This is a genomic window from Stenotrophomonas sp. YJH_SMC_57, assembly GCF_059369755.1.
The window spans coordinates 218,989-275,789 of the sequence record NZ_JCAFSZ010000007.1; the positions used below are offsets into that span (position 1 = coordinate 218,989).

The 56,801-nt window shown below is 67.5% G+C and carries 50 protein-coding genes and 1 tRNA gene (2 of these 51 only partly in view); 38 read left to right on the top strand and 13 right to left on the bottom strand.

What is annotated here, in order from left to right:
• The 5 genes from AC5P7U_RS11660 to amaB all read right to left on the bottom strand — a co-directional run.
• A protein-coding gene (locus tag AC5P7U_RS11660; protein WP_006435836.1) for a quinone-dependent dihydroorotate dehydrogenase crosses the window boundary here: on the bottom strand, positions 1–724 show its 5' portion. 332 nt of this gene lie to the left of the window's left edge; 724 of the gene's 1,056 nt are visible here — the first part of the coding sequence; it begins with the start codon at positions 722–724; its stop codon lies off the left edge, out of view.
• Positions 725–732: 8 nt separating this feature from the next.
• Positions 733–1,503, bottom strand: a complete 771-nt coding sequence (locus tag AC5P7U_RS11665) for a class I SAM-dependent methyltransferase (protein WP_006435838.1) — start codon at positions 1,501–1,503, stop codon at positions 733–735.
• A 5-nt stretch (positions 1,504–1,508) separates the two neighbouring features.
• Positions 1,509–1,793, bottom strand: a complete 285-nt coding sequence (locus AC5P7U_RS11670; protein ID WP_006435840.1) for a DUF4190 domain-containing protein — start codon at positions 1,791–1,793, stop codon at positions 1,509–1,511.
• Positions 1,794–1,931: 138 nt separating this feature from the next.
• Complete coding sequence (locus AC5P7U_RS11675) at positions 1,932–2,735, bottom strand: SDR family oxidoreductase (protein WP_197563005.1); 804 nt, start codon at positions 2,733–2,735, stop codon at positions 1,932–1,934.
• Positions 2,735–4,267, bottom strand: a complete 1,533-nt coding sequence (amaB, locus tag AC5P7U_RS11680; RefSeq protein WP_053510056.1) for an L-piperidine-6-carboxylate dehydrogenase — start codon at positions 4,265–4,267, stop codon at positions 2,735–2,737. Before amaB ends, AC5P7U_RS11675 begins: the two co-directional genes overlap by 1 nt.
• Before the next feature lie 184 nt (positions 4,268–4,451).
• Between amaB and AC5P7U_RS11685 the strand changes: the two genes are divergently transcribed.
• Positions 4,452–4,528 (top strand) — tRNA-Arg (locus AC5P7U_RS11685).
• A 96-nt stretch (positions 4,529–4,624) separates the two neighbouring features.
• Positions 4,625–5,473 carry a DUF2971 domain-containing protein gene (locus tag AC5P7U_RS11690; protein ID WP_197563006.1) on the top strand — a complete coding sequence of 283 codons (849 nt, stop codon included), beginning with the start codon at positions 4,625–4,627 and terminating at the stop codon, positions 5,471–5,473.
• A gap of 71 nt (positions 5,474–5,544) precedes the next feature.
• Here the strand turns inward: AC5P7U_RS11690 and AC5P7U_RS11695 are convergent, their stop codons facing one another.
• The gene (locus AC5P7U_RS11695; RefSeq protein WP_197563007.1) at positions 5,545–6,435 is read right to left on the bottom strand and encodes a dihydrodipicolinate synthase family protein; all 891 of its coding nucleotides are present in this window, start codon (positions 6,433–6,435) and stop codon (positions 5,545–5,547) included.
• Positions 6,436–6,604: 169 nt separating this feature from the next.
• On the opposite strand from AC5P7U_RS11695, the gene AC5P7U_RS11700 reads away from it, so the two are divergent.
• Together AC5P7U_RS11700 and AC5P7U_RS11705 are read left to right on the top strand one after the other, a co-directional pair.
• Positions 6,605–7,063 carry a GNAT family N-acetyltransferase gene (locus tag AC5P7U_RS11700; RefSeq protein ID WP_197563009.1) on the top strand — a complete coding sequence of 153 codons (459 nt, stop codon included), beginning with the start codon at positions 6,605–6,607 and terminating at the stop codon, positions 7,061–7,063.
• A 97-nt stretch (positions 7,064–7,160) separates the two neighbouring features.
• On the top strand, positions 7,161–8,054 hold the full coding sequence (locus AC5P7U_RS11705; RefSeq protein WP_197563011.1) for an AraC family transcriptional regulator: 894 nt from the start codon (positions 7,161–7,163) through the stop codon (positions 8,052–8,054).
• On the opposite strand, the gene AC5P7U_RS11710 is transcribed toward AC5P7U_RS11705, so the two are convergent.
• Positions 8,002–8,832 carry a universal stress protein gene (locus AC5P7U_RS11710; protein WP_197563013.1) on the bottom strand — a complete coding sequence of 277 codons (831 nt, stop codon included), beginning with the start codon at positions 8,830–8,832 and terminating at the stop codon, positions 8,002–8,004. The genes AC5P7U_RS11705 and AC5P7U_RS11710 overlap by 53 nt on opposite strands.
• Positions 8,833–9,000: 168 nt before the next feature.
• Between AC5P7U_RS11710 and AC5P7U_RS11715 the strand changes: the two genes are divergently transcribed.
• The 3 genes from AC5P7U_RS11715 (at position 9,001) to AC5P7U_RS11725 (ending at position 19,763) form a co-directional block, all read left to right on the top strand.
• Positions 9,001–9,564, top strand: a complete 564-nt coding sequence (locus AC5P7U_RS11715; RefSeq protein ID WP_197563015.1) for a TetR/AcrR family transcriptional regulator — start codon at positions 9,001–9,003, stop codon at positions 9,562–9,564.
• Positions 9,565–10,017: 453 nt separating this feature from the next.
• Positions 10,018–16,077 (top strand): CshA/CshB family fibrillar adhesin-related protein, encoded by a 6,060-nt coding sequence (locus tag AC5P7U_RS11720; protein WP_414554833.1) that lies wholly within the window; start codon positions 10,018–10,020, stop codon positions 16,075–16,077.
• Positions 16,074–19,763 (top strand): TonB-dependent receptor, encoded by a 3,690-nt coding sequence (locus AC5P7U_RS11725; RefSeq protein WP_197563017.1) that lies wholly within the window; start codon positions 16,074–16,076, stop codon positions 19,761–19,763. Before AC5P7U_RS11720 ends, AC5P7U_RS11725 begins: the two co-directional genes overlap by 4 nt.
• A gap of 66 nt (positions 19,764–19,829) precedes the next feature.
• Here AC5P7U_RS11725 and AC5P7U_RS11730 read toward each other — a convergent pair whose 3' ends face one another.
• Positions 19,830–20,189, bottom strand: a complete 360-nt coding sequence (locus AC5P7U_RS11730; protein ID WP_006436191.1) for a response regulator — start codon at positions 20,187–20,189, stop codon at positions 19,830–19,832.
• Positions 20,179–21,342, bottom strand: a complete 1,164-nt coding sequence (locus AC5P7U_RS11735) for a two-component system sensor histidine kinase NtrB (protein ID WP_197563019.1) — start codon at positions 21,340–21,342, stop codon at positions 20,179–20,181. The genes AC5P7U_RS11730 and AC5P7U_RS11735 overlap by 11 nt, the downstream gene beginning before the upstream one ends.
• A gap of 151 nt (positions 21,343–21,493) precedes the next feature.
• Here AC5P7U_RS11735 and AC5P7U_RS11740 point away from each other — a divergent pair, with 151 nt between their 5' ends.
• From AC5P7U_RS11740 to AC5P7U_RS11760, 5 genes are all read left to right on the top strand, one after another.
• Positions 21,494–24,607, top strand: coding sequence for a response regulator (locus AC5P7U_RS11740; protein WP_197563021.1), 3,114 nt, complete (start codon positions 21,494–21,496; stop codon positions 24,605–24,607).
• Positions 24,604–25,428 (top strand): CheR family methyltransferase, encoded by an 825-nt coding sequence (locus AC5P7U_RS11745; RefSeq protein ID WP_006436197.1) that lies wholly within the window; start codon positions 24,604–24,606, stop codon positions 25,426–25,428. Before AC5P7U_RS11740 ends, AC5P7U_RS11745 begins: the two co-directional genes overlap by 4 nt.
• On the top strand, positions 25,428–26,003 hold the full coding sequence (locus tag AC5P7U_RS11750) for a chemotaxis protein CheB (protein WP_006436198.1): 576 nt from the start codon (positions 25,428–25,430) through the stop codon (positions 26,001–26,003). Before AC5P7U_RS11745 ends, AC5P7U_RS11750 begins: the two co-directional genes overlap by 1 nt.
• The gene (locus AC5P7U_RS11755; protein WP_006436200.1) at positions 26,000–27,133 is read left to right on the top strand and encodes a hybrid sensor histidine kinase/response regulator; all 1,134 of its coding nucleotides are present in this window, start codon (positions 26,000–26,002) and stop codon (positions 27,131–27,133) included. The genes AC5P7U_RS11750 and AC5P7U_RS11755 overlap by 4 nt, the downstream gene beginning before the upstream one ends.
• A gap of 83 nt (positions 27,134–27,216) precedes the next feature.
• Positions 27,217–27,645, top strand: a complete 429-nt coding sequence (locus AC5P7U_RS11760; protein ID WP_006436202.1) for a BLUF domain-containing protein — start codon at positions 27,217–27,219, stop codon at positions 27,643–27,645.
• Positions 27,646–27,648: 3 nt separating this feature from the next.
• On the opposite strand, the gene AC5P7U_RS11765 is transcribed toward AC5P7U_RS11760, so the two are convergent.
• Positions 27,649–27,969: an ArsR/SmtB family transcription factor gene (locus tag AC5P7U_RS11765; protein WP_006436203.1), complete on the bottom strand. Its 321-nt coding sequence runs from the start codon at positions 27,967–27,969 to the stop codon at positions 27,649–27,651.
• Between the two features lie 85 nt (positions 27,970–28,054).
• Between AC5P7U_RS11765 and AC5P7U_RS11770 the strand changes: the two genes are divergently transcribed.
• The 3 genes from AC5P7U_RS11770 (at position 28,055) to AC5P7U_RS11780 (ending at position 30,022) form a co-directional block, all read left to right on the top strand.
• Positions 28,055–28,492: a YeeE/YedE family protein gene (locus tag AC5P7U_RS11770; protein WP_006436205.1), complete on the top strand. Its 438-nt coding sequence runs from the start codon at positions 28,055–28,057 to the stop codon at positions 28,490–28,492.
• Complete coding sequence (locus tag AC5P7U_RS11775) at positions 28,489–28,902, top strand: DUF6691 family protein (protein WP_197563023.1); 414 nt, start codon at positions 28,489–28,491, stop codon at positions 28,900–28,902. The genes AC5P7U_RS11770 and AC5P7U_RS11775 overlap by 4 nt, the downstream gene beginning before the upstream one ends.
• Positions 28,903–28,969: 67 nt before the next feature.
• On the top strand, positions 28,970–30,022 hold the full coding sequence (locus tag AC5P7U_RS11780; protein ID WP_197563025.1) for a linear amide C-N hydrolase: 1,053 nt from the start codon (positions 28,970–28,972) through the stop codon (positions 30,020–30,022).
• Here the strand turns inward: AC5P7U_RS11780 and AC5P7U_RS11785 are convergent.
• On the bottom strand, positions 30,019–30,801 hold the full coding sequence (locus tag AC5P7U_RS11785; protein ID WP_197563026.1) for a DUF6491 family protein: 783 nt from the start codon (positions 30,799–30,801) through the stop codon (positions 30,019–30,021). The two genes, AC5P7U_RS11780 and AC5P7U_RS11785, sit on opposite strands and share 4 nt — an antisense overlap.
• Positions 30,802–30,882: 81 nt before the next feature.
• On the opposite strand from AC5P7U_RS11785, the gene AC5P7U_RS11790 reads away from it, so the two are divergent.
• Complete coding sequence (locus AC5P7U_RS11790; RefSeq protein ID WP_197563063.1) at positions 30,883–31,581, top strand: helix-turn-helix domain-containing protein; 699 nt, start codon at positions 30,883–30,885, stop codon at positions 31,579–31,581.
• 158 nt (positions 31,582–31,739) lie between these two features.
• Complete coding sequence (locus AC5P7U_RS11795; protein ID WP_197563028.1) at positions 31,740–32,690, top strand: EamA family transporter; 951 nt, start codon at positions 31,740–31,742, stop codon at positions 32,688–32,690.
• A 9-nt stretch (positions 32,691–32,699) separates the two neighbouring features.
• Here AC5P7U_RS11795 and AC5P7U_RS11800 read toward each other — a convergent pair whose 3' ends face one another.
• Positions 32,700–33,020: a hypothetical protein gene (locus tag AC5P7U_RS11800; RefSeq protein ID WP_197563030.1), complete on the bottom strand. Its 321-nt coding sequence runs from the start codon at positions 33,018–33,020 to the stop codon at positions 32,700–32,702.
• Between the two features lie 27 nt (positions 33,021–33,047).
• Here AC5P7U_RS11800 and thrA point away from each other — a divergent pair, with 27 nt between their 5' ends.
• From thrA to thrC, 3 genes are read left to right on the top strand one after another with little or no spacing between them, the layout of a single operon-like run.
• Positions 33,048–35,552, top strand: a complete 2,505-nt coding sequence (gene thrA / locus AC5P7U_RS11805; RefSeq protein WP_197563031.1) for a bifunctional aspartate kinase/homoserine dehydrogenase I — start codon at positions 33,048–33,050, stop codon at positions 35,550–35,552.
• Positions 35,549–36,463: a homoserine kinase gene (locus AC5P7U_RS11810; RefSeq protein ID WP_197563033.1), complete on the top strand. Its 915-nt coding sequence runs from the start codon at positions 35,549–35,551 to the stop codon at positions 36,461–36,463. Before thrA ends, AC5P7U_RS11810 begins: the two co-directional genes overlap by 4 nt.
• Positions 36,464–36,492: 29 nt before the next feature.
• Positions 36,493–37,779 carry a threonine synthase gene (thrC, locus tag AC5P7U_RS11815; protein WP_197563035.1) on the top strand — a complete coding sequence of 429 codons (1,287 nt, stop codon included), beginning with the start codon at positions 36,493–36,495 and terminating at the stop codon, positions 37,777–37,779.
• 102 nt (positions 37,780–37,881) lie between these two features.
• On the opposite strand, the gene AC5P7U_RS11820 is transcribed toward thrC, so the two are convergent.
• Complete coding sequence (locus AC5P7U_RS11820; protein WP_006436589.1) at positions 37,882–38,634, bottom strand: Crp/Fnr family transcriptional regulator; 753 nt, start codon at positions 38,632–38,634, stop codon at positions 37,882–37,884.
• 126 nt (positions 38,635–38,760) lie between these two features.
• Between AC5P7U_RS11820 and hisS the strand changes: the two genes are divergently transcribed.
• From hisS to AC5P7U_RS11910, 18 genes are all read left to right on the top strand, one after another.
• Positions 38,761–40,158: a histidine--tRNA ligase gene (hisS, locus tag AC5P7U_RS11825; RefSeq protein WP_006436591.1), complete on the top strand. Its 1,398-nt coding sequence runs from the start codon at positions 38,761–38,763 to the stop codon at positions 40,156–40,158.
• A complete protein-coding gene (locus tag AC5P7U_RS11830) occupies positions 40,155–40,451 on the top strand; it encodes a hypothetical protein (RefSeq protein WP_197563037.1) in 297 nt (98 codons plus the stop codon). Before hisS ends, AC5P7U_RS11830 begins: the two co-directional genes overlap by 4 nt.
• Before the next feature lie 407 nt (positions 40,452–40,858).
• A complete protein-coding gene (locus tag AC5P7U_RS11835) occupies positions 40,859–41,167 on the top strand; it encodes a YerC/YecD family TrpR-related protein (RefSeq protein WP_100041167.1) in 309 nt (102 codons plus the stop codon).
• A gap of 34 nt (positions 41,168–41,201) precedes the next feature.
• On the top strand, positions 41,202–42,113 hold the full coding sequence (hisG, locus tag AC5P7U_RS11840; protein ID WP_197563039.1) for an ATP phosphoribosyltransferase: 912 nt from the start codon (positions 41,202–41,204) through the stop codon (positions 42,111–42,113).
• Positions 42,110–43,405 (top strand): histidinol dehydrogenase, encoded by a 1,296-nt coding sequence (gene hisD, locus AC5P7U_RS11845; RefSeq protein WP_006436746.1) that lies wholly within the window; start codon positions 42,110–42,112, stop codon positions 43,403–43,405. Before hisG ends, hisD begins: the two co-directional genes overlap by 4 nt.
• Complete coding sequence (gene hisC, locus AC5P7U_RS11850) at positions 43,402–44,493, top strand: histidinol-phosphate transaminase (protein ID WP_006436747.1); 1,092 nt, start codon at positions 43,402–43,404, stop codon at positions 44,491–44,493. The genes hisD and hisC overlap by 4 nt, the downstream gene beginning before the upstream one ends.
• The gene (gene hisB, locus AC5P7U_RS11855; RefSeq protein ID WP_006436749.1) at positions 44,490–45,563 is read left to right on the top strand and encodes a bifunctional histidinol-phosphatase/imidazoleglycerol-phosphate dehydratase HisB; all 1,074 of its coding nucleotides are present in this window, start codon (positions 44,490–44,492) and stop codon (positions 45,561–45,563) included. The genes hisC and hisB overlap by 4 nt, the downstream gene beginning before the upstream one ends.
• Complete coding sequence (gene hisH, locus AC5P7U_RS11860; protein ID WP_006436751.1) at positions 45,560–46,162, top strand: imidazole glycerol phosphate synthase subunit HisH; 603 nt, start codon at positions 45,560–45,562, stop codon at positions 46,160–46,162. Before hisB ends, hisH begins: the two co-directional genes overlap by 4 nt.
• The gene (gene hisA, locus AC5P7U_RS11865) at positions 46,159–46,893 is read left to right on the top strand and encodes a 1-(5-phosphoribosyl)-5-[(5-phosphoribosylamino)methylideneamino]imidazole-4-carboxamide isomerase (protein ID WP_197563041.1); all 735 of its coding nucleotides are present in this window, start codon (positions 46,159–46,161) and stop codon (positions 46,891–46,893) included. Before hisH ends, hisA begins: the two co-directional genes overlap by 4 nt.
• Positions 46,887–47,663 carry an imidazole glycerol phosphate synthase subunit HisF gene (hisF, locus tag AC5P7U_RS11870; RefSeq protein WP_006436868.1) on the top strand — a complete coding sequence of 259 codons (777 nt, stop codon included), beginning with the start codon at positions 46,887–46,889 and terminating at the stop codon, positions 47,661–47,663. Before hisA ends, hisF begins: the two co-directional genes overlap by 7 nt.
• Entirely contained in the window at positions 47,653–48,273 is a 621-nt protein-coding gene (gene hisIE / locus AC5P7U_RS11875) for a bifunctional phosphoribosyl-AMP cyclohydrolase/phosphoribosyl-ATP diphosphatase HisIE (RefSeq protein ID WP_006436869.1), read from the top strand. Before hisF ends, hisIE begins: the two co-directional genes overlap by 11 nt.
• A 154-nt stretch (positions 48,274–48,427) precedes the next feature.
• Positions 48,428–50,017, top strand: coding sequence for a calcineurin-like phosphoesterase C-terminal domain-containing protein (locus tag AC5P7U_RS11880; RefSeq protein WP_197563045.1), 1,590 nt, complete (start codon positions 48,428–48,430; stop codon positions 50,015–50,017).
• Between the two features lie 35 nt (positions 50,018–50,052).
• Positions 50,053–50,337: a hypothetical protein gene (locus tag AC5P7U_RS11885; protein WP_006436871.1), complete on the top strand. Its 285-nt coding sequence runs from the start codon at positions 50,053–50,055 to the stop codon at positions 50,335–50,337.
• 84 nt (positions 50,338–50,421) lie between these two features.
• Complete coding sequence (locus tag AC5P7U_RS11890) at positions 50,422–51,444, top strand: glucokinase (protein WP_197563047.1); 1,023 nt, start codon at positions 50,422–50,424, stop codon at positions 51,442–51,444.
• 51 nt (positions 51,445–51,495) lie between these two features.
• On the top strand, positions 51,496–52,494 hold the full coding sequence (locus AC5P7U_RS11895; RefSeq protein ID WP_197563049.1) for an isoaspartyl peptidase/L-asparaginase: 999 nt from the start codon (positions 51,496–51,498) through the stop codon (positions 52,492–52,494).
• A complete protein-coding gene (locus tag AC5P7U_RS11900; RefSeq protein ID WP_197563051.1) occupies positions 52,491–53,222 on the top strand; it encodes a copper homeostasis protein CutC in 732 nt (243 codons plus the stop codon). The genes AC5P7U_RS11895 and AC5P7U_RS11900 overlap by 4 nt, the downstream gene beginning before the upstream one ends.
• Before the next feature lie 212 nt (positions 53,223–53,434).
• Positions 53,435–53,974, top strand: coding sequence for a hypothetical protein (locus tag AC5P7U_RS11905; protein ID WP_197563053.1), 540 nt, complete (start codon positions 53,435–53,437; stop codon positions 53,972–53,974).
• Between the two features lie 297 nt (positions 53,975–54,271).
• A protein-coding gene (locus AC5P7U_RS11910) for a TonB-dependent receptor plug domain-containing protein (protein ID WP_197563055.1) crosses the window boundary here: on the top strand, positions 54,272–56,801 show its 5' portion. Its footprint extends 428 nt past the window's final position; only the first 2,530 of its 2,958 coding nucleotides appear in the window; it begins with the start codon at positions 54,272–54,274; its stop codon lies off the right edge, out of view.

Here is a 56,801-nt window from a genome sequence, read left to right on the forward strand (position 1 = left end):
CGCCGTCCACCTTCAGTTCGCCCAGCACGCGCGCGGCAGCATCGATGTCACGCTCGCTCAGGTCCGGCGCCACCTTCACCAGCATCGGCACGCGGCGGCCGTGCCGGGCGGCCAGTGCCTCCTGGCGGTCGCGCAGCTGGCTGACCAGCTGGCGCAGCGCGGTTTCTTCCTGCAGCTCACGCAGGCCGGCGGTGTTGGGCGAGGAGATGTTGACGGTGATGTAGTCCGCCAGCGGGTACACCTTGTCCAGGCAGGCGATGTAGTCATCCACGGCCTGTTCGTTGGGGGTGTCCTTGTTCTTGCCGATGTTGATGCCGAGCAGGCCACGGCGGTTGCGCGCGCGCTCGACGTTGCGCACCAGCGCATCCACGCCCGCATTGTTGAAGCCCATGCGGTTGATGATCGCGTTGTGTTCCGGCAGGCGGAACAGGCGCGGCTGCGGGTTGCCGGCCTGCGGGCGCGGGGTGATGGTGCCGATCTCGACGAAGCCGAAGCCGAGCGCGAACAGCGCATCGATGTGCTCGCCGTTCTTGTCCAGGCCGGCAGCCAGGCCGACCGGATTGGGGAAGGTCAGCCCGAACACGGTGCTCGGCATCGGCGCGATGCGGGCGGCCAGCAGCGGCGTGGTGCCGGTGCGATAGGCCAGGTCCAGTGCGGACAGGCCGAGGCCGTGGGCGCGCTCGGCGTCGAGCGAGAACAGGAAGGGGCGGGCAAGCGAATACATGCGTCGGTTCAGTCCAGCGTGCCGAGGAAGGCTCGGGTTTGATATTCAAAAGCGACCTGGCCGTCGACCGCGTGGGCGGCGAACAGGTCCTGCAGGGCATCGATCATCGGCGCGTGGCGCGGATGACCAGGTTGCGGTGCGTAGGAAGAAGACAACAGGCGACCGCGCAGGGCGTCCAGGTCCAGGTACTGCACGTTCGGCAGCTGCACCATGCCGCGCAGCCCACTACCGAACCAGGCCTGCATGGTGGCGTCGTCCTGGTAGCGTTCGGCCACCGCGCTGTAGTCGGTGCCGTAGTCCAGCAGCAGCTGCTCGTAGCCGACCAGGAACGGGCTGGCGTCGAGCAGGCGCGAGTTCCAGTAGATCAGTGACTGGCCGCCCGGGCGCAGGATGCGCTGCCACTCGGCGCGCACCGCCACGGTGTCGAACCAGTGGAAGGCCTGCGCGACGCTCACCAGATCGATGCTGGCAGCATCCAGGCCGGTTGCTTCGGCGCGGCCGTCGACCGCACGGAACTGCGGATACTGCGGTGCCAGCCACGCTTCGGCGGCGCCGCGCATGGCCGCATTCGGCTCAACGGCCACCACCGGATGGCCGGTGGCCAGGAACAGGCGGCTGGAAATGCCGGTGCCGGCGCCGATGTCGGCCACCTGCGCCTGATGGCTGACGCCCATCGGGCCGTGCAGCCATTGCAGCAGCGCGGGCGGGTAATCGGGCCGGTAGCGGACGTAGTCGGCGACGCGGCTGCTGAAGCGTTCAGTGCTGTCGGAGGCGGTCATGGCGGTCAGTTCGATACAGCGGCGAGCCAGGCCAGGCCGCCGAAGAACAGGATGAAGACCAGGATCGCGGCGATCACCGCGCCGACCATCACCCAGCCCAGCACCAGGCCGGTGACGGCCAGGCCGTCACCTTCAAGTTCAAGCGGGCGGCGGCGGATTTCGGCGCGGGCCATGTGGCCGGTGACGATGGCGACGATGCTGGCCACGAAGGGCAGGACGGTCCAGCTGGCGATGCCCATGACCAGGCTGACCACGGCCAGGGCGCTTGTCTGTCGGGGTGCCACGCTCATCGGGGTCCTCCTTGGCAGTGTGCACATGATAGTGCCTCTGCCCGGGCAATCCCATGCCCGGTGAATGCGATGGCAGGCGTCGGTCTTGGTCGACGAACGGCATGCCAACCAAGGTTGGCAGCTACCGGGATGCCGGTGTCAGCCCATCAGCACCTGGCCGCCATCCACGTTGAGTACGCTGCCGGTGATCCAGCGCGCCAGCGGCGAGCACAGGAACAGCGCAGCGTCGGCGATCTCGCGCGGGTGGCCGAAGCGGCCGAACGGGATCTTCGCCAGGGTGGCGTGGTACAACGCGGGATCTTCGCTGCGGCGGCGGTCCCACAGGCCGTCGTCGAATTCGATCGAGCCGGGCGCGATGGCATTGACCCGGATCCGGTCCTTGGCCAGCGCCAGCGCCTGCGAGGTGGTGTAGTGCGAGAGCGCAGCCTTCGCTGCGGCATAGGGCGCGCCACCGGGGCGCGGCTGCTGCGCGGCAATCGAAGACAGATTGAGAATGCAGGCGTCGTCGGACATGCGCAGCCACGGCAAGGACAGTCGCGAAGCCCGTACCGCCGCCATCAGGTCCACCTGCAGGCTGGCGGCCCATCCGTCCTCGTCGTCGGCCATGCCGTAGCCGGTGGCATTGTTGACCAGCACGTCGATGCCACCGAGTGCGTCGGCGGCGGCCTGCAGCCAGCCCTGGATCTGACCGGTGTCGGCCAGGTCGGCGGCGAACGTGTGCAGCGCGGCGCCCTGTGCGGTCGCATTGGCGCGCAGCGCGTCCAGACCGGACTGGCCGCGGGCGCAGACCGAAACCTGCGCACCGGCGCCGGCAAACGCCAGCGCCATTTCACGACCGATGCCCTTGCTGCCACCGGCGATCAGCACGCGGCGGCCACTGTAGTCAAGGATCGGAGCCCCTGCGGGGATCCGATCCGGTGCCGTGGGTGCGGCGTTGTCCATCACAGGTCGAACTTGATGCCCTGGGCCAGCGGCAGCGAATCCGAATAGTTGATGGTGTTGGTCTGGCGGCGCATGTAGACCTTCCACGCATCCGAGCCGGACTCGCGGCCACCGCCGGTGTCCTTCTCGCCACCGAAGGCGCCACCGATTTCCGCACCGGACGTGCCGATGTTGATGTTGGCGATGCCGCAGTCGCTGCCGGCGGCCGACAGGAACTTCTCGGCAGTCTTGAGGTTGGTGGTGAAGATCGAGGACGACAGGCCCTGCGGCACGCCGTTCTGCATGTCGATGGCTTCGTCGAGGCTGTCGTACGGCATCACGTACAGGATCGGCGCGAAGGTCTCATGCTGGACCACGGCGTCGCTGTTCTTCAGGCCCGAGACAATCGCCGGCAGGACGAAGTTGCCGGCACGGTCGATGCGGGTGCCACCGGTTTCGATGGTGCCGCCGGCGGCCTTGGCCTGGGCGATGGCATCGAGGAACTGCTGCACGGCGCCGTCGCTGTTCAGCGGGCCCATCAGGTTGGCGGCGTCGGTCGGATCGCCGATCTTGCCTTCGACCTGCTTGTACGCCTTGACCAGCGTGGCCAGCACGTCGGCGTAGATCGAGCGGTGCACGATCAGGCGGCGGGTGGTGGTGCAGCGCTGGCCGGCGGTACCGACCGCACCGAACACGATGCCCGGCACGGCCAGCTTCAGGTCGGCGGTTTCGTCCAGGATGATGGCGTTGTTGCCGCCCAGCTCCAGCAGGCAGCGGCCAAGGCGGCGCGCGACCTTTTCGTTGACGGTGCGGCCGACCTGGGTCGAGCCGGTGAAGCTGATCAGCGGTACGCGGCGGTCATCGACCATCTTTTCCGACAGCGCAGTACCGGCGTCGTTGATCAGGAAGAAGATGTCCGGGAAGCCGGCTTCGCGCAGCGCGTCGTTGCAGATCTTCAGCGAGGCGATGGCGGTTAGCGGGGTCTTGTTGGACGGTTTCCAGATGCACACGTCGCCACAGATGGCGGCCAGGAACGAATTCCAGCTCCACACCGCGACCGGGAAGTTGAAGGCCGAGATGATGCCGACCAGGCCCAGCGGGTGGTACTGCTCGTACATGCGGTGGCCGGGGCGCTCGGAATGCATGGTGTAGCCGTACAGCATGCGGCTCTGGCCGACGGCGAAATCGGCGATGTCGATCATCTCCTGCACTTCGCCGTCGCCTTCCGGCTTGCTCTTGCCCATTTCCAGGGCGACCAGCGAACCGAGGGCGTCCTTGTGCTTGCGCAGCGCTTCGCCGCACAGGCGCACGGCTTCGCCGCGGCGCGGGGCCGGGGTGGTGCGCCAGACCTTGAAGGCTTCCTGGGCACGGGCGACGACGGTGTCGTACTCGGCCTCGGTGGTCGCGCGGACCTGCGCGATCGGCTCGCCGGTGGTCGGGTTGACCGGGGTGATCAGCTCACCGCTGGTCGCGCTCGACCACTCCCCGTTGCCCAGGTACGTGCCAGCGTTGATCGCGTCCAGGCCAAGGGACTTGAGCAGCTCGGAAGACATGCAGACTCCTGTGTTTCGTTACGTTGTTTGGTGCCATCGCGGGCAGGTGGGGGGCGCGATGAACTGAATCGCCGATGGTAGCAGAGCGGCCCGTGCGGCCATGGTGCAACGCGCCAGCGCAGCCGGGTTGGAACATGAATGCTTGGAGGGCAGGGCGTGTTGCCTGTAAACTTCCCGGCTGCATGGCCCCGTAGCTCAGCTGGATAGAGCGTCCCCCTCCTAAGGGGAAGGTCGCCCGTTCGAATCGGGCCGGGGTCACCATAATGGATAGCGTATCGCGGCGGCCCGTTTCTGCCTGCTGCATGCGGGGTCGTTGGCCATCGTCTGGCCCCGCCGCCCGAGCTCAGGGAGGAGCTGATGTCGTTGATGCCCGAATTGCGGTACCTCCCGGAGAGCAAAGACGAGCTGCTGTATCACTACTGCTCCGCAGATACCCTCCTGGCGATTCTCAGCCACGGAACCCTTCGTCTTTGTGATCTCACAACGATGAACGACTCAATGGAACTGAGTTGGGGAACGAAGCTGCTGGGAGAGATTCTGGCCAGCGATGAAGTGACCAGGGTGGTCAAGACCAGGACTCCCATTGATGAGTACCTGGCGTCGGGCCGCAACATGTTCAAGGTGCTCGCCTGCTGCTTCTCCACAAGAAGAGACCAGCTCAGCCAGTGGCGTGCCTATGCGAACAACGGGGCAGGGTTCTGCGTTGGTTTCTCCGCGAAATCCATCGCCGCGATGAAAGGTAGCAAGATTCGCGTTTGTTATGACGTTGATGCGCAGCGCAGAATGCTGGGGAATGCGTTCAAGCAGATTCTGATCAGTTCCGCAACGCCGGCAGGACTTGATCCGGAAAAAGTGAGGTGGGCCATCATGGGGCTGCTTATAGAAACGGCTGGCATGAAGAATCCCGCATTCAGTGAGGAATCCGAGGTTCGGCTGTCCAATCCTATCGTCGTGGACGGTGTGGGGCCCATGCTGAAGCTCGCCTACCCCTCGCGACAGAAGGCGGCTTCAGAGCTGAAATTCCTCATGCGCGGTACAAATCCTACCCCGTACTCGGACCTGCGGTTGCCCGACAGGGTCGAGGCAATCCGCGAAGTCTGGATCGGGCCGCGAGCCGAAGCCAGCGAGGTGCAGATGCAGATCATGCTGGGGACGATGGGTTATACGTCGACGCGCGTTTTGAAATCTGCAGCGTCGTACAGATAGCACGAGAAAAGGGGGCGGAGGGAATCAAGTCGTTTGAGGCACAAACAACTTGATTCCCTCCGTCCCCTTTTTCAGTGCAGGGCGAGGTGCTGCAGCACTTCGGCCACCTGCGCCCGCTCATTGCCCTGCAGCCCAAGCAACGGCCGCGGCAGGCAGTCGTCACTGCACAGGCCCATCAGCGCGGCAGCGCATGCCATCACGCGGATGCCGCCGAATCGGTCGTACAGCGCCCAGAGCGGTGCCAACCGCGCGGACGCCGCCTCAGCGGTGGGCATGTCACCACTGCGCGCTGCGTGGGTGATGCGCAGCGCTGCCTCGGGGAACAGGCCAGCGATCACCGAGTACCAGCCATCGCAGCCCGCGGCCAGTCCGCGCACGGCGGCGGCGTCACCACTGATCCCCAGCGTGACGTGCGCCGGAATGTGGGCGCGCAGCGTGGCAACGCGTACCGCGGCTGCGGCCGGGTCGTCGGAGAGGCGCGGGATCTTGATCGAGCCGATGTTGGGTAGCGCGGCGATCCGCCCATGCAGCTCATCGGAGAACTGGAAGCGGGTGGTGCCGGGATTGTCGTAGACGCAGATCGGGGTGCGCACTGCCATGCTCACCGATTCGAACAGTGTGTAGACCTCGTGTTCCTTCAGCGGCTGGTAGGACACCGGCGCCAGCAGCAGGCCGGAAGCGCCGGCATCTTCGGCATCCCTGGCCAGTTCCAGCACGTCGCGGGTGCACAGGGCGCCGACGCCGACGATCACTGGTACGCCGCCGGCATGGGCGAGGGCCTCGCGCAGCACGCGCTTGCGCTCGGTTTTCTCCAGATAGGCATAGCTGCCGGTGGAGCCAAGAATGCCCATCGAGTCCACCCCGGATGCGGCCAGGCGCTCGACCAGTGCGGCAAAAGCGCGCGTGTCGACGTCATCTCCACTGAGCGGCGTAAGCGGAAACGCGCTGAGACCTTTGAACATGGGATACCCGGGAATGTGAAAGAGACGGGCTGCCGTCGGGCGGCAGGTGTGTGGACGCCCGGAATTGTTTATTGTCCTAGGACAAAATTCAAGGGCTGCGGCGTGGCGTGACTGCGCGTTCCAGGACGCCCACAATGGATGCCCACGTCACGTCCGCATTGTCCTGCCCATGCAGCTGCAGCCGGTCCAGCCTTCGCACTACGCGCGCATCGCCCGTTGGCTCGATTCGGCTGCAGCCACGCAGCGCTGGGCCGGCCCGGGTGTCGCATTCCCTGTGCCGGCCGGAGCGTTCGCGCAGGTGCTTGGGCTGGGCACTCGCCCGGGGCGGGTGCTGCTGGACGGGCAGGGTGATTGCGTAGGCTTCGGCCAGTACTGGTTGAGCGAGCCTGGCACGGCTCATCTGGGCCGGATCATCGTTTCGCCCCAGGCGCGGGGGCGCGGGCTGGGGCGCGTGCTGATGCAGCTGCTGGGCGCCGAGGCCCTGCAATCACCGGGCGTACAGCGCCTGACCCTGCGGGTCTATCGGGACAATGCCGTGGCGGTAGCCCTGTATCGCGACTTCGGCTTCCAACCCGTGGACGATGCCTCGACGCCTGACGTGCTGTTCATGCAGCGCGGTGGCGGATGACGGGCGCCGCGTGACGGGCCTTGATGCCTTCGGTACTTTTCACAACAGATGGGCTGGGCCCGGTATGCTCGGCTCCGGAATCCAGCCGGATCCGCTGATGGACCGCATACCCCAGCTTCTGGATCAGGACGAATCCATGCGCCTGGAGGTCAGCACGCTGGCCGAGGGGCAGGGTGTCCCGCTGTCGTTCGGGCACACCCGCCTGGCGCTGCTGGTCTGTGTGTCGGGGCGTGCGCGCTTCGCCCTCAACTTCCGTGAGGTGGCTGTGCAGCGGCACGACGTGCTGGTGCTGGCCGAGGACACGCTGGCGCTGTTGCGGCAGCGCTCGCGTGGCTTCCTTGCGGTGGTCTGCCTGATGCCGAAGGCGCTGGCGTCCGAAGTGGCCTACGTACTGCCCAACGCATTGTTCAAGTTCCTGCGCGAGCAGCTCCATTGCATGCCGTCACCGCTGGAGGTGCCGTTGCTGCAGGGGTGGCTGCAACAGCTGATGGATGCACACCACAGCGGCGGCCGGTACCGGCATGTGATGCTGCGCACTCTGCTGCAGATCTTCTTTCTCAAATTCGCCACGCTGCTGCCGGCGAAGGGCGCGCCCACAGCGCCGATCAGCTGGCGTGAGCGCCTGGCCTGGAATTTCTGGGAGCTGGTCGGCCAGCGCAGCACGCGCCAGCGCGACGTGCAGTCCTACGCCGAAGCACTGTGCATCACCCCGTTCTATCTGTCACAGCTGACCCGCGAATGCTTTGGCCAGACGCCGAAGGCGTTGATCGACCGTCAGGTGGTACTGGAGATCAAGGCGTGGCTGAGCTACAGCGAGCTGCCGATCGGACGCATCGCCGAACGCCTGTGCTTCGAGGATGCGTCCTACCTGTGCCGCTATTTCCGGCGGCATACCGGGCAATCGTTGACCGCCTACCGCCGCGCGGGGCAGGACATCGCTAGTGGGATACGAACAGCGGTGCCGGAACTTCGGCCAGCAGGTTCTCGGTGACTCCACCGAGCACGCGCTCCACCACCCGGCTGCGGCTGTAGGGGCCCAGTACCAGCAGGTCCGCTTCGGCATCGAGGACATGCTGGCGGATGGTTGCGGCAACGCCGTCGTGTGTGGAACTGATCGCCTGGATCTCGACCTCTACACCATGCCGTGCCAGATGCTGGGCCATCTCGGCACCCGGTGCGGCCTCCGCCTTGGGGGTGTCGACCATCAGCAGGTGCACGGACTGTGCGCGGGCGAGCAGGGGAAGCGCATCGGCCACCGCGCGGCGTGCCTGCTTGCTGGCATTCCAGGCGACCACGATGCGCTGGCCGACCTGTTCGCCGCGCCAGTGCGGCGGCACCAGCAGCATCGGCACACCGGTTTGGCGTAGCGTGCCGAGGGGGTGCCAGCCGCTGGGCGCCCCCGGCGTGTGTGGATAGCCGGCGATGATCAGGTCGCAGTACAGCGAGTGCAGGGAGAGATCAGCGCCGCCCAGATAGTCTGAAACGATGCGCAGCTCGGTGCTGATCCGCAGCGGCTCGGCGGCGGCGCGCAGGTTCTGCATCAGCTGTGCGGTGCAGGCGGCATCGGCACGTGCCTCATGGTCGAGTGCAGCGGCAATGCCGGCACCACGGGCGAAGCCGCTGGCGATGTCGCTGGGATGCTGGGCGGTGGAGACCGCGATCAGGTGGGCCTGCTGGACCTGCGCCAGGCGGGCGGCGATGTTCAGGACCCGGTGCCCGGTGTCGCTGGCATCGAACAGCACGGCAATGTCGCGTAGCGGATGCAGCATGGCGGTGTCTCCTTCGATGCCTGTGACGCGATCCCTGCGTGCACCGACCCGGGTGCACCGGACGCACGCCAGTTGTAGCGCAATCGTGATTCTGATGAATCATTTTTGATTCAGTTCATTAATTGATGATTCATGCTAGCGTGAGGGTGTCTCGAATCCGGTACTTCCATGCGTCCTGCAGCACGTTCCCGCCGCGACCTGCACCATGCCCTCGCAGCCACGCTGGTCAGCCACCCGCGCTGCACGCTCAGCGAACTGGCCAGCGGTGCCGGTATCAGCCGGGCGACGCTGTACCGGTTCGCGCCCACCCGAGAAGCGATCGACGAGGCGTTGTTTGTGGCGGGGTTTGAACGGCTGGAGGCGGCGGCCACCTGGTTCGACGCGGATGCCGACGCGATGCAGGTGCTGGAGCGGGTGACCGATGTACTGCTGGCCGATTGGGAGCTGGTGACGCTGCTGTTCGCGCGCATGATGGAAGAGCAGCAGCGCCAGGGCGACCTGCATCTGCTGCCCGGGCGCTGGGCGCCGATTGGCGAGCGTTTCGAGGCTTTTTTCCTGCGCGGCCAGAAATCCGGGGTATTCAATCTCGGATTCACCGCCGTGTGGCTGGCCGACTTCTACTGGACCTGCTTCTACGGCATCACCTGGTCGCTGGCACGGGGCCGGTTGGCGCCGGCGATGGCAGCGTCGACGCTGCTGGTGTCCTTCCTGCAGGGCGCGAAGCAGCCCTGACGACCCACACCGCTGCCGAATCTGCGTGGTGTTTTGCCGGAAAGTAGGCGGCGGCTGCCGGAATCGTGCCCGGCCCGAAGCTGTGTGCCCGCTATAACTGGACGCGTGGAGCTGACGCCAGACTCTGCAAATGTGAATGTGATTGTCATCACATAATTGTTTGCAATATGTTATGGTCGTCACAGTTATATGTGCCTGACCAACCGGGGACAAGGGACGAAGCAGATCGCCACGGACCCGGCGGAACACGCAGTCAAGTGTGCCGCCGCACCGGGGAATTCGTTGCTGGTCACCCACTGACCTTCGGCCCGGCAAGGGTCGACGACGGGGAAATCAACCATGTGGCAGTCGACGACGTCGCGCGAAAGCGCGGGCGGTGGATGCGTTCATCCCAAAAAACGTGCCCGGACAGGGCGATCCAGCGGATGGCTGAGGGCCGGCCTGCTGGCCCTGTTGTCGCTGACGATGCCGTCGCTGGCCTGGGCCGCCGCCTACGCCACCGGTGGCAGCAGTCCGTACCGCAACACCGTGCTGTGGCTGACCTGGGGCGGCGGTGCCAATGGCGTGAACAACGTCGCACTCAATGATGGCGCGATGTCGTCCATCGACATGCCGGTCGCGGCCGGGGTGAACCTGCGCGTCGATTGCCGGTTGAACACGGCCGAGACCAATGTGCTGCGCAGCTATCGCCCCGGCAACTTCGGTGGCGACAGCCTTGACGACCTCTACAATATCGGCGGCACTGGCACCAGCAACCAGCTGATCGCCGGCATCGCGCGTGCCAGCGGCACCTCCAGCTTCAGCATCACCTGCACCTCGACCCTGGGCGGCGCCCCGTACCGCCTGCGCGGCGTGGTGATGGCCGACGCCGAGTCGATCAACAACAGCGGCGAATTCGTCGAAGCCAGCGCGCAGGGCACCTGGAACGTGGTCGAGGTCCGCAAGAACCTGGCCAATGCCACGCCGTACCTGGTCAACAAATCGACCAGCGGTGCCAACCAGGTCATCCGCTTCGGCCCCGGCAACGACGACAACACCGCGGCGGTCACCTTCCTCAGTTTCGACAATGCCGCACACGCGCCGGGCAACCTGGCGGTGAACATGGGCTTCTCGATGCGCGGCGGCGGCACCACGGCGATCGCGATCGGTCTGCTGGTGCCTTACGCCGACTTCGGCGATGCGCCGCAGAGCTATGGCGACGCCATGCATGTGGTGGACGATCTGCAGTTCCGTTCCGACGGCATCCCGCAGGGCGCCAGCAACTTCAACATCAACACCGCGGGCTACACGCCGGGTGGCCTGGCGCCGCCGTTGACCGATTTCCTCGGCAGCCTCGGCCCGGATACCGAGCAGCGCAGCAGCTACAGCCTGGATGCGCTGGGCGATGACAACTTCCCGCAGGTGGGAAGCCGCGAAGAGGATGCCTGGCCGACCAGCTACCGCCTGACGGTGATGCAGGCCGGTACCCAGATCAACCAACCGGTCGCCTGCGTGGGCAATGGCAGCGTGGCCGGCTGGATCGACTTCAACCGCAATGGAGTGTTCGATGCCAACGAGCGCAGCGGTATCGCGGCCTGTAGTGGTGGCCAGGCGAACCTGACCTGGACCGTGCCCGCCCAGGTACTGGCGGGTACCAGCTACGTGCGCCTGCGCTACTCCACCAACGCGGTCCAGATCCAGAACCCGACCGGCGTGGCCGACGACGGCGAGGTTGAGGACCACCGGATCACCATCACTGCGCCGTCGCTGAAGGTGGTGAAGAGCAACAATGCCACCGGCGGCGTCTGGAACTATGGCCAGGCCGGCACCGAGTACACGCTGACGGTGAGCAACACCAGCGATGTGCCGACTGGCAATCCGCCGAATGTGGCGGCGGGCACGATCACCGTGCGTGACCAGCTGCCGGCCGGCATCGCGCCGAACTGGAGCGGCACGCATGCCAGTGGCAACTGGAGCTGCACCGCCAGCGGCCAGGACGTCACCTGCACCAGCACCCAGGTCCTTGCAGCGGCAGGCAGCGCCGGGTCCAGTTCGGTGTTCACCCTGCCGGTGACCGTCACTGCAGCGGCGACCGGCGTGCTGACCAATCACGCCAGCGTCGGCGGTGGCTACGACCCCTTCAACAGCGGCAATGCACCCGCGCCGGGCGCCAGCTGCACCGATGCCGACCACTGCACGCGCAGCGATGTGACCGTGCCGGTGACGCGCGTGGGCTATGCCAAGCGCTCCAACACGGCCGGCCCGGTCGCGGTGGGCACGACGGTGAGCTACACCGTCGATGTAACCGTGGCCGATGGCAACACCCGCGACCTGTTGACGCTGACAGACACCCTGGGCACCGGCCTGGATTTCGCCAGTGTCAGCAACGCCGGTGCATTTACCTGCAACGCAGCCAATCCTCTGGTGTGCACGCTGCCGGCCGGCACCGTGCCCGGCACCTACAGCCTGAGCTACACGGCCACCGTCAATGCGCAGGCCAGCGGCCAGGTGGTCAACACCGTGGTCGGCACCGGCACCGATAACCCCACCTGCAGCAGCAACTGCACCACCACCACGCCCGTGGCCGCGCCGAGGATCTCGGTGTCCAAGGCCAGTAGTACCGCCGGCCCGGTCGCGATCGGTGATGCGGTGGCCTATACCGTGACGGTCGTGGTGGCTGACGCGCGCACCCGCGCGGTGACCACGCTGACCGATACGCTGGGTGCTGGCCTGGACTTCGGCGGCATTACCAGCGCAGGCGCTTTCAGCTGCACGCCGGGCAATCCCCTGGTCTGCACGCTGCCGGCGGGTACCGTTCCGGGCAGCTACGCGTTCTCCTATACCGGCATCGTCAACGCACAGGCCAGCGGCCAGGTGCGCAACGCGGTGGTGCCCAGCGGCACCGACAATCCGTCCTGCGTGGGCAGCTGCGATACCACCACGCCGATGGCCAGCGCGCTGGTGGTGTATGCCAAGCAGGCGTCTACCGGCGGTCCGGTGCGAATCGGTGACACCATCGACTACACGCTGAGTGCGACCGTCTCGCGTGCGCGCACCACGGGCGTGGTCACCCTGACCGATACCCTGGGCAGTGGCCTGGACTTCGGCGGCGTCAGCAGCGCCGGCATCTTCACCTGCAATGGCACCCAGCCGTTGGTGTGCACGTTGCCGGCCGGCACCGTGCCGGGCACCTACAGCCTGACCTACCGCGCCACCGTCAATGCGCAGGCCAGCGCCAGTGTCCGCAACGCCGTGCTTGGCAGCGGCACCGACAATCCGTCGTGCAGTGCCAACTGTGACACCACCACCCCGGTGGCGGCGCCCGGCGTGAGCTATGCCAAGTCGGTGAACGGCACCGGCCCGGTCTCGGTGGGCGATCGCCTGACCTACACACTGACCACGGTGGTGACCAACTCGCGCACCACCGATGTGGTGACCCTGACCGACACCCTGGGTACGGGCCTGGACTTCGGCGCCGTGACCAGTGCGGGCGCCTACAGCTGCAACGCGGCCAATCCGCTGGTCTGCACCCTGCCTGCGGGGACCGTGCCGGGCAGCTACAGCCTGTCCTACACCGCGGTGGTGAACGCGCAGGCCAGCGGCCAGGTCACCAATGCCGTGCTGGGCAGCGGCGGCGACAATCCCTCCTGTACCGCCAACTGCGATACCACCACGCCGGTCACCGGCAGTGAGATCGACTATCGCAAGACTTCGGTAGCGGCAGGTCCGGTCAAGGTCGGTGACAGCATCGCCTACACGTTGACCGCCGTGGTCAGCCACTCGCGCACCACGGCGGTGTTCACCCTGACCGATACGATGGGTCCCGGTCTGGACTTCGGCGCGGTGACTGCCAGCCAGGGTTTCAGCTGCAACGCGGCCAACCCGATGGTATGCACGCTGCCGGCCGGCACCGCGCCGGGCACGTATACGGTGGACTACACCGCGAAGGTGAACGCGCAGGCCAAGGGCAGCGTGAGCAACGCGGTGCTGGGTGGTGGCACGGGTACCAATACCTGTACCAGCAACTGCAGCACCACCACCCCGGTGCTGGCAGCGGTGGTGACCTACCGCAAGCAGTCCTCCACCGTCGCGCCGGTTGGCGTCGGCGATGCGGTCGACTACAGCGTTGAAGTGACCGTCGCGAACTCGCAGACCACCGATACGCTGGTGCTGACCGACACGCTGGGCGTGGGCCTGGACCTGCAGTCGGTCACCCAGCCGGGACCGTTCACCTGCAACGCCAGCAATCCGCTGGTCTGCTCGCTGCCGGCCGGCACCGCGCCGGGCACCTACACGCTGGGCTATCGCGCGCTGGTCAATGCACAGGCCAGTGGCAGCGTGCGCAACGCGGTGCTGGGCAGTGGCGGTGACACGCCCACCTGCAGCGGCGACTGCAGCACCGAGCACGCGCTTGCAGAACCGCGCGTCGTGCTGGAGAAGCAGGCCGGTCCAGCCAGCGGCACGGAAGTGCGTCCCGGCGATCGACTGCGCTATACCCTGGTCGCCACGGTCCAGCGCGCTTCACTGCGCAAGCCGCTGCAGCTGGTGGACACGCCCGATGCCGGGCTGAGCATCGAAAGCCTGCCGGCCGGATGCGTGCAGCAGGCAACGGACATCGTGTGCACGCTGCCTGCGGGAACCGCGGTTGGCCGTCATGAGTGGGTCTACCAGGCGATCGTCAATCAGGAGGCGCGTACCGAGGTGCTGAACCGCCTGCGCGGGCAGTACCCGGATGGCTCGCCGCCGCCCGAATGCACGACCTGCGAGACGCGCCACAAGGTGGTGTCCGACTTCGCGCTGCGCATCACCAAGACCGCGAGTCCGCGCCGGGTGAAGGTGGGCGATCTGGTGCGCTACCAGCTGGTGGTCGAGAACGTTGGCAGCAGCCATTGGCGCGATGGCGTGGTGGTCGATACGCCGCCGCCGGGCTTCAGCTACGTGGATGGTTCGATGCGCGTGGCCGACGATGACGGCGCGTTCTCGCTGGCCAGCAGCCAGTCGCCGCTGCGCATCGGCGCGGTGGATATCGCGGTCGGCCGCAGTGCCACCATCACTTACCTGCTGCGCGTCGGTGCTGGCGTACGCAGTGGCAATCACGTGAACCAGGCCGTGGCGACGGCCGATGATGGCAGCCCGCTGTCGAACATCGCCACCGCCGAAGTGGCGATGGATGCCGACCCGCTGCTGGAAGACAGCCTGGTGTTCGGTACCGTGTTCGATGACCGCGATGGTGACGGCTGGCAGGACAGTGCCGAACTGACCGGTGTACGCGTGCAGGGTGGCTTCGCGCCCTCGGCCTATGTGGCCGGCTCGACCACGCTGGATCGCGGCGATGGCCCGCAACCGCTGGCCGATGCCAGCGCACCGCTGCTGCACGGCGTGCAGATCGGCACGGTGCACGGCCGCGCGTCGACGTCCGACACCGCCGAGGCACACCAGGTGGTGGTGCGGCAGCGCTTGCGCGAACTGGCCTTCACTGACGACTTCGTGCTGGAAAGCGCGCAGGGTCACCGCCTGCGGATGGACGCGCAGGGCGGCACGGACGTGCAGCGCAGTGGCGAGGCCGGCAAGGGCCTGACCGCCGCCGAGCCGACCGTGCGCCGCGAAATTGCCCGCGTCGCTGAGGGCTATGAAGTGGCCTATGTGATCGGCAACGAGGGCATCCAGGAGCAGGGCATCCCTGGCGTGCGCCTGGCCACGGTGGAGGGCCTGCTGGTGGAGACCGATCCGTTCGGCCGCTATCACCTGGCCGACGTCCACGGCGGTGATGCGCGCCTGGGCCGCAACTTCATCATCAAGCTGGACCCGGCCACGGTGCCGGCCGGTGCGGAGCTGACGACCGAGAATCCGCTGCTGCGGCGGGTGACCCAGGGCGTGCCGACGCGCTTCAGCTTTGGCGTGCGCCTGCCGCCGTCGCCACAGGCGCCGGCCGAGCGAATGGAGCTGGCCCTGGGCGAAGTGCTGTTTGCCCCGGGCAGCAGCGAGCTGCGTGCCGACTACCGCCCGGTGCTGGTGAAGATGGCCGAGGTGGTGAACCGCTACCAGGGCGGTGATGTGGTGATCGCGGCCAATGGCGAAAGCCAGGCGCTGGCCTTCGCCCGTGCCGCAGTGGTGCGCGATGCGCTGCAGGCCGAAGTGGCCGAAAGCGCGCGTGCTGGCCTGACCGTGCAGCTGCGCACCGATGTGCAGGACCCGCATTCGCTGCTGGCCGGTGTCGATGCGAATGGCGCGTTGCTGGGCAACGTGCTGTTCGACACCGACAAGGCCACCGTACGCGAGGAGTTCAAGCCGCTGCTGGCGGCGATTGCCACGCGCCTGGAGAAGATGGGCGGTGGCCAGGTCAGCCTGGTCGGGCACACCGATGTGCGCGGCAGCCACGCCTACAACCAGGCACTGGGCCTGCGCCGTGCCAGCGCCGTGTTCGAGGCGCTGCGCAGCCAGCTCAGCCCCGCCGTGCAGCAGCGCCTGCGCGTTCGCAACGAGGAGAGCGCCGCTACCCGTGCGGCCGCCCGCCAACAGGAGACCCGCCGATGAGCGCGCATCACTCTGCCGCCCGTCGCGCGGCCCGCCTGCCGCGTGCCGCGCTGTACCAGGCGCTGCTGCTGGGCCTGGCCGCTACCGCCCAGGCCGCCCCGCCCATCGCCGATCCGGCACCGATCCGGTGTGACGGCACCCAGTGCAATGCCGAGGGCGAGCTGTTGTTCAGCCTGCGCTCGCGCAGCTACGACGAGCCGGTGACCGAAGGAACGTCCACGCGTTCCAGCTCGCAGGCGTTGCAGCCGGATCGCCGGGTCAGCGTGGCCATCGATGAGCCGGGCAGGGCGACCGTGCGTGGCGAGTTCATGATCCGCCTGCCGGAAGGCGGCGCGATCTGGGCTACCGAAGACCCCGCGATGGGCCAGCCGGAACTATCGGTGTCGGCGCCGGGCATGGTGGCCTTCGACGAAGGGCGCATCGTGCGTCCGGTCGAGTTCTACGTGCGCGGCAACTACACCGCCTTCATCCAGCGCCTGGAAGTCAGCGTCTACCGCGGCAGCGACTCCGACCGGGTCGCGCCGCTGGCAACGTTCGAACTGCCGGTGGCCGCCGTCGCACAGGGCACCTGGGATGGCACCCTGCCGGCGTCGACGCCGCTGCGTCGCGGCGACCGCCTGGTCTACGTGCTGCGTGCCTTCGACGCCGAGGGCAATGTCGATGAAACCACCGCGCAGTCGATGCAGCTGGTCACTCCGGCGGAGTTCGAGCGGGGCAACCAGCAGCTGCGCGATGCGCTGGAAGATCGCCGCGGCACCGCCGTCGATGCCAACCAGGCGGCGTCGCTGTCGCTGCTGCAGCAGGTGTTCGACAGCAACGGCCTGCGCCAGCAGAACATTCCGGTGTACGGCTCGCGGGTGCGCCTGCGTGGCCGCGACCTGCCGCTGGGGGCCTCGCTGAGGATCAACGGCGACAGCTATCCACTGGACCAGGATCGCAAGTTCGCCGCCGAGTACCTGATGCCGATCGGCCGCCATGCCTTCGATGTGCGTGTCGAGCGACCGGATGCACCGGCGATCGCGCGCACGCTGCAGGTCGATGTCAGTGGCCAGTACCTGTTCGGTGTCGGCCTGGCCGACATCACCGTGTACCAGAACAAGGCCAGCGGGGCAGGGCAGGATCTGGCACGTGGCGAGCGCAACGATGATGTGCTCAGCGATGGGCGCCTGGCCTTCTACCTGAAGGCCAAGACCCGTGGCCGCTACCTGCTGACCGCGCAGGCCGATACCCAGAATCGCCCGCTGGACGAGCTGTTCACCGGCTTTACCACCGCCGATCCGCGCGATCTGTTCCGCAGCCTGGATCCTGACCTGTATTACCCGACCTACGGCGATGATTCGCTGACCCAGCGCGATGTCGACAGCATGGGGCGCTTCTACCTGCGCATGGACTGGGACAAGAACCAGGCGCTGTGGGGCAACTACAACACCGGGCTGACCGGCACCGAGTACGCGCAGTACGTGCGTTCGCTGTACGGAGCGGCGTTGTCGTGGCGCTCGCGTGGTGCCAACGCCTGGGGCGACGCGCGCAGCGAGCTGCGCCTGTTCGGCTCGCAGGCCGAGACTGCGCCGGGGCACAGCGAGTTCATCGGTACCGGCGGCAGCCTGTACTACCTGCGCCACGCCAGCATCCTCAGTGGCTCGGACCAGGTGGTGCTGGAAATCCGTGACCGCACCACCGGACGCGTGGAGCAGCGTGTGCCGATGGTGCGCGGTGCCGACTATGAGATCGACGCCCTGCAGGGCCGCATCCTGCTGACCCGGCCACTGGCGCAGGTCAGCCGCGAGAACCTGCGCCGGATCAGCCGTGATGTGCCGCTGGATGGTTACGAACAGCGCCTGATCGTGGATTACGAGTGGGTGCCGACCGGCTTCGACAGCGATGACATCACCGCGGGCGTGCGTGGCAAGCACTGGTTTGGCGATCATGTCGCAGTGGGTGCCACCTATGTGGACGAGCAGCGCGCCGGCCAGGACTATTCGCTGAAGGGCGCGGACCTGACGTTGCAGGCCGGCCGCGGTACCTATCTGAAGGTCGAACACAGCCGCAGCGAGGCGACCAGTGCACCGGTGTTCTTCTCCGACAACGGCGGCCTCAGCTTCAGCCGCCTGAATCCGGAAGGACCGCGCGAAGGCGAGGCGACCGCCGTCGAGGCACGCGTCAACCTGCGCGAGCTGGGCTGGACCCAGCGCGACTGGAGCGCGGGGGCCTGGTGGCGACAGGTGGACGGTGGCTATTCGGTCGGACGCTTCGATACCGGTCAGCGGGTGCGCGAACAGGGCGCCGAGCTGCTCGGTTATGTGACCGACGACTTCAGTCTGTACGCACGCTACAGCGAGGCACGTCGTGGTGCGCAGTCGCTGACCCAGGCACAGGCCACCGCCGAATGGCGGATCGGTGAGAACGACCGCCTGTCGGCCGAGCTGCGCCGGGTGCAGGAGGACCGCGGCAGTGGCAGCAACGTGGCCGGCGTGCTGGCTGCAGCACGCTACACCCATCGCATCGGCACGTCGCTGGATGTCTACGGTGGCGGCCAGCTGACCGTGGACGACGACCATGGCCGCTATGCCGACAACGATGCGGTGGTGGCCGGCGGCACCTGGACCTTCGCCAATCTGTCGACCGTCGGCGCCGAGGTCAGTGATGGCGACCGCGGCACGGCGGCGCAGGTCAATGCCGAGTACCGGCTGACCCCGCAGCACAGCTTCTATGGTGCATTCACCCAGTCGACCGACCGCAGTGAATACGACCCGCTGTTCAGCCCCAACGCGCAGGATGGCTGGACGCTGGGCCAACGCTGGCGGTTGTCCGACCAGGTCAACGTGTTCAACGAAAGCCAGTTCCTCAAATCCGGGCAGGAATCCGGGCTGGCGCACACCTTCGGCATGGATTTCTATCCTGCCGTAGGCTGGAACGCCGGCTTCACGCTGAGCAACGGCAAGCTCGACGCCAGCACCGGGCAGGTCGATCGCAAGGCGGTGAGCCTGTCCGGCGGGCGGACCTCGCCGGGCACCGAATGGCAGAGCAAGCTGGAGTGGCGCCGCGACACCGGCGCGGAGCGACGCACGCAGTGGGTCAGCACCAACCGGCTGAGCCACCGCCTCAACGACAGCTGGCGGATCGCGGCGCGCTTCAACTACGCCGACACCGATGATGCGATCAATCCGGTGGCGGGTGCGCGCTTCATCGAGGGCAACCTCGGCTTCGCCTACCGCCCCTGGGACAACGATCGCTGGGCGCTGTTCGGCCGTTACAGCTACCTGTATGACCTGTCGACGATGGGGCAGGTCAATGGTGTCGACTACGACCAGCGCACCCAGGTGCTGTCACTTGAGGGCGTGTATCGCATCGACCAGCGCTGGGAAGTGGCGGCGAAGGCGGCCCGCCGCGAAGGCGAGGTGCGCTATGGGCGCGGTACCGGTCCGTGGTTCGACTCGGCCACCAACTTCGCCTCCGGCCAGCTGCGCTACGACCTGTACTACCAGTGGCATGGGCTGCTGGAGTACCGCCTGCTGGACGTGCGCGACGGCGGCACCCGGCAGGGTTGGCTGGCCGGTGTCGACCGCGATATCGGGCGTAATTTCCGCGTCGGCGTGGGCTACAACTTCACCGATTTCAGCGACGACCTGACCAGGTTCGACTACACCCATCGCGGGTGGTACCTGAACCTGGTGGGGCGTTACTGAGGAGCGCTGCCGAGCGTGGGCTCGGCGCTACAGGAACGGATGCGCCGGGCCAGGCCCGGCGGATTCTCAATCCTGCTTCAGCAGCTGCACCAGCTGGCGCAGGCGGTAGGGCTTGGGCAGGAACTCGACCTTCTCCGGCAGCGGCGGAAGCTGCGAGCGCGCGTAGCCGGACGAGAGGATCATCCGTGCCTGCGGTTGTTCGCGTGCCACGTGCTCGCTCAGCTCGATTCCGGACATGCCGTTGGGCATGCTGATATCGCTGAACACCACATCGAAGCGCGCTTCGCCCTTGAGCAGCTCCGCGGCCTCGTGGCCATCGGCGGTGGTGGCCACCTCGATGCCGAAGTCGCGCAGGGCCAGGCCGATCATCTCGCGAAGATCAGTCTGGTCCTCCACCATCAGTACGCGGATCGGGTCATCGGTCATCGGGTGTTTCCTCTGTTGCGGGGAGCAGCAGGCTGACCGTGGTGCCAACACCGGGGGTGGTGGACACGTCGACGAAGCCGCCGCTCTGGGTAGTGAATCCGAACACCTGGCTCAGGCCCAGGCCGCTGCCCTTGCCGATGTCCTTGGTGGTGAAGAACGGTTCGGTCGCCCGCTCGGCGATGTCGGCGGCCATGCCGTGGCCTTCATCGCAGACGCTGAGGGTGACATATCCGCGTTGCAGCGTGGTGTCCGCATCCGGGTCGAGGCGATGTTCCAGTGCCGTGCCGATCAGGATGCGGCCGCCATCGACGGTGGCCTCCACCGCATTGGCGACCAGGTTGGCCAGCGCGGTCTGCAGCTGCAGCGCATCGGTGCTCACCGGCGGCAGGCCCGGTGTGAGGCGTGCATCCAGGGTGAGTGTGGGCGGGCAGGCGCGCTGCAGATCCGGCAACCACTGCCGCACCAGCGCGTTCATGTCCAAGGGCTCGCGGATCAGGGTCTGGCCGGTGCTGAAGGCCAGCAGCTGGCGGGTCAGCAGGGCGCCGCGGTCGGTCGCGGCCTGGGCGGCATCGAGCAGTTCAGCGGCGCGCACGTCGTCACCGCTCACGCGCAGTGACAGCAGGTCCAGCGCGTTGCCGATGGTGGTCAGCAGGTTGTTGAACTCGTGCGACAGGCCGCGGCTGAGCCGGCCGACCGTCTCGAACTGCTGGGTGTTGCGCAGTGCACGCTGGGCATCCCGCAGCAGGCGCTGTGCCTGCCAGTGTTCGGTGATGTCGCGGGTGATCTTGACGAACCCGAGCAGTTCGCCGCCCTCGATGACCGGCTCGATGACCACGCTGGCGCGGAACGACGAGCCGTCGTGGCGCACCCGCCAGCCCTCGCTGGCGACATGGCCGTGCTGCGCCGCCAGGCGAAGCAGGCGCTGCGGCTCACCGGCATCGCGCTCGGCGGGCAGGTAGAAACGACCGAAATGCGTTCCCACCACCTCGTTGGCTGAATAGCCCTTGATGCGCTCGGCACCCGGGTTCCAGCTGCAGACGATGCCTTCGGGATCAAGCAGGTACAGCGCATGATCGCGCACGCTGTCGATCAGCAGTCGCAGTTGTCGGGAAGGGTCCGTCAGTACGGACGTCGTAGAGGCTGCAGCGTCCACGTGGAAATAAGTGTTACCCCTGTGAGGGACGTGAAGCTAGGCATTGAAGTGTGAAGGATACGTGCAGGTGCGGCACGTGCCAAATGTCCTGTGCGGCTGAATGCGACACGGGGTACCATCACCCACCCTTTGCCCTCTGGAACCGACCTGCATGCGTCCTGGTGCGACCACGCGTGACCGCTGGATCTGGATGACCTCCGCCGTATTGCTGGCGGCCACCATCGCCCTGGAGCTGGTGGTGCCGCTGGGCTATGCGGTCTGGCTGGCCTATTTCCTCGCGGTAGGCGTGACGGTGTTCCAGCGCAGCGTGCGCGCGCCGTTCATCGTTGCCGCGATCGCCTGTGTGCTGCTGGTGATTGGCTTCAATGTGGCCCCGGCCAGCAACAATTCATCGTTCTCGTTCGTCAATCGCAGTATTGGTGGCTGCGCGTTCCTGATGATCGCGTTGATCGTCTCCCGCGCCATCGAAGCGCGGCGGCAGGCGATGCGGGCACTGTGGCTGCAGGAAGCAGAGAATGCGGTGGCGATGAGCCTGCGTGGTGACCTGGGGCCTGAGCAGATCGCCGAGGCGGCGGCCACCCAGCTGGGCGGCCAGCTGCAGGCAGACGTTGGCGCGGTGTACCGGCTGGAAGGCGGACGCCTGCAGCTGACCGGTGGCATGGCACTGCCGTCGGGCATGCCGGCGTCGCTGGCCTTGCAGGAAGGCGTGGCCGGGCAGGTAGCCCGTGACGAACGCATCCGGCACCTGCACGGCGGTGAGGCCGCCGTGCTTGAACTGCAGACAAGCCTGGGGCGACTGCCAGTCAGCGAGCGCATCCTGGCGCCGATCAGCAGCGATGGCGCCGTCGTCGGTGTCATCGAACTGGGCCGCACCCAGGTGGGCGGGCAGCGCGACCTGGATCGCGAGCTGCTGGAACGCTGTGGCGAGACCATCGGCATGGCCCTGCGGGCCTCGCTGCTGCGGGCACAGCTGGTGGTGCTGCTGGAGGAATCGCAGCGCCAGGGCGAGGAACTGCAGGCGCAGCAGGAAGAACTGCGGGTGGCCAACGAGGAACTGGAAGAGCAGAGCCGCAGCCTGCTGCAGTCGCAGAGCCACCTGGAAGAACAACAGGCCGAGCTGGAGCAGAGCAACGTCCAGCTGGAAGAGCGCACCCACGAGCTGGAGGCGCAGAAGCAGGCGCTGCTGGTGGCGCAGGGCCAGCTGGTGCGCAACAGCAACGAACTGGCGGCCACCTCGCGCTACAAGTCCGAGTTCCTGGCCAACATGTCGCACGAACTGCGCACGCCGCTGAACAGCTCGCTGATCCTGGCCAAGCTGTTGGCCGACAACAAGGACGGCACCCTGACCGACGAGCAGGTGAAGTATGCGCGCGCCATCCTGTCGTCCAACAACGATCTGCTGGCGCTGATCAACGACATCCTCGATCTGTCACGCATCGAGGCCGGCCATGTCGAGCTGGCCGACGAAGTGGTGGTGGTGGACAGCGTCGTGCAGCGCCTGCGCGAGACCTTCGAGCCGATGGCCCGACAGAAGGGCCTGGCGTTGCAGATCGAGGCCGATGCGCTGGCGCCGAGCCAGCTGGTGGCCGACAGCCAGCGCCTGCAGCAGATCCTGAAGAACCTGCTGGCCAATGCGCTGAAGTTCACCGAGCACGGCAAGGTCAGCCTGCACGTTCGTGCCGCTGGCAGCGGCCGCATCCGCTTCGAAGTCGCAGATACCGGCATCGGCATTGCCCGTGAGCAGCTGCAGGTCATCTTCGAAGCGTTCCGCCAGGCCGATGGCAGTACCCGTCGCCGTTACGGCGGCACCGGCCTCGGCCTGTCGATCTCGCGCGACCTTGCCGAGCGCATGGGCGGCAGCATCCACGTCGACAGCGAGCCGGGCCGCGGCAGCTGCTTCATCCTGGAACTGCCGCTGCAGGGCGCGCCGGTAGCGGTGTCGGCTGAAGCGCCGGCGCCGGTGTCCATCGCGGCTTCGCCGCAGCCTGCGGCAGCGGTCGCCGCACGCACGGCTGCCGCGCCTGCGGTTGCCCCGGTGGCGGCGCCGACCATCGCTACTGTGGCTGATGATCGTGGCCGTCGCCAACGCGCCGGGCGCTTGATCCTGGCGGTCGAGGACGACGCCACCTTCGCCGAAGCGCTGGTGGTGCTGGCGCATGAGCTGGATTTCGACTGCGTGGTCGCGACCACGGCCGAAGAAGCCCTGTCGCTGGCCGCGGAGCTGCGCCCCAACGGCATCCTGCTCGATATCGGGCTGCCTGATGTGTCCGGCCTGAGTGTTCTGGAACGCTTGAAGCGCAATCCCGACACACGCCATATTCCGGTGCACGTGGTCTCGGCGATGGATCGCGGCCAGGTGGCGCGTGAGCTGGGTGCGATTGGTTTTGCAATCAAGCCGACCACGCGCGAGCGGCTGGTGGCGGCCATCGAGCAGCTGGAGCAGACCAGCCAGCGCGACGTGCGGCGCCTGCTGATCGTCGAAGACGACAGCGAGCTGCGCCACAACCTGGAACTGCTGCTCGGCCGCGAGCAGCTGCAGATCATCGCGGTGGGCACCCTGGCCGGCGCGCTGGAGCAGCTCAGCACCGTCACCTTCGATTGCATGGTGATGGATCTGTCGCTGCCCGACGGCAGCGGCTACGACCTGCTGGAGCACATGGCAGGCAATGACGATGTCGGCTTCCCGCCGGTGATCGTCTACACCGGCCGCGCGCTCAACCGCGAGGAAGAGCAGCGCCTGCGCCGCTATTCGAAGAGCATCATCATCAAGGGCGCACGTTCGCCGGAACGCCTGCTGGACGAAGTGACCCTGTTCCTGCACAGCGTCGAGGCCAGCCTGCCGAGCGACCAGCAGCGCCTGCTGCGTGAAGCGCGGCGCCGCGATACCGTGCTTGATGGCCGCACCGTGCTGCTGGCCGAGGACGATGTGCGCAACATCTTTGCCCTGTCCAGCGTGCTTGAACCGCTGGGCGTGACCCTGGAGATCGCGCGCAATGGCCAGGAGGCGGTGGATCGCCTGGCCGAGCGCGAGGTCGACCTGGTGCTGATGGACATCATGATGCCGGAGAAGGACGGCCTGGCGGCGATGCGCGAGATCCGAGCGCAGCGCCACCTGCAGGACCTGCCGATCATCGCGCTGACTGCCAAGGCGATGCCGGACGACCGCGAGCGCTGCCTGCAGGCCGGTGCCAACGATTACATCGCCAAACCCATCGACGTCGACAAGCTGGTCTCGCTGTGCCGCGTCTGGTGCTCGCGGCAATGAACGAGCAGGCGCTGTTCGACCTGGAACTGAAAATCCTGCTGGAAGCGCTGTACCAGCGCTACCACTATGATTTCCGCAGCTACGCGGTGTCGTCGCTGCGCCGTCGCATGCGCCAGGCCATGCAGCGCTACGAGTGTGATCGCCTGGTCGATCTGCAGCACCGCCTGCTGCACGAGCCGGAGCTGTTCGCCCAGGCCATGCAGTTCTTCACCGTGCAGGTCTCGGAAATGTTCCGTGACCCGGCCTATTTCCGCGAACTGCGGGAACAGGTGGTACCGGTGCTGCGCACCTATCCGTCGGTGAAGCTGTGGGTGGCCGGGTGCAGTACCGGCGAGGAAGTGTGGTCGCTGGCGATCCTGCTGCACGAGGAAGGCCTGCTCGAGCGCAGCATCGTCTATGCCACCGACATCAATCCGGCGGCACTGGCCACCGCCGAAGCCGGTGCGTATGGCATCGACCGCATGGCGCAGTTCAGCCGCAACTACCTGGCGGCGGGCGGCACGGCATCGCTGTCGGACTATTACGCCACCGCCTACGATGGCGCGGTGTTCGACCGCCAGCTGCGCCGCAACGTGGTGTTCGCCGACCACAGCCTGGCCACCGACACCGTGTTTTCCGAAGTGCATCTGGTGTCGTGCCGGAACGTGCTGATCTACTTCAACCGCGACCTGCAGGACCGGGCGGTCGGGTTGTTCCGCGAGGCGCTGGTGCACCGTGGTTTCCTCGGCCTGGGCAGCAAGGAGTCGCTGCAGTTCGGGCATCACCACGATGCCTTCGACGTCTGTTCGCGCGAACACCGCCTGTACCGGAAGGTGGCCTGATGGTGGTGCAGGCTCGCCCTGCGGTGGTGGTGGTGGGAGCGTCGGCGGGAGGCGTTGCAGCGCTGCAGGCCGTGCTCGGGGCGCTTCCAGCCAGGTTGCCCGCGCCGGTGCTGGCCGTGCTGCACCTGCCACGCGATCGCTCCAGCCGTATTGCTGAGGTGCTGGCGCCGTATTGCGCACTGCCGGTGCGCGAAGCGGAGGACAAGCAGCCGCTGCAGCCAGGCACCGTGACCTTCGCACCGCCGGACTACCACCTGCTGGTGGAAGATTCCGATGCCATAGCGCTGTCGGTCGATGCGCCGGTGCTGTTCTCGCGTCCGGCCATCGATCCCCTGTTTGAATCAGCGGCTGCCGTGTTTGGTGCGCAGGTACTGGCGCTGTTGCTGACCGGTGCCAGCAGCGACGGCAGCGAAGGTGTTGCCGCAGTGCGCGCCGCGGGCGGCCGTGCCTGGCTGCAATGCCCCGAGGAAGCCGAGGCATCGATGATGCCGGCTTCCGCCCTGCAGCACGCCGGCGCCGACGCCGTGCTGCCCCTTGAATTGATGTGTCGTCGCCTGAAGGAGTTGTTTGCATGAACCTGCTGCCACCGGACCCTGCGCAGTCGCAGACCCCGGTCAACCTGCTGATCGTCGATGACGTGCCGCAGAACCTGGTAGCCATGCAGGCCCTGCTGCAGCGCGAGGGTGTGAACCTGTTGCTGGCGGGCTCGGGTGCGCAGGCCCTCGAGCTGCTGCTCGAGCACGAGGTCGCCCTGGCCCTGCTGGACGTGCACATGCCGGAGATCGATGGCTTTACCCTGGCCGAGCTGATGCGTGGTTCGCATCGCAGCCGCACGGTGCCGATCATCTTCCTGACCGCCTCGCCGGACGATCCGGTGCGCGCGTTCAAGGGCTACGAAACCGGTGCGGTGGACTTCCTGCACAAGCCGGTGGCGCCGCAGGTGATCATGAGCAAGGTCAACGTCTTCATCGAGCTGTACCAGCAGCGGCAGCTGCTGAAGGCGCGCAATGAAGCGCTGGAGCGAGCGCTCAAGCTCAATGAGACGATGGCCGCGGTGCTGACCCACGATCTGCGCACGCCGCTGTCGGCGATCCTGCTCTGTGCGGACAAGCTGGCGCTGGAGCTTCCGGAGGACAACGCGGGGGCACAGCAGACGCTGCAGCACCTGGAGGCCAGCACGCTGCGCATGGCGCGGATGGTGGAGCAGCTGCTGGACTTCTCGCGTATCCGCAGTGGTGGCCTGCGCCTTGAGACCAGTGCCTGCGACCTGGCCGAGGTCACCCATGCGGTGATTGCCGAGGCGGGCAGCGCGCACGGTCACGAGCGTATCCATTTCGACGCCATCGGCGATACCCGCCTGCAGGGTGACATGGATCGGCTGGGGCAGATCGCCGCCAACCTGGTGGGCAATGCGTTGACGCATGGCAGCGAGGCCCTCGTGCAGCTGGATGGGCGCGATGCGCGCACGGTGGTGATGCGGGTGAGCAATGCCGGCCATATCGATGACGCGCTGTTGCCGCGGCTGTTCGAACCGTTCAAGGCCAGCTTCCACCAGAGCAAAGGTCTGGGCCTTGGCCTGTACATCGTCGATCAGTTCGTGCGCGCACATGGTGGACGCATCGGCGCGCGCAACGAGGCAGGGCAGGTCGTATTCGAAGCAAGGCTCCCACGGCGGTGGGACGCAGCCGGCGGCACCGCAAGCTGAACTCTTCAGGCTGGGTGCACCCGCATTGAGACGGACTCGTCCGCACCTGCTACCGTGCATTCACACCCTGCCAAGGACGCACCATGCCATTGCGCGCCATCGCCTACGTCAGCCGGGCGCTGCCGGAGCTCTCCGTTGAGCGGCTGCAGGCGCTGGTCGAGGATGCCGCGCGTTTCAACAAGATGGCGGGCGTGACCGGCGTGCTGCTGCATGACGGTGATCGCTTCCTGCAGTACATCGAAGGTCCGCCAGACGGGATCGATTCGGTGTATGAGCGCATCCTGCAGGCGGGCAGCCACATCGACATCATCGAGCTGGCGCGCGGCCGCCTGGGCCAGCGCCAGTTTCCGTACTGGTCGATGCGCGCGTTGCCGGTGGAGGCCGCGCTGCTGCGGCAGCTTTCGAGCAGCGACTGGTCCGGTTTCAGCCGGACCCTGGAAGGAGATCGTTCGGCACCGACCCCGGTCGACCTGCTGGATGCGGTGGTGCAGCCGGCACTGCACGCCGGTTGAGATTCAGCGCACGTCGCCTCCGCAATAGGCGGTGTACAGCGCCTGCAGCACCCCCAGCGCCGGGCCTTCCTGCATGCGGTAGTGGATTGCCTGCGCCTCGCGCCGGGTCGCCACGATCTGCATTCCGCGCAGCACCGCCAGGTGCTGGGACAGCGCCGAAGCGCTGAGGCCGGTCAGCGCCTGCAGTTCCGGCACCGGCGCCTCACCCTCGACCAGCCGGCACAGCACCTGCAGCCGGGCAGGATGGGCCAGGCTCTTGAGCAGCGCGGCCGCCTGCGTGGCGTGCTCGGCCATCGTGGCAGTGTCGAGCGGCGGGTGGGTCATGGTTGACCTTTTTGTTTAGAGGTGTCTAATTTAGAGAAATCTAAATTTAAGGGCAATCCATGCATGGCATCAAGGAAGGCGGGGCATGAACCTGCCATGGAGTGCGCTGGCGGGCGGTGCGTTGATCGGTATGGCTGCCGTGTGGTTGCTGGCTGCCACCGGGCGCGTTGCGGGCATCAGCGGGATCGCTGCGGGCAGCCTGCGCGCAGGTAGAGGCGAGCGTGGCTGGCGCTGGGCCTTCCTCATGGGGCTGCTGGCAGCGGCAGGGCTGGTGCTGTGGTGGCAGTCGGTGCCCGGCAGCGCTCCACGTGTACTGCTGCGCGATGCCTTGCCCGCCTGGCAGCTGATCGGCGCCGGCCTGCTGGTCGGTTTCGGTACCCGCCTGGGCAGCGGCTGCACCAGTGGCCACGGCGTATGTGGCATGGCCCGTGGTTCGAAACGGTCGCTGCTGGCGGTGCTGGTGTTCATGGCCTGCGCGATGCTGACCACGTTCGTGGTTCGCCACGGCGGAGCCCTGCTGTGAGCCGCGCCATCTGGGCTGCCGCTATGGCGGGCGCATTGTTCGGCGCCGGGCTGGCGCTTTCTGGAATGACCGATGCACGGCGCGTGCTCGGCTTCCTCGACATCCGTGGCGCGTTCGATCCCACGTTGATGTGGGTGCTGGGCTCGGCGCTGCTGGTCAGTGCAATCGGCCAGCGTTGGGTGCTGCGTCGCGCGCAGCCCTGGTTTGCCCTTCGCTTCCAGCTGCCGACGGCACATGATGTGGATGCTCGCCTGCTACTGGGCGCGGCACTGTTCGGCATCGGCTGGGGATGGGCCGGCTATTGCCCCGGGCCGGCCATCGCCGGGTTGGCCGTGGCATCGCGTGAAGCGCTGTGGTTCGTGCCGGCGATGGTGCTGGGCTTCTGGCTGCACGATCGCCTCGTGCGTTGAGGCTTCACCCCTGTGTCACGATCGATCGGGTCAGATCCATGGACCACGGGGAACGGAGCGCAGTGACATGGCACGGATGAAGTGGAAGGGAAGGGCGATGCTGGCCATGGCGCTGGCGTCCGCGATCGCACCGGCGCTGGCCTGCACGCGCGCGGTGTACCTGGGCGACAACGGTGATGTGATCACCGCGCGTTCGATGGACTGGAAGGTGGATGTCGCCACCAATCTCTACGTGCTGCCGCGTGGCATCGCACGCACCGGGCAGGCTGGCCCGAAGTCGCTGGCCTGGACTGCCCGCTACGGCAGCGTGGTGGCCACCGGCTACGACGTGTCGACCACCGACGGCATGAACGAAAAGGGCCTGGTCGCCAACCTGCTGTGGCTGGTCGAGTCGGATTACCCGCAGGAGCGCGGCAACAAGCCGGGACTGGCGATCTCGCTGTGGGCACAATATGTGCTCGACAACTTTGCCACGGTGGACGAGGCGGTGGCCGCCCTGAAGCGTGAGCCGTACTCGATCGTCACCGACAAGGTGCCTGGCGAGGACCGCCAAGCGACGCTGCATCTGTCGCTGTCCGACGCCACGGGTGACAGTGCCATCGTCGAGTACATCGGCGGCCGCCAGGTCATCCACCATGACCGGCGCTACCAGGTGATGACCAACTCGCCGATCTTCGACCAGCAGCTGGCGCTCAACACCTACTGGCAGCAGATCGGCGGCACGGTGATGCTGCCGGGCACCAACCGCTCTTCCGATCGCTTCGCCCGCGCATCGTTCTACATCAACGCCATTCCCAAGGCCGAAGATCCGGTGGAGGCACTGGCCAGTGTGTTCAGTGTGATCCGCAACGCCTCGGTGCCATACGGCATCACCACGCCGGGCGAGCCGAATATCTCCTCCACGCGCTGGCGTACCGTGGCCGACCACAAGCGGCGGCTGTACTTCTTCGAGTCGGCGTTGACCCCGAACACGTTCTGGGTCGATCTGAACAAGGTCGATTTCGGTGGCCCGGTGCTCAAGCTCGACCTTGGCAAGGACCAGCGGAACACCTTCGCCGGCGATGCGCTGGGCCACTTCGTGCCCAGCGCGCCGTTCACCTTCCTCGGCGTCGACGGTTAGTTCGACGCCTGGCTGGAGGCCGGGTACACCGCCTGGATGGTGCAGGCACCGCGGCGGCTGAAGCGGGGCAGCGGCGCCAGTTCGTCGCTACGCTCGTCGTAGCTGGCGAAATCAGCGGTGACCACCCGATCGCCCGGGTTGCCGCAGATCAGGCCATTCTGCATGCCCGACTGGAAGCTCAATTCCGGCGACCGGTCGAGCTGGAGGCAGTGGCTGCCCAGTTCGACCCGGTAGAAGCGATGGCCGCCGCTGCGCCGCGGATTGGTTTCCACCAGCATGCCCTGCGTGTCGGACGACCAGCCACGCACATTGCGGGTGGCGAAGCAGTACGAGGGCGAGCCGCCGAAACCGCGGCGGACTTCCTTTCGCTCGCGGATGGTCAGGGCTGGCAGCGTGGCGGTGCGCAGGCGATCACTGTCGCGCGCAACGCTGGCGTAATCGCGGTTCTGCACTGGCGTAACCGCACTGACGGCGCAGCTGTGGCCGTCCACCACCACCCGCTCGCTGGGACGACCGCAGGCCCAGCCGGCAGGTGCCTCCAGTTTCAGCGTGGTGGCAGCGCGAACGCCGGGGCAGTCTTCGTTGAAGTCGATCCGATAGGCCTGGCCGGAGGCGGAGCGTAGCGCGATCGAGCGCGGTGAGGCCTGCTCGACCTCCTGTACGCCGACCGCGTCCATGCAGTGTGGGGCCGGCGGCGTACGCGCCTGGGCGGAAGCGGTAGCGGCGAGGGCCAGGCCGAGGCTGGCGGCGAGCAGCAAATACATCTGCTGATGGGTCATGACCTGCACTCCTTGCGTGGGTTGACACCTCGACTATAGCAACGGTTTGCACGGCCCGTGTTACACGCGCACACTGCCCGGATGGGCGCGATCTTCCATCTGCGGCACTATGGCCAGGCCACCGGCCTGGACCGCCATGCCTACGCGCAGTGGGTGTTGCCGTTACAGGGCGAACTGCAGTTCGAGATGGAAGGGCGTGGCGGCCGCCTGGACCTGCTGCAGGGTGCTTTCGTGGCCGCCGGCGAGGCCCATGACCAGATGGCCGATGGCCCGAACGGTTTCGTGATCGTCGACTGTGCGCCAGGCGTGCTCGATGACGGCACCCAGGAGCATCTGTGCCGCCAGCGCTGGCTGCACCTGCCGCTGGCGCTGCGCCGGTGCCTGGCCGATGTGCAGGCCGGCCGGCCGATGCCGGCGCTGCTTCCGCAGTTGCTGCAGACGTTTGCACCGGCCGGCAGTGGCGCTCGCATGCAGGGGCTGTGTGCGGCGGTGCAGGCCGATCCGGGCCAGGCATGGCCGGTGGCGCGCATGGCGGCGTCTGTGGGGGTCAGCGAGAGCCGCCTGCATGCCCTGTTCCAGCGGGAATTCGGCCTCAGTCCCCAGGCCTGGCTCGGTGCCAGCCGGTTGCGCTGGGCCAAGCACCAGCTGCGCACCAGCGCCGCGCCGATCAGTGACATCGCGCTGTCTGCAGGCTATTCCGAGCAGAGCGCACTGACCCGCGCGCTGCGCCGCGAGTGTGGGCAGACGCCGGCCGCGTGGCGCAGGGGCACCGATTTGTAGCATCGAGCCATGCTCGGCCGCCGTTCGCGCGATGGCCGGTGCAAAAGCAGTGGAGCATGGCTCGACGCTACAAGGGCACCAGGGCAGTAGCCTGGGTCAAGAGGGTTCCGCCGCCCACCGACTACACTGCGCGGCCTCTTCCCCCACGAAGAATCCCAATGCGCAACAACCCGATGGCCCTGGGCATCGCCAATGGCGTTGCCGCTGGCGCGCTATGGGGCGTGGTCTTCCTCGCCCCCGCCGTGCTGCAGTCGTTCAATGCCCTGCAACTGTCCGCCGGTCGCTACCTGGTCTATGGCCTGATCGCGGTTGCGCTGTTGCTGCCACGCTGGAAGCGGCTGGCGCCACAGTTGGGGCGTGCTGAATGGACCGGTCTGCTGTGGCTGAGCCTTGCCGGCAACCTGGTCTACTTCCTGCTGCTGGCGACCGCCGTGCAGTGGGCAGGCGGCGCGGCGGCCTCGCTCATCGTCGGCCTGATCCCGGTGGTGGTGACCCTGGTGGGCGTGCGCGAGAAGGGCGCGGTGCCGCTGAAGCAGCTGTTGCCGGCACTGGGCCTGTGCGTGCTCGGTGTAGCGCTGGTCGGTTGGGAAGCGCTGATGTCCGAACACCTGGCGACGCCCTGGCGGCAGCGCCTGATCGGCCTGTTGTGCGCGTTCGGAGCGCTGTTCTCGTGGGCGCTGTACTCGATCGGCAACAGCCGCTGGCTGGCGCGGCGGCCGGATCTGTCCAGCCACGACTGGTCGCTGCTGACGGGCGTTACCACGGGTGGCCTGGCCCTGCTGCTGGTGCCGATGGCCTTCATCGGCCACACCGGCAGCCACACGCCAGCGCAGTGGGGCGGGTTCTGGGCGGTCAGTGCCGGCGTGGCGGTGATCGCCTCGATTCTGGGCAACGCGTTCTGGAATCGCGCCAGCCGCCTGCTGCCGCTGACCCTCACCGGGCAGATGATCGTATTCGAGACCCTGTTCGCGCTGCTGTATGCGTTTGCCTGGCAGGGCCGTTGGCCCACTCTTCTGGAAGCACTGGCGATCGTGTTCCTGGTGGCCGGGGTGATGCTGTGCGCGCACGCCCACCGTGCGCCCCGGGCGATCGCCGAACATGCCGGCTGAATGCATGCTTCAAGCAAGCTGATGACCGCTTTGTCTCAGATGCAACCAAATGCCGGCACGTTGGCCGATGATCGCGGCGGCGTTTTTTTGCATCGCAGCACTTGACAGCGCCAGGGTGCGCGGTGTTTTCTGTGCGCCATGGTCCTTGATGCCGCCCACGCCAGCCTGAACGCCCCCGCCACCGCGGGCCGTTCGACTGCGCCGGTCGCCACCACCACCATTACCACCACCACCGTCACCACTGCCCTGGTGCGGCCCGTCGTCTTCGTGTAACTCCCGAAAACCACGGCCCCGCACCATCCAGGTGGCGGGGAAACTCGACACCTGCATGCGACGGGGCCTCCTACCGAGGTCTGCATGTCTTCCCACGCCCCCGCCCATCCCGTTGCCCCGGCCGATCTGGCTGCGCCGTCCACTGTCGTGCACAAGTTCGGTGGCACCTCGGTGGCCGACGCCGAACGCTACCGCCATGTTGCCGGCCTGCTGCTGGCCCGTCCCGAATTGCTGCAGGTCACTGTTGTTTCAGCGATGAAGGGTGTCACTGATGCGCTGATCGAGCTGGCCCAGCTGGCCGCCAAGGGTGACGAAGGCTGGCGTGAGGCCTGGCATGCGCTGCGCGCGCGCCATCGTGGCGCTGCGGTGGCGCTGTTGGGCGAGCAGGTGGGCGAGACCGTGGAATGGATCGACGCGCGCTTCGAGCAGCTGGCCGAGGTGCTTGCGGCGCTGGCGGTGATCGGCGAGCTGCCCCGTGAAGTGCTCGATCGCGTGCAGGGCCTGGGTGAAGTGTTTTCCGCGCAACTGCTGGGCACGCACCTGCGTGCACGCGGCGAAGACTGCGCGGTGCTCGACGCGCGCGACGTGCTGGTGGTCGGGCATGGCGAACTGGGCGTCGATGTCGACTGGGAGGCCAGCGCGGACCGCCTGGCCAAGTGGCGCCTGCAGCATCCACAACTGCGCCTGGTCGCCACCGGTTTCGTGGCGCGTGACCGCCATGACCGCATCACCACGCTTGGCCGCAACGGAAGTGACTATTCCGGGGCGATCTTCGCCGCGCTGTTCAACGCCGATGAACTGCACATCTGGACCGACGTCGATGGCGTGCTGTCGGCAGATCCGCGGCTGGTGCCCGAGGCGGTGCAGCTGGAATCGCTGAGCTATGACGAGGCCTGCGAACTGGCCTACTTCGGCGCCAAGGTGGTGCACCCGCAGACGATGTCACCGGCCATCCGCCTCGGGCTGCCGATCTTCATCCGCAACACCTTCCAGCCGGCGCATCCGGGCACGCGCATCAGCGCCGAGCGCTCGCCGCGCGGGCCGGTGAAGGGCCTGACCCTGAGCCCCGGGCTGGCCCTGCTGAACCTGGAAGGCACCGGCCTGATCGGCGTGCCGGGTACCGCCGAGCGCGTGTTCGCCGCCCTGCGCCAGGCGCAGGTGTCGGTGGTGATGATCTCGCAGGGTTCGTCGGAGCATTCGATCTGCTGCGTGGTGCGTGCCGGCGAAGCTGCGCGCGGTCGCGACGCCCTGCTGCATGTGTTCGCGCATGAGTTGTCGGTGGGCCAGGTGCAGCGCGTGCAGGTCAGCGAGGGGGTCAGCGTGCTGGCCGCGGTCGGCGACGGCATGGCCGGTCAGCCCGGTGTGGCGGCGCGTCTGTTCGAGGCGCTGGGCCGTGCGCAGGTGAACATCCTGGCGATCGCGCAGGGCTCGTCCGAACGCAACATCTCGGTGGCGGTGGACAGTGCCGATGCCACCCGCGCGCTGCGTGCCGCACATGCGGGCTTCTGGCTGTCGCCGCAGACGTTCGCGGTGGGGGTGATCGGACCGGGCAATGTCGGTGCCGCATTGCTGGACCAGCTGCTGGCCGCGCGCCCGCAGTTGCTGGCCAAGGCCAATGTCGACCTGCGCCTGCGTGCGCTGGCCTCGCGTTCGCGCATGCGCCTGGAAGTGGATGGCCTGCATGCCGATTGGCGCCAGGCATTGCAGGAAGCCGGCGAGTCCAGCGACCTGGATCGCTTCACCGAGCATCTGCTGGCTGCGCACCTGCCGCATGCGGTGGTGATCGACTGCAGTGGCAGTGCCGAGGTGGCCGAGCGCTACGAGGGCTGGCTGGCCGCCGGCATCCATGTGGTCACGCCGAACAAGCAGGCCGGTGCAGGGCCGCTGCCGCGCTACCAGCGCATCCGTGCCGCGGCGGCGGCCAGTGGCGCGCGTTTCCGTTACGAGGCCACGGTGGGTGCGGGCCTGCCGGTCATCACCACGCTGCGCGACCTGGTGGATACCGGTGACGAGGTGCTGGCGATCGAAGGCATCTTCTCCGGCACACTGGCCTGGTTGTTCAACCGCTTCGATGGCAGCCAGCCGTTCTCGGCACTGGTCGCGCAGGCACGGTCGATGGGTTACACCGAACCGGACCCGCGCGATGATCTGTCCGGCGTGGACGTGGCGCGCAAACTGGTGATCCTCGCCCGCGAGGCCGGCCACGCGCTCAGCCTGGAACAGGTGCAGGTGGAAAGCCTGGTGCCCGCCCTGCTGCGCGACGGCAGCGTGGATGCATTCATGGCCAGGCTGGGCGAGTCCGATGCCAGCCTGCAGCAGCGGCTGCAGGAGGCACGCGCGCGTGGCGCCGTGCTGCGCTATGTCGCCAAGCTCGGCGCCGACGGTGCCTCGGTGGGCCTGCAGGAGCTGCCGGCCGACCACGCCTTCGCCAATCTGCGGCTGACCGACAACGTGGTGCAGTTCCGTACCCGCCGCTACTGCGACAACCCACTGGTGGTGCAGGGCCCCGGCGCAGGCCCGGAAGTCACCGCGGCCGGCGTGTTCGCCGATCTGCTGCGCGTGGCCGCTGGTGAAGGAGCGCGCCTGTGATCGCACGTGCGTACGCGCCCGCCTCGGTGGCCAATGTGGCAGTGGGTTTCGACATTCTCGGCCATGCCATCGCCGGGATCGGCGATACCGTAAGCGTGCGCAGGATCGACGAACCGGTGGTGCGCATCGAGGCGATCCGTGGCAGCGCGGTCGAACTGCCGCTGGACGCGGCCGGGAACACGGCGGGTGCTGCGTTGATGTCGCTGCGCGAAGGGCAGGGCCTGGACTTCGGTTTCGCCGTCGAGATCGACAAGGGCATTCCGTTCGGCTCCGGCATGGGCGGTTCGGCGGCGTCGAGTGTTGCGGCGCTGGTCGCGGCCAATGCGCTGCTGGATGCGCCGCTGCCACGCGAAGCGTTGTATCCGCATGCGCTGGACGGCGAGGCGGTGGCCAGTGGCGGCCGCCACGGTGACAACGTCGGCCCGCTGCTGCTGGGGGGGCTGGCATTGTGCACGGCTGATCGCCTGCTGCCGATCCCGGTGCCTGCCAGCTGGCACAGCCTGCTGGTGCATCCGCACGCGGTGCTGGAAACCCGGCGCGCGCGCCAGGCATTGCAGGGCAGTTACGCGCTGGGCGAATTCGTCGCGCAGAGCGCGAACCTCGCGCTCGTCCTCAGCGGTTGCCATCGCAGCGATGCCGGGCTGGTCCGCGCCGGGTTGCGCGACGTGCTGGTGGAGCCGCGCCGGGCGGGCCTGATCGCCGGTTTCGAGGCCGCCCGCGATGCAGCGCTGTCGGCCGATGCAATGGGTGCAGGCATCTCCGGTGCCGGCCCCAGCGTGTTCGCCTGGTTCGAGGATGCTGACCAGGCCCGCGCCGCGGTGGCACCCGTGCAAGCCGCGTTCGCGGCTGCCGGATTCGACAGTGATGCCTGGGTGTCGCCGCTGGATGCGCCGGGAGCCCGCCTGTGCTGAATTCCTCCCTACTACTGGATATCGAACCCATGCACTTCGTTTCGACCCGCGGCCAGTCCCCGGCCGTTGGCCTCAGCGCGGCGATCGCCGCAGGATTGGCGCCCGATGGCGGGCTGTACGTTCCCGAGCTTCTGCCGCCCGCCCGCGAACTGCAGGCTGGGACGACCCTGGCCGATACCGCCGCCGATCTGCTTGCGCCGTTCTTTGCTGGCGATGCACTTGAGGCTGCGCTTCCGGCGATCTGCCGCGAGGCCTTCGACTTCCCGGTACCGCTACGCCCGCTCGGCGCTGGTGACCATGTGCTGGAGCTGTTCCATGGGCCGACGGCGGCGTTCAAGGACATCGGTGCGCGCTTCCTCGCCGGTACGCTGTCGCGGCTGCAGGCGGGCAAGGGCCGCGCCCTGACGATTGTCGTTGCCACCTCCGGCGATACCGGTGCAGCGGTGGCAGCGGCGTTCCATCGCCAACCCGGCGTGCGCGTGGTAGTGCTGTATCCGGATGGCCGCGTGTCGCCACGGCAGGCGCACCAGCTCGGTTGTTTCGGCGACAACATTCAGGCCCTGCGGGTGGCCGGTGCATTCGACGATTGCCAGGCGATGGTCAAGCAGGCGCTGGCCGACCGCGACCTGCAGGCGAAGATTCCGTTGAGCTCGGCCAACAGCATCAGCCTGGGCCGCCTGCTGCCGCAGATGAGCTACTACGCGCATGCGGCACTGACCCATCACGCTGAGACGCGTCGCCGGCTCAACCTGGTGGTGCCGACCGGCAACCTCGGAAACGCGATGGCCGCGGTGCTGGCGCGCGCACTGGGTGTACCGATCGGGCAGATCGTACTGGCCACCAATGCCAATGCGGTGCTGCCGGCGTACTTCAATGGCGGTGACTACCAGCCGCAATCCAGCGTGGCGACGGTAGCCAATGCGATGGACGTGGGCGCGCCGAGCAACTTCGAGCGCCTGCGCTGGCTGTACCACGGCGACGATGCCGAATTGCGCGCAGCCTTCCGTGCATTTGCGGTGGACGACGTCACCATCCGCGCCACCATTGCCGCAGCGCACGCCAGCAGCGGCGAGCTGTTCTGCCCGCACACGGCCACGGCGGTCAAGGTCCTGCAGGACCAGCGTGCACGCGGCGCCAAGGGCGACTGGGCGGTAGTGGCCACCGCGCATCCGGCCAAGTTCGAGGCGGTGGTCGAGCCATTGATCGGGGAGCCGGTGGCGGTGCCGCCGGCACTGGATGCGCTGTTGCAGCGGCCAGCGCACGCTGAACCGCTGGCCGCCGACTACGCGGCGCTGCGTGAGGTGTTGCTGCGCTGACCGGAGAGGGGCACGGTTGCCGGCCAGCGGCCGGCACTACCGGATGGATACGACACGGGTAGAGCCGGCCGCTGGCCGGCAACCCAACCAACCGTACTGCGGTCAGATCAACCCTTCACCGGCCAGCTCGCGCAGCCCGTCCTCGTCGAGGATCTCCACCACGTTCAGGTGGGGCAGGGCGATCAGGCCCTGCTGGCGCAGCTTGGTGAAGGTACGGCTGACTGTTTCCATGGTCAGGCCGAGATGGTCGGCGATGTCGCCACGGCCCATCGGCAACGACACACGCAGGCCGTCGCCGCCAAGACGGGCCTCGCGCGCGGCCAGGCGCAGCAGGAAGTCGGCCAGCTTCTCGGCCGGTTGCAGGCGCGCCAGTGCCAATGCGGCGTCCTGCGCGGCATCCAGCTCCTGGCAGGCGCGCTGCAGCAGCTTGCGCTCCAGGTGCGGGAAACGGCTGCGCAACACCTTCATCTGCGGCAGTGCGACGCGGCACACGCGGCTGTCGGCGATGGCCTCGATGTCGTAGCGATGATGATCGCTGCTGCTGAGGCCGAGGTAGTCCCCGGGCAGCACGAAACCGTTGATCTGGCGGCGGCCGTCGGCCAGGGTGCGCACCAGGCGCAGCGCCCCGGCGGTCAATGTATAGACATGGTCACGCTCTTCGCCGGTGCGGGCCAGCGTGCTGCCCATGCTGACCTGCTGTGAAACAGTGACCTGCTCCAACGCCTGCACTTCGTCGGGCGACAGCGCCGAGCACACCGCCAGGTGGCGAACCGAGCAGTGCAGGCAGTCCAGCGTGGGGCAGGACGGCGAGGCGGGATCGTTGTTGGCGGGCGGAGCGCCGGAAGGCCGTGACATGTTGCGGGGGCGTATCGCGGTCGGGGAGGGCCTTATGATACTTCAAGCGGCCGTTCGACCCTGCCCGAGGCGGGGGCGCTAGAATGTCGCCCCCTCCCACGTCCCGTTCCAGCAGGAGTTCCGCCCGTGATCAAGCCCCGTACCCCGCCCGGCACCCTTGAACTGCTGCCGCGCGAGCAGATTGCGTTCCAGCGCATGCTGGACGTGATCCGCCGCAACTACGAGCGCTTCGGGTTCCTGCCGGTGGAGACGCCGGTGTTCGAGCTGTCCGACGTGCTGCTGACCAAGTCCGGTGGCGAGACCGAGCGCCAGGTGTACTTCGTGCAGTCCACCGGTGCGCTGGCCAATGCCGCCGAATCGGGCGACCGCTCGCTGCCGGAAATGGCGCTGCGCTTCGACCTCACCGTGCCGCTGGCGCGCTACGTGGCCGAGCACGAACACGAGCTGACCTTCCCGTTCCGCCGCTACCAGATGCAGCGGGTCTACCGCGGCGAGCGTGCCCAGCGCGGCCGCTTCCGCGAGTTCTACCAGTGCGACATCGATGTGATCGGCAAGGACAGCCTGAGCGTGCGTTACGATGCCGAAGTGCTGGCGGTCATCCACGCGGTGTTCTCGGAACTGCGCATCGGTGACTTCAGCATCCAGCTGAACAACCGCAAGCTGATGCGCGGATTCTTCGAGAGCCTGGGCGTGGCCGAGGGCGAGCGCCAGCTGGCGGTGCTGCGCGAAGTGGACAAGCTGGACAAGCGCGGTGCCGACTACGTGCGCGAGACGCTGGTGGGCGAGGACTTCGGCATTCCGGCCGAGCAGGTCGAGAAGATCCTGGCCTTCGTCGCCGTGCGTTCGCAGGGCCATGCCGATGCGCTCGCGCAGCTGGCTGCGCTGGAGACCGACGCCGGTTCGTCGGAGATCCTGCGTACCGGCGTGGCCGAACTGCGCGAAGTGCTGCAGCTGGTGCAGGCGCTGGGCGTGCCGGAAACCGCGTACTGCCTGAATTTCTCCATCGCCCGCGGCCTGGATTACTACACCGGCACCGTCTACGAGACCACGCTGACCGACCACCCGCAGATCGGCTCGATCTGCTCGGGCGGCCGTTACGAAGACCTGGCCAGCCACTACAGCAAGTCCAAGCTGCCGGGCGTGGGCATCTCCATCGGCCTGTCGCGCCTGTTCTGGCAGCTGCGCGAGGCTGGCCTGATCGAAGGCATCGAAGGCAGCAGCGTGCAGGCACTGGTCGCGCTGATGGACGAGCAGGGCATGCCGCAGTCGCTGGATATCGCCCGCCGCCTGCGTGCTGGTGGCATCAACACCGAAGTGCAGATGGAGCCGAAGAAGATCGGCAAGCAGTTCCAGTACGCGGCCAAGGCCGGCATCCGCTTCGTGGTGCTGGCGGGCGAGGACGAACTGGCCCGCGGCGTGGTGGCGGTGAAGGACCTGCTGCGTGAGCAGCAGTTCGAAGTGTCGCGCGATGAGCTGGCCAGCACGCTGCAGGTGGAGCTGGAGCAGTCGAAGGCGATGGCATGAAGCGAGCCGCCGCAGGAGCGTTGAGTGCGCTCCTGCTGGCCGGTTGCCAGAGTGATCCGGCGCTGCACAGCGCCCGGATCGGGAAGGCGCAGTACCGGTTGCAGGTTGATCGTTGCCATGTGATCGATCGCGCGCAGCTGGAGGAGGACCTGCGGGCCCTGGCCTCGCGGAAGTGCCCGACGGGCGCAGGTGAGCTGGAGAACATCCAGCCCCTGCCGAGCCGGCAGGGCAGCCTGTTCGGGGAGTGCCTGCGGCGCGGCGCGCTGCAGGCGGAGATCCGCTGTTCGCCCTGATTGTTTCCAAATTGCTGATTTAAAAGAAGAACGCCCGCCCTTTGGTGGGCGTTCTGCGTTTCAGGGCGAACAGCAGTCGAGCATGGCTTGACTCTACAAAAGCCGGTTTCGATCCGATCCACGCCGTTCTGAAATATCGCGGGAAACCATCGAAGGCGGGGTGGGTCCGGTGGCAGGGGTGTGAGCGGCATGGATGCCGCGACCAAGCCCCCATGGACGGGTTCACGGCGTCCCCTGCCACCGGACCCAGCCCGCCAACACTCAGTAGCCCGGCTTTTGCCGTTGCTCCGGCCTCTGCGGGTGCAGGGCGGCAGCCCTGCCATGCCCCCAATCCACGATTTGACGCACTGCGCAAGAATGCGTTAATGTACTAACGCGCTATTACATTGATGCATGGAAACGACCCCGTGAAAGCCCGCCCCGAGATTGCCGCCAAAGACCCGAAGGCCGACCTGCAGGCTCTGGCCCGGGCGTTTGCCGCGCTGCGCGAGCCAGAACAGGTCGAGGCCTTCCTGCGCGACCTGTGCACCCCGGCCGAGCTGGAAGCCATGGCCGACCGCTGGAAGGTGGTGCCGCTGCTGCAGCAGGGCGTGCCGTACCGCGAGATCCACGAGCGTACCGGCGTCAGCGTGACCACCACCGGACGGGTGGCACGCACGCTCGAGCATGGCCATCGAGGCTATGCCGCCGCCATCGACCGCCTTGCTTCGCGCTGATCCGCGCCCCGTTCCGAACTTCGAGACCTCCCCCATGAGTGCAACCCAGGCAGCGCCGGCGCGAGACCGGCTGCGCATCGCCATCCAGAAGAGTGGCCGGCTGGCCGAGCCTGCCCGCAACCTGCTCAGCGCCTGCGGCCTGAGTTGGCGCGAGAGCCGCGACAAGCTGTTCTGCTACGGCGAATCGCTGCCGGTGGACCTGCTGCTGGTGCGCGACGACGACATCCCCGGTCTGATCGCCGACGGCGTCTGCGACCTTGGCATCGTCGGCCGCAACGAACTGGATGAGCAGGCCGCGGCACGCCGCCAGATCGGCCTGCCCGATGCCTACCAGGCGCTGCGCGGGCTTGGCTTCGGCCAGTGCCGGTTGATGCTGGCGGTGCCCGAGGAATGGCAGTGGCAGGGCCCGGCGCAGCTGGCCGGCACCCGCATCGCTACCAGCTACCCGGCCATCCTCAAGCAATGGCTGGCCGAGCAGGGCGTGGATGCGCAGGTGGTCGAGCTGTCCGGTTCGGTGGAAATCGCCCCGCGCCTGGGCACCGCCGACCTGATCTGCGACCTTGTTTCCAGCGGCGCTACGCTGCGCGCGAACCAGTTGGCCCCGGTGTACAACCTGCTCGACAGCGAGGCGGTACTGGCCGGCGCGGTGCGCGTGCCGGACGATGCGCGCGCCTCGCTGCGCGCGATGCTGCTGCGCCGCCTGGATGGCGTGGTGCAGCGCCAGGACCGCAAGCTGCTGATGTTCCGCGCCAGCGAGGATCGCGTCGATGCGCTGGCACAGCTGCTGGCTGACGCCGAACCACTGGTGCGGCTGCCGGCCGATGGCGGCGCGCTGCGCCTGCAGACCATGTGCCCGGGTCCGTTGAGCTGGCAGCGCATGGAAGAACTCGAGCGCGCCGGTGCGCAGGGCCTGATGGTGTTGAGCGTGGAGCGGTCGCTGGCATGAATCGTCTGATCTGGTCGCAACTTGATGAGCCCGCCCGCGGCGCGGCATTGACGCGCCCGGTGCAGACCGTGGCCCAGCAGACCCGCGAGGCGGTGGCTGCACTGATCGAACAGGTGCGTGCGCAGGGTGACGATGCGCTGCGTGCGATCACCACGCGCTTCGATGGTGTCGAACTGCCTACCTTTGAAGTAAGTGAGGCCGAATTCGATGCTGCCGAAGCCGCCGTGCCGGCCGAACTGCGCCAGGCGATGGTGGATGCCGCCGAGCGCATCGCGCGCTTCCACGCCGCTGGCATGGGCACGGGGTACGCGGTGGAGACCGCGCCGGGCGTGGTCTGTGAACGCATGCTGCGGCCGATCGGTCGCGTCGGTCTGTATGTGCCGGCGGGCAGTGCGCCGCTGCCGTCCACCGCGTTGATGCTGGGCGTGCCGGCGCGGCTGGCCGGCTGCCCGCAGGTGGTGCTGTGCACGCCGCCGCGTGCCGATGGCAGTGCCGATCCGGCGGTGCTGGTGGCCGCCCGCCTGACCGGCGTGCAGCGCGTGTTCAAGCTCGGCGGCGCGCAGGCGATCGCCGCGATGGCCTATGGCACCGCCACCATCCCGGCCTGCGACAAGCTGTTCGGACCGGGTAACAGCTTCGTCACCGAAGCCAAGCAGCAGGTCGCGCAGGACGGCGCCGCCGCCATCGACATGCCGGCGGGCCCATCGGAAGTGCTGGTGATTGCCGATGCCGGCGCCACCCCGGCGTTCGTCGCCGCCGATCTGTTGTCGCAGGCCGAGCACGGCCCGGATTCGCAGGTGCTGCTGCTGACCGACGACGCGGCGATGCTGGCCGCGGTTGAGGCGGAAGTAGAGCGCCAGGTGGCATTGCTGCCGCGCCAGCAGATCGCGCGCCAGGCATTGTCGGCGTCGCGGCTGATCCAGGTCGAGACGTTGGAAGAGGCCTTCGCGATCAGCAACCGCTACGCGCCCGAGCACCTGATCCTGGCCCTGCGCGAACCGCGCGACTGGCTGGGCCAGGTGCAGGCCGCCGGCTCGGTGTTCCTCGGTGACTACACGCCGGAAGCACTGGGCGACTATTGCAGCGGTACCAACCACGTGCTGCCTACCGCCGGTGCCGCGCGCGCCTACAGCGGCGTCAGCGTGGCCAGCTTCCAGAACCTGATCAGCGTGCAGAGCGCCAGCGCCGATGGCCTGGCAGCGATCGGTGGCTGCGCACGCATCATTGCCCGTGCCGAAGGCCTGGATGCGCATGAACGTGCGGTGGCGCTGCGCATGGAGGTGGCGGCATGAGCACCGTTGACGATGTGCTGAGGCTGGTGCGCCCGGATCTGCAGGCCTTCGCCGGCTACAGTTCGGCGCGCAGCGCGGCGGTGCAGGGCGAGATCTGGTTGAACGCCAACGAATCGGCCTGGGCCAATCCGGCCGATGCCGCAGGCAGCAGCCGGCGCTATCCGGAACCGCAGCCGTGGGCGCTGCGTGAGGGCCTGGCAGCGCTGTACGGCGTGACGCCGCAGCAGCTGCTGCTCGGCCGTGGCAGTGACGAAGCCATCGATCTGCTGGTGCGCGCCCTGTGCGTGCCGGGCCGCGATGGCGTGCTGGTCACGCCGCCGGTGTTCGGCATGTACGCGGTCTGTGCACGCTTGCAGGGCGCGCCGTTGATTGATGTGCCGCTGGTCGATGGCGAGGACGGCCTGCGCGCCGATCTCGATGCGGTCATCCGCACGGCACGGGAGCAGAGCGCCAAGCTGGTCTTCCTGTGTGCGCCCTCCAACCCGGCTGGCAGCGATATGAGCCTGGCAGAGATCGAGCGCGTGGCGACTGCACTCCGCGGGCAAGCGCTGGTGGTCGTGGACGAGGCCTACGTCGAGTATGCGCAGCGACCGTCGGCGACCACGCTGCTGAACGCGCATGCCAATCTGGCGGTGCTGCGCACGCTGTCGAAGGCGCATGCACTGGCCGCTGCCCGTATCGGCACCTTGATCGCCGCGCCGGAACTGATTGCCGTGCTGCGCCGCTGCCAGGCGCCGTACCCGGTGCCGACCCCATGTGCGGAACTGGCCGTGCAGGCCCTGCAACCCGCGGCTCTGGCACGCACCGCCGAGCGCGTGGCCACGGTTATCGTCGAGCGCGAGCGCCTGCGCACGGCACTGGCCCGCCTGCCCGGTGTGCGTCGGGTGTATGCCTCGGCCGGCAACTACCTGCTGGTCCGTTTCGCCGACGCGCAGGCCACATTCGATACGTTGCTGGATGCCGGCGTGGTGGTGCGTGACCAGCGCGCCGCGCCGCAGCTGGGCGACGCGCTGCGCATCAGCATCGGCAGTCCCGAAGAGAATGACCGCGTGCTTGCGGCCCTGTCGGCGCGGAGGGCCGCCGCATGACCCCGATCCTGTTCATCGACCGCGACGGCACCCTGATCGAGGAGCCGGCCGACTTCCAGATCGACGCCTACGAGAAGCTGCGCTTCGTGCCGCAGGTGATTCCGGCGCTGTTGAAGCTGCGCGACGCCGGCTACCAGTTCGTGATCGTCACCAACCAGGATGGGCTGGGCAGCGAGAGCTATCCGCGTGCCAGCTTCGATGGTCCCAACGACCTGATGCTGCAGATCTTCGAAAGCCAGGGCATCACCTTCCGTGACGTCCTGATCGACTGCAGCTGGCCGCAGGACAATGCTCCGACCCGCAAGCCGGGCATCGGCCTGATGACGGCTTACCTGCAGGACCGCAGCATCGATTGGGCGCGTTCGGGCATGGTCGGCGACCGCATCACCGACCTGCAGTTCGCCGACAACCTGAACATCCGCGGTTTCCAGCTGCGCACCGCGCAGTTCGGGGGTGAGTGGGACTGGCCGGGCATCGCTCACGCGCTGGCGGATGCACCGCGCACCGCGGTGGTCCAGCGCAATACCAAAGAGACCAAGATCCGCGTTGAACTCGATCTGGACCGTACCGGCGATGCACGCATCGCCACCGGACTGCCGTTCTTCGACCACATGCTGGAACAGATCGGCAAGCACGGTGGCTTCGCGCTGGACATCCAGGCCGAGGGCGACCTGCACATCGACGAGCACCACACCATCGAAGACACCGGCCTGGCCTTGGGCCAGGCCCTGCGCGAGGCGCTGGGTGACAAGCGCGGCATCGGCCGCTACGGCTTCACCCTGCCGATGGATGAAACGTTGGCCAGCGCTGCGCTGGACTTCAGCGGCCGCCCCTATTTCGTGTTCGAGGGCGAGTTCAAGCGCGAGCGGGTGGGCGACATGCCGACCGAACTGGTGCCGCATTTCTTCCGCTCGCTGTGCGATGCCAGTGGCCTGAACCTCAACCTGCAGGTGCGCGGTGACAACGATCATCACAAGGTGGAGGCCTGCTTCAAGGCCCTGGCGCGCGCGTTGCGTCCGGCACTGGCCCGGCAGGGCACGGCCTTGCCGAGCACCAAGGGGGCGTTGTGAGCGACGTCGCGCTGATCGATGCCGGCGGCGCCAACCTGGGCTCGGTGCGTTATGCACTTGAACGCCTCGGCGCCAGCGTTCGGCTGGTGCGCGATGCCGACGGCCTGGTCGGCGCGCAGCGGGTGATTCTGCCTGGCGTGGGTGCCGCCGGGCCGGGCATGCAGCGCCTGCATGCGCAGGGGCTGGTGGAGCCGTTGCAGCGACTGGAGGTGCCGCTGATGGGCATCTGCCTGGGCATGCAGCTGCTGTTCGAGCGTTCCGAGGAGGCCGGCGTGGAGACACTGGGGCTGATTCCCGGGGTGGTGCGCAAGCTGGTACCCGCGTGTGGCATCCGCGTGCCGCACATGGGGTGGAACCGCCTGCTGCCGCTGCGCGAGTCGCTGCTGCTGCAGGGCGTGCCGGAGCGGGCCAGCGCCTACTTCGTGCACAGCTATGCCGCGCCACTCAATACCCACACTGTCGCCGCCTGCGACCACGGTGGCCTGTTCACTGCGGTGGTGGAGCAGGGGCGCTATTACGGCGCGCAGTTCCACCCCGAGCGCTCGGGCGAAACCGGTTCGCTGATGCTGCGCAATTTCCTTGAGGGCACCGCTGCATGAGCTTCATCGTCTACCCCGCGCTGGATATCCGTGATGGCCGCGTGGTGCGCCTGCGGCAGGGCGACTACGCGCAGGAAACCTCGTATGGCGATGATCCATTGCCGCGTGCGCAGGCCTTCGCCGCGCAGGGCGCGCAGTGGATGCATCTGGTCGACCTGGATGCGGCGCGTGCCGGTGGCTATACCCTGGCGCCGTTGCTGGCGGCGATCCGCGCACGGACGACGCTGCAGGTACAGACCGGCGGTGGCGTGCGTGGCCGCGATGACGTGGCACGCATTCTCGGTGCCGGCGCCGGTCGCGTGGTGGTCGGTTCGCTGGCGGTGCGCCGCCCCGATGAGGTGCTCGGATGGCTCGATGAGTTCGGCGCCGAGCGCATCACCATTGCGCTGGACGCCCGCCAGGATGCCCAGGGCCAGTGGCAGCTGCCGGTACACGGTTGGACCGAGAACGCCGGGGTGACCCTGGATGACCTGGCCCTGCGCTACGCACGCGCCGGCATGCGGCACCTGCTGTGCACCGATATCGCCCGCGACGGCATGCTGGCCGGGCCGAACATCGGGCTGTACGCGCACCTCTCGGCGCTGTTGCCGGGCGTGGCCGTACAGGCGTCAGGCGGCATCCGCGACGTGGCCGATGTCGGCGAGGCACGTGACGCCGGCTGTGGCGGCGCCATCCTCGGCAAGGCCTTGCTTGAGCAGCGCATGGACCTGGCGGAGGCGCTGGCATGTTGAGCCGCCGTATCATTCCCTGCCTGGATGTGCGCGATGGGCGCGTGGTCAAGGGCGTGCGCTTCCGCGACCACGTCGACATGGGCGACATCGCCGAGCTGGCGCAGCGCTACCGCGACCAGGGCGCCGACGAGCTGGTGTTCTATGACATCGGCGCCAGCCCCGAGGCACGTTCGGTGGACGTGGCCTGGATCGAGCGCATCGCACGCCTGATCGACATCCCGTTCTGCGTGGCCGGTGGCATCGACAGCGTAGAAACCGCGCGCCGCGTGCTGTTCGCCGGCGCCGACAAGGTGTCGATCAACTCGCCGGCGCTGGGCCGACCGCAGCTGATCACCGAGCTGGCAGACGAGTTCGGCGTGCAGTGCGTGGTGGTCGGTGTCGACTCGGTGCGCGAGGCCGATGGGCAGTGGCGCGTGCGTCGCTTCAGCGGCGACCCGGACAAGACCCAGGCGGTGCCGTTGCGCACCCTGGACTGGATCGTGGAGGCGCAGCAGCGAGGCGCCGGCGAAATCGTGCTGAACTGCATGGACAGCGATGGCGTGCGCCGTGGCTACGATATCGCCCAGCTGCAGCAGGCACGGGCCCTGTGCCAGGTGCCGTTGATCGCCTCCGGGGGCGCCGGAGCGATGGAGCATTTCGCGGACGCCTTTGACCAGGCCGACGTTGACGGCGCTTTGGCGGCCAGCGTGTTCCACAGCGGCGCCATCGCCATTCCGGAATTGAAGCGCTACCTGCGCGGACAGCAGATCGAGGTGCGGGATGTCTATTGAAGTGTGGCCGTCACTGGACGCGCTGCAGGCGCTGGACTGGGACAAGGGCGACGGCCTGCTGCCGGCGGTGGTACAGGATGCCGATACCCTGCAGGTACTGATGCTGGGCTACGTGAGCGCCGAATCGCTGGCGGCCACGCTGGCGATCGGTCACATGACCTTTTTCAGCCGCAGCAAGCAGCGCTTGTGGACCAAGGGCGAGCAGTCCGGCAACGTGCTGGTGGTGCAGTCGATCCGTGTCGACTGCGACGCCGATACGCTGCTGGTGATGGCACGCCCGGCGGGTCCGACCTGCCATACCGGTGCCGAGAGCTGTTTCGACCAGGCGCCGAAGGACTTCCTGGGCGGGCTGGGCCAGCTGGTGGCGATGCGCGAGGCGCAGCGCCCTCCGGGCAGCTACACCACCAGCCTGTTCGAGGGCGGCATCCGCCGTATCGCACAGAAGGTGGGCGAGGAGGGCGTGGAGACGGCATTGGCCGCCGTGGCGCAGGATGATGAGGCGCTGCTGGGCGAGGCCTCGGACCTGCTGTATCACCTGCTGGTGCTGCTGCGTGCGCGCGGCCTGTCACTGGACGATGCGCGGGCGGTGCTGGAAAAGCGCCATCGTTGAGGTGCGGTAGTCCCGGCCGCTGGCCGGCAACCAGACGATACCCGACGATCATGAGGTTGCCGGCCAGCGGCTGGCACTACCGGCAATGCGCCACGCGTGCGCGATGTCATCAACGGAATCTACAATAGGCGGTCTTTCTTTCCCGGACCGTCCCATGAAACTGCCTGCCGCCTGGCTGTGCTGCCTGTTGTTGACCTCGCCGGCCTGGGCCGCGGACACCGTGGTCAGCGGCAAGGTCTATCTGGAGCGCGACGGCAAGCCGGGCCGGGGCGCCACCGATCCGGGCCTGGCCGGGGTGCAGGTCTCCAATGGCGAGACCATCGTCAAGACCGCCGCCGACGGCAGCTACAGCCTGCCGGTGCGCGATGGCCAGACCGTGTTCGTGATCAAGCCCGATGCCTACGCCTTCCCGAAGGCGGCCGACGGCCTGCCGTCGTTCTGGCGGCACTATCGCCCGAATGGTTCGCCGGCGCTGAAGTACGGCGGCATTGCCGCTACCAGTGACGTCACCCGCAACTGGGATTTCGCCCTGCAGGCGGACCGCCATGACAGCCGTCGCGGCTTCCAGATGCTGGTGTTCACCGATTCGCAGACTGCCAGCCTGAAGGACATCGGCTACTACCAGCAGTCGATCGTGGCCCCGCTGGTCGGCCAGACCAAGGCGCGCATGGGCACCACGCTGGGCGACATCGTCAACGACGACCTGACCCTGTACCCGGCGATCAACAAGGTCACCACATCGCTGGGCGTGCCGTGGTTCCATGTTCCAGGCAACCACGATCTCGATTTCGATGCGGCCAGCGACGCGCATTCGCTGGACAGCTGGCGCAACATCTATGGTCCGGACACCTACGCGGTGGAAGAGGGCGGCGCCAGTTTCGTGTTCCTCGACGACGTGGTGTACGACCCGAAGGCCCGGCCGAAGTATGTCGGTGGCCTGCGCGAAGACCAGTTCGCCTTCCTCGCCAGCTACCTGAAGGGCCTGCACAAGGACCGCCTGCTGGTGCTGGGCATGCACATTCCGCTGTTCGACGCTGCGCCGGGGCGCGAGACGTTCCGTCACGCCGACCGCCAGCGTCTGTTCGATCTGCTCAAGGACTTCCGCAACGTGCTGGTGCTGAGCGGCCACAGCCACACCCAGCAGCACGTCTACCACGGCAAGGCCGAGGGCTGGAACGGCGACAAGCCGCTGCACGAATACAACGTCGGCGCCAACTGCGGTGCGTTCTGGTCGGGGGTGAAGAATGCCGCCGGGGTACCGGACAGCACCATGAGCGATGGCACGCCGAAGGGCTACGCGCTGCTCGACGTCGCAGGCAACGGCAGCTATCGCCTGCAGTACCGCGTGGCCGGCAAGCCGGCCAGCGAGCAGATCGGCCTGCATGCACCGAAGGTACTGCGCCAGGGCGCCTACCCGGCGTGGGGCATCTACGCCAATGTCTACATGGGCGAGGATGCCAGCGTGGTCGAGTACCGCGTTGATGGCGGTGCCTGGCAGCCGATGAAGCAGGTCAGTCAGCCGGATCCGCGCCTGATGGTGGAGAACGTCGCCGACGACCTGGCCGACAGCCTGCGTGGCTACGACCGCTCGCCGGAGGCCACCGCGTCGCCGCACCTGTGGCGAGGCGCGCTGCCGACCGACCTGGCCGTGGGCAGCCACAAGGTCGAGGTGCGTTCCACCCAGCCCGACGGTGCGGTGTTCACCGCCACCACCAGCTACAGCCTGCAGACTGCCCAGCCCTGACCCGCGGCAGTGCCGCTCCAGCGAAAGGAACCCGCATGGATATCCGTTTCATGGCCGGCACTACGCCGGTCACCCTCAGCCGCCATTGGTTCACCGGCGCGATGCTGCTGCAGAGCGCCACCGAGAAGGTCTGGGTGCAGCATCCCTGGCACCCGGGCACGCATTTCTCGTTCTCGCTGGTACAGTCGTGGTTGCGCCACATCGCCGGCCATGAAGTGCTGGTCGAACGTACCCGGCCGCTGCTGTTCGCCGGTTTCCGCCCGCAGCGCCTGCGCGTGCTGGTGGATGGTGTGCAGGTGGCCGAGCAGGAAGGCATGTAGGCCAACCTGAACCACCGGCGCGCTAGGCAAAGCCGCCCCGATGCCTGAGAATCGGGGCGATTCAATCGATCCAAGCAGGCCCGCGTGACCATCGCAGCAGCGTCCCTGGTTTCCACCGACTCCGCCCGCGGCGGTCTTCCGCGCAGCCTGGTTGTCGCCGATGTCGGCGGCACCTTTGCCCGTCTGGCACTGGCAGAGACGCTGGCCGGGCAGCCGCCGCGCCTGGGCAGCCATCGCACCTATGCCTGCGCCGAGTATCCAAGCCTGGCCGCGATCCTGGCTGATTTCACTTCGGGCGTTGGCCAGCCGGTGAAGACCGCAGTGGTAGCCATTGCCGGCCTGCTCGATGGCGATGTGCTGATCAACTCCAACCTGCCGTGGACGGTGTCGCTGTCGGCCACCCGCGCGCAGTCCGGGCTGCACGAACTGCAGTTGATCAATGATTTCGAAGCCGTGGCGCTGGCCATTCCCTACCTGCAGCCGGAAACCCTGGTGCCGCTGAACGGCGACGCCGATCCGGCGCGGGCGTTCCCTGCACTGGTACTGGGTGCAGGCACCGGACTGGGTGCCGCGCTGCGCTTTGCCGATGGCGAACGCCCGGTGCTGCCCAGCGAGATCGGCCACGCCGCGCTCGGCGCCGGTAATGCGCTGGAACTGCAGGTGCTGGGCAAGCTGCTGCAGCGCTGGGCGCACGTGGACAACGAACGCGTGCTGTCCGGCAGCGGCCTGATGAACCTGTACCCGTGCCTGTGCGAACTGCGCGGCGTCACTCCAGTGTGGAGCAGCACCGAGGCACTGATCGGCGCCGCCCGCAGCGGCGAGGATGCGCTGGCGGTGGAAACGCTGCAGGTGTTCTGCGCCTGGCTGGGCAGCCTGGCCGGCGACGCGGCGATCGCCGTCGGCGCGCGCTCGGTGTACCTGGCCGGCGGTATTTCCGCGCATGTGCAGGATTTCCTGGCCGACGGCCGCTTCCGTGAGCGCTTCCTCAACAAGGGCGTGCTGACCGAGGTGCTGCGCCAGGTGCCGGTATGGCGCGTGGAGCACGGCCAACTGGGCGTGCTCGGTGCGGCGGTCTGGCACGCCGCGCGGCAGCCCGCGCACGACTGATTGGCAGGGCCGGCATCGGGCCGGTCGTGCATTGCAGACTGGGAGGGGAAGATGGTGGATCGCAGGCAGTTCCTGCAGGCCGGTGCGCTGGCCGCAGGCATGGCGGCATTGCCGGGTGTGCAGGCGCGCACGCAGGGCGGGGCCAAGGTGGTCTCCACCTGGGACTTCGGCGTGCCGGCCAACCAGGCCGCATGGAAAGTGCTGGCTGAGGGAGGCAGCGCGCTGGATGCCGTCGAGGCGGGCGCACGCTGGGCCGAGAGCGAACTGTGCAACCCCACCGTCGGCCATTGCGGCAATCCGGATCGCGACGGCGTGCTGAGCCTGGACGCCAGCATCATGGACGGCGATGGCCGCTGCGGTGCGGTGGCCGCGCTGGTGGACATCCTGCATCCGGTGTCGGTGGCGCGCAAAGTGATGGAGAACAGCCCGCACGTCCTGCTGGTGGGCGAGGGCGCGCAGCAATTCGCCGTGCAGCAGGGTTTCGAGCGCAAGCGCCTGCTGACGCCGCAGGCCGAAGCGGCCTGGCGGGAATGGCTGAAGACCGAGAAGTACCAGCCACAGATCAATGCCGAGCGCCGGGGCATCCCCGGCAACAGCGACAACCACGACACCATCGGCATGCTGGCGCTGGATGCCAAGGGCCATTTGGCCGGTGCCTGCACCACCAGTGGCATGGCCTGGAAACTGCACGGCCGGGTCGGCGACAGCCCGATCATCGGTGCCGGGTTGTATGTCGACAACGAGGTCGGCGCCGCCACCGCGTCGGGTGTGGGTGAGGAGATGATCCGCAACGCCGCTTCTTTCCTGGTGGTCGAGCTGATGCGCCAGGGGCGCTCACCGGCGCAGGCCTGCCGCGAGGCGATCGACCGCGTGGTGCGCAAGCGCCCGGAAGCGAGCAGGACACTGCAGGTGTGCTTCCTGGCGATGAACAAGCAGGGCGAGGTGGGTGCCTATGCACTGCATCGCGGATTCGTCTACGCGGTGTGCGATGCGCAGCGCCAGGATGACCTGCGCGATTCGCCATCGATCTACACGAGCACCCAGACATGAGCACGCGCCTCAGCCTGGAGATCGCCAGCAACTCGGTGGCCTCGGCGCTGGCCGCGCAGGCCGGCGGCGCCGACCGCATCGAACTGTTCGACAACCTGGCCGAGGGTGGCACCACGCCGTCGTTCGCCAGCATCGCGATCGCCCGCGAACGCCTGTCGATTCCGCTGTTCGTGCTGGTGAGGCCGCGCGCGGGCGACTTCCACTACGACGCGCTGGAAACCGAACTGATGCTGCGGGACATCGCGCAGTGCCGCGCGTTGGGCTGCGATGGCGTAGTGATTGGTGCGCTGGACGTGCAGGGTGGCATCGACCTGGCGCTGTGCCGTGAACTGGTGCAGGCCGCCGGGCCGTTGCAGGTGACCTTCCATCGCGCTTTTGATGCCGCCCGCGATCTGTCGTCGGCGCTGGAGCAGGTGATCGGGCTGGGTTGCCAGCGGGTGCTGACCTCGGGCGGGCAGGTCAGTGCCGAGGCCGGGGCTGAGGTGCTGGCGGGCCTGGTCACCCAGGCGGCGGGCCGTATTGCGGTGATGGCAGGCGCCGGATTGGCCCCGGGCAACATCGCAACCGTCGCACGGCAGACCGGCTGTACCGAACTGCACGCCTCGGCCAAGGGCCTGCGGCGCTCGGCGATGCAGTTCCACAACCCGGCCCTGCGCGGTCTGGACCCGGACTGGAGCCAGACCGCCAACGCGACCGTGGCGGCACTACGGCAAGCGCTGGATGGCTGATCGCAAGCCCGGGGTCGGCTCCCTTCGCAGCAGGGCTCTGACGCCACCCGGATACGCACGCGTTGCCAGAAAGTGACGCTTTTGACGCGCGCGGATGGCCAGGCCGCCCGCCAAGCAGCGGAATGCAGGGGCATCCGTATTTCTGGATGGACGATCTGGTCGGGAGCACCGACAGTGGATCCAACGCCTGGTGGCAACGATTCTCCTTCTGAATGCCTCGACTGCTCTTGCTGCTTCTGTGTCTGCTGCCCGTTGCCGTAACTGCTGCGGAAGAGGGGCAGACACCCGTATTGATCTGGAGGGCGGCCGGTTCCGAGGGAGTAAGCAACGACGTCCTGGGCGGGGTGACGCTGACTCCCGCTGCGAAAGGTGCGTTCGTCGACACGCGCGTACATCTGATTGGAAGCCAGCGCTTTAAGGCGGTGTACCAGGTGTTCGATTCAAACGCCGCTAGCCCGATGGGCCGTTGCGGTGCGGGGCACGAGATTCATCTCTTCGTCTACGAACTGATCCCGCCCACGCCTGTCGAGCGGGGCAGGATGCTGATCAGTAGTTGCCTTGAGAGGTTGTCTCTGGATAGCCAGAACTCAGGGCGACCTGGCAGTGAGTCCGACTTTTCCTCCGTGGTCTGGCAGAACAACGGGTTCACCATCACGTGGTGGGCTGGCGGGCCCGACGGAAAGGCATCAAGCCGCTATGTGCTTCGCAATGGCCGTATTGTCCCGGCTCAATCGGGAGAGGGAAGCCGCTGAGGGCGGACAAAACCGTTCCGCGCGCGTTTGTCGCGATCGTGTCATCGATCCGTGGGGCCTTCTCTCAGCGTTGTCTGGCAACTATTTGATTGTCATGGCCAACGGCGGCCGGTAACGGCAATCCGTGGTGTGTTGCTGCGCTGCCGCATGCCGTTGGTGGTTCAGCTGTGCTTTAGTTTGGATCGATCCACAGGGGAGGGTGCCGCACCGGTCCTGGACCGATCCAGGCGCCCGGATCAGCCGTAGTGCCGCGCCACCACCCGTCCGTGCGTCCACACCTTCGAAGAGCAACCACCCATGGCTCAGTCCGTCCGCAAGCGCCGTCACCTGCTGTCCCAGGCCCTGGTCCTGGCCCTGTTGCCCCTGGCGGCCAGCGCGCAGGAAAGTTCCAGTTCGTCCACCAAGGATCTCGATGCGGTCACCGTTACCGGCTCGCGCATCAAGCGCGCCAGCGTCGAAGGCCCGGCGCCGGTCAACGTGATCACCGCCGCGCAGATCCAGAAGGAAGGCTTTGTCAGCGTGTACGACGCGCTGAAGACCCTCACCGAAGCGACCGGAACGGTTGAAGCGGCCTCGCAGTGGGGCTCGCATACGCCCAATGCCAGTGGCCTGAACCTGCGCGGGATGGGCCCGAACCGCTCGCTGCTGCTGGTCAACGGCCGTCGCGTGGCCGACTACCCGCTGCCCTATGGCGGTGAAACCAACTTCTCCAACTACGGCAACATTCCGGCTGCGGCGGTCGAGCGCATCGAAGTGCTGACGGGCGGTGCCTCGGCCATCTATGGCTCGGACGCGATCGCCGGCGTGGTCAACGTCATCCTGAAAACCAACTATGACGGCGACGAAGTGCGTGTGCGCGGCGGTACTTCCACTGAAGGCGGCCGCGATACCTGGGATCTGTCCTGGGCCGGCGGCAAGACCGGCGACAACTGGAGCGTGACCTACGCGCTGCAGTACACCAAGCGCGATCCGTTGTTCGGCCGCGATCGCCCGCAGATGGACGATGCCGATGATGCGCCGTACTCGTCCTGGAACATGGAACAGCGCAAGGTCGGCTTCCGACCCACCGCCGGCCTGGCGCTGATCGATCCGACCAACGGCCAGCGCCTGGCGCCACCGGAAGGCACCTGCGAGAAGTTCAACGGCGAGTACTACACCGCCGATCGCCTGGTCTACAACTACGCCGCCAACACCATCACCAACACCGGCCGCCTGTGCGGCATGAGCGCCGACTACGCCAACTGGCTGTTGACCGGCGGCGCCGAGAACGTCTCCGGCAACCTGTACGCCACCTTCGATTTCAGCAATGACCTGCAGGCGTGGACCAACCTGGCGGTGTATCGCTCCGAAGCCATCTGGGGCACCAATCCGCCCGGCGTGTCGCTGATCGACGATGACAACGGCTATTACTGGGATGCGAACCGCAACCGCCCGATCCTCGGCGTGCGCCAGTTCACCCCGAACGAAGTGGGCGGCCTGGATACGCTGCGCAACACCAACCGCGAACTGTCCTGGGACTGGAGCGCGGGCCTGCGTGGCCGCCTCGCCGACCGTTTCGACTGGAGTGCGACGGTGGGGCGTTCGTACTACCGCGTGGAAGAACGACAGAACGTGGTGGACAGGCAGAAGTCCTACGACTACTTCCTCGGCCCACGGCTGGGCACCACCGCCGGGGGTGAGGCGATCTATGCGTTGAACGAATCACGCTGGTGGAATCCACTGACGCCGGAGCAGTACTGGCAGATGGGGACCGTAGCGAAGAATCGGGCGAGCTCCTGGGTCAACCAGGCGTCGGCGGACATCACCGGTGAACTGTTCCAGGGCTGGGCCGGCCCGATTTCGTTCGCCGCCGTGGCCGAAGTGGCGCAGCAGGGTTATCACCTCAGTCCCGATCCACGCGCCGGCATCGACTTCGACCTGCAGAACGTCGACCGCGGTGGCGGCGAGCGCACGCGCTACTCGGCCGGCGTCGAGTTCAAGATCCCGCTGCTGGACAGCGTGGTCGCCACCGCGGCGGCGCGCTATGACCGCTATGGCAGCTACAAGGCCGACGACAGCGCCGAGGCCCTGAACATCGGCAGCCAGAAGGAAACCACCTGGAACGTCGGCCTGGAATGGCGCCCGGTCGAATCGCTGCTGGTGCGAGGCTCGTATGCCACCAGTTTCCACGCGCCGGACATGCATTACCTGCTGGGCCAGCCCAGCAGCTCCGAAGTACAGACCTATGACCGCCTGCACTGCATCCAGAGCGGTGCCTACCTGGTCAACAACTGCGGCGTGGGCAACACCGACGTCTGGTACACGTTCGATGTGAACCGGCGTGGCACGCCGCTGCTGCGCTCGGAGACAGGTGATTCGTGGACGGTCGGTTTCGTCTGGGACGTGATGCCGAACCTGTCGGTCAGCGCCGACTACTGGGCGATCAAGCTGGAGGACATGATCGTCGACGTCGGTGCCGACGAAGTGCTGGCCAGCGAGGCCGGCTGCCTGACCGGCAAGAACATGGACGGCACGCCGTGGGCCAATCCGGCCGGCGGCGAGTACTGTGCGGGCATCCTGGCGCGCGTGAACCGTGACAGCAACGGACGCCTGGTGTCGATCGAGCGTGGTCCCTTCAACCTGGCCAGCCGCGAGGTACGCGGCATCGACCTGACCGCGCGCTACCGCCTGGAGACCGCGCAGTGGGGCAGCTTCCAGCTGGGCGTGAACTACACCAACCAGATCTCGACCAAGGAGCAGCGCTACGCCGCCGACCCGAACCCGGAACGCCGCGACCGCGACCTGCGCAGCAAGCTGCGCGCAAGCCTGGCCTGGCAGCGTGGCAACT

Coding starts and splice junctions, on each gene's coding strand:
- AC5P7U_RS11665 (WP_006435838.1), bottom strand. CDS start 1,503: ATGACCGCCTCCGACAGCACTGAACGCTTCAGCAGCCGCGTCGCCGAC.
- AC5P7U_RS11670 (WP_006435840.1), bottom strand. CDS start 1,793: ATGAGCGTGGCACCCCGACAGACAAGCGCCCTGGCCGTGGTCAGCCTG.
- AC5P7U_RS11675 (WP_197563005.1), bottom strand. CDS start 2,735: ATGGACAACGCCGCACCCACGGCACCGGATCGGATCCCCGCAGGGGCT.
- amaB (WP_053510056.1), bottom strand. CDS start 4,267: ATGTCTTCCGAGCTGCTCAAGTCCCTTGGCCTGGACGCGATCAACGCT.
- AC5P7U_RS11690 (WP_197563006.1), top strand. CDS start 4,625: ATGTCGTTGATGCCCGAATTGCGGTACCTCCCGGAGAGCAAAGACGAG.
- AC5P7U_RS11695 (WP_197563007.1), bottom strand. CDS start 6,435: ATGTTCAAAGGTCTCAGCGCGTTTCCGCTTACGCCGCTCAGTGGAGAT.
- AC5P7U_RS11700 (WP_197563009.1), top strand. CDS start 6,605: ATGCAGCTGCAGCCGGTCCAGCCTTCGCACTACGCGCGCATCGCCCGT.
- AC5P7U_RS11705 (WP_197563011.1), top strand. CDS start 7,161: ATGGACCGCATACCCCAGCTTCTGGATCAGGACGAATCCATGCGCCTG.
- AC5P7U_RS11710 (WP_197563013.1), bottom strand. CDS start 8,832: ATGCTGCATCCGCTACGCGACATTGCCGTGCTGTTCGATGCCAGCGAC.
- AC5P7U_RS11715 (WP_197563015.1), top strand. CDS start 9,001: ATGCGTCCTGCAGCACGTTCCCGCCGCGACCTGCACCATGCCCTCGCA.
- AC5P7U_RS11725 (WP_197563017.1), top strand. CDS start 16,074: ATGAGCGCGCATCACTCTGCCGCCCGTCGCGCGGCCCGCCTGCCGCGT.
- AC5P7U_RS11730 (WP_006436191.1), bottom strand. CDS start 20,189: ATGACCGATGACCCGATCCGCGTACTGATGGTGGAGGACCAGACTGAT.
- AC5P7U_RS11740 (WP_197563021.1), top strand. CDS start 21,494: ATGCGTCCTGGTGCGACCACGCGTGACCGCTGGATCTGGATGACCTCC.
- AC5P7U_RS11745 (WP_006436197.1), top strand. CDS start 24,604: ATGAACGAGCAGGCGCTGTTCGACCTGGAACTGAAAATCCTGCTGGAA.
- AC5P7U_RS11750 (WP_006436198.1), top strand. CDS start 25,428: ATGGTGGTGCAGGCTCGCCCTGCGGTGGTGGTGGTGGGAGCGTCGGCG.
- AC5P7U_RS11755 (WP_006436200.1), top strand. CDS start 26,000: ATGAACCTGCTGCCACCGGACCCTGCGCAGTCGCAGACCCCGGTCAAC.
- AC5P7U_RS11760 (WP_006436202.1), top strand. CDS start 27,217: ATGCCATTGCGCGCCATCGCCTACGTCAGCCGGGCGCTGCCGGAGCTC.
- AC5P7U_RS11765 (WP_006436203.1), bottom strand. CDS start 27,969: ATGACCCACCCGCCGCTCGACACTGCCACGATGGCCGAGCACGCCACG.
- AC5P7U_RS11770 (WP_006436205.1), top strand. CDS start 28,055: ATGAACCTGCCATGGAGTGCGCTGGCGGGCGGTGCGTTGATCGGTATG.
- AC5P7U_RS11780 (WP_197563025.1), top strand. CDS start 28,970: ATGGCACGGATGAAGTGGAAGGGAAGGGCGATGCTGGCCATGGCGCTG.
- AC5P7U_RS11785 (WP_197563026.1), bottom strand. CDS start 30,801: ATGACCCATCAGCAGATGTATTTGCTGCTCGCCGCCAGCCTCGGCCTG.
- AC5P7U_RS11790 (WP_197563063.1), top strand. CDS start 30,883: ATGGGCGCGATCTTCCATCTGCGGCACTATGGCCAGGCCACCGGCCTG.
- AC5P7U_RS11795 (WP_197563028.1), top strand. CDS start 31,740: ATGCGCAACAACCCGATGGCCCTGGGCATCGCCAATGGCGTTGCCGCT.
- AC5P7U_RS11800 (WP_197563030.1), bottom strand. CDS start 33,020: ATGCAGGTGTCGAGTTTCCCCGCCACCTGGATGGTGCGGGGCCGTGGT.
- thrA (WP_197563031.1), top strand. CDS start 33,048: ATGTCTTCCCACGCCCCCGCCCATCCCGTTGCCCCGGCCGATCTGGCT.
- thrC (WP_197563035.1), top strand. CDS start 36,493: ATGCACTTCGTTTCGACCCGCGGCCAGTCCCCGGCCGTTGGCCTCAGC.
- AC5P7U_RS11820 (WP_006436589.1), bottom strand. CDS start 38,634: ATGTCACGGCCTTCCGGCGCTCCGCCCGCCAACAACGATCCCGCCTCG.
- AC5P7U_RS11830 (WP_197563037.1), top strand. CDS start 40,155: ATGAAGCGAGCCGCCGCAGGAGCGTTGAGTGCGCTCCTGCTGGCCGGT.
- hisG (WP_197563039.1), top strand. CDS start 41,202: ATGAGTGCAACCCAGGCAGCGCCGGCGCGAGACCGGCTGCGCATCGCC.
- hisD (WP_006436746.1), top strand. CDS start 42,110: ATGAATCGTCTGATCTGGTCGCAACTTGATGAGCCCGCCCGCGGCGCG.
- hisC (WP_006436747.1), top strand. CDS start 43,402: ATGAGCACCGTTGACGATGTGCTGAGGCTGGTGCGCCCGGATCTGCAG.
- hisB (WP_006436749.1), top strand. CDS start 44,490: ATGACCCCGATCCTGTTCATCGACCGCGACGGCACCCTGATCGAGGAG.
- hisA (WP_197563041.1), top strand. CDS start 46,159: ATGAGCTTCATCGTCTACCCCGCGCTGGATATCCGTGATGGCCGCGTG.
- hisF (WP_006436868.1), top strand. CDS start 46,887: ATGTTGAGCCGCCGTATCATTCCCTGCCTGGATGTGCGCGATGGGCGC.
- hisIE (WP_006436869.1), top strand. CDS start 47,653: ATGTCTATTGAAGTGTGGCCGTCACTGGACGCGCTGCAGGCGCTGGAC.
- AC5P7U_RS11880 (WP_197563045.1), top strand. CDS start 48,428: ATGAAACTGCCTGCCGCCTGGCTGTGCTGCCTGTTGTTGACCTCGCCG.
- AC5P7U_RS11885 (WP_006436871.1), top strand. CDS start 50,053: ATGGATATCCGTTTCATGGCCGGCACTACGCCGGTCACCCTCAGCCGC.
- AC5P7U_RS11895 (WP_197563049.1), top strand. CDS start 51,496: ATGGTGGATCGCAGGCAGTTCCTGCAGGCCGGTGCGCTGGCCGCAGGC.
- AC5P7U_RS11900 (WP_197563051.1), top strand. CDS start 52,491: ATGAGCACGCGCCTCAGCCTGGAGATCGCCAGCAACTCGGTGGCCTCG.
- AC5P7U_RS11905 (WP_197563053.1), top strand. CDS start 53,435: ATGCCTCGACTGCTCTTGCTGCTTCTGTGTCTGCTGCCCGTTGCCGTA.